Here is a 55690-nt window from a genome sequence, read left to right as displayed (position 1 = left end):
ACGCTCAAAACCAGCGGACGGCCCTAGATCAGCAGTTCGGAGGCAAGGTGTGTGTCGGTCGTGCTGACAGATTTACTAGTCGGTGAAGCGGAAATGGCTTCACAGTGTCGAATATCTGTAATAATTATAAGTGGCTCCCTGCGAAATAATTTTCTCATTTTATATAGTATATTTTATACTATAAATAGCGGCTGATTCTGGCTCCAATTATCACCAAGTTACAATGGTCACATGGGTTTATGTGTGAGTAGTTTCAAGAAAAATTCGTTATGACTAGGGGAAACGACGGGAAATTCAAAAAAGACGTGACTGACGGCGAATTGTTGCACTACTTCGATACGCGAGAGCAACCGGTACTGAGCGCGGGCGACGTGGCCGATGAGTTCGACATTAAGCGCCAGACTGCGGATCGTCGACTGAAAGAACTCGAAGAAGAAGGCGAACTCAAGCGGATCATATTTGGTGAGCGGTCACAGGCTTGGTGGCGAGAACGCGATCAGGTAGTCTTAGTAAAGGAGGAAACAGGATTCTCTGCCCATGATGTCCTCACTGGTATCGCATCTGATGGCGAATCCCGTGTAGAGGCGCTGCGGGAATTGGCTGATGCCATCGAAGCTCACACAACCGGCGGAGAAGTAAAACCAGACCAGATTTATGAAGAACTAGATATCGACCCAGAGGAGAATTCTGGCGGCGAACCACCGTTTTAATCCATTTTTCCATTTACACCCCGGTAAGCGAACGCTTTTTAATGATAGTCGATATGTAAGGGACATGACGCGGCGGGACTTTTCGGGGCGTGAAATAGCGAAGGTATTAATCAATGAGTGGGGTTTTGAACCAGCAGGTGGACACGGCAGTCATCGTGTGCTTTACTATGAACATCCAGATAATCCCGCTGACAGGCGTAGAGTAACAGTCCCAATGCACGATTCTATTAGCACTGGGACACTTCGGGATATTGCGGACCAAGCGGGTGCAGACAGTTTTCAGGAGTTCTGCAGGGAAGTCAACCGATGTCTGTAGGCCTTAGCCCCTGACCAGCACATCTGTTATCACAGCTTGTTCGTTAGCGCACTCACCGTATAGGATTCAAAATTTACGGTAGCATAGTTCCCGCTTGGTTTGCCACCAAAACTACTGAGAATATCGGCACCGGTCGTTGTTCCGCCACAGCTAGATAGGACGTACACTTGTCTGTTCCGGTATTTTTCGAGTTGTGCGTGTGCGGGATTCAAGATCGGCGAGCGGTTTCAGGCACGACTCAAAAAGAGTGGCGCAGGTGTTGTTACGCCGTCGCCACGACGTGTTGATGCTCAGCCTGCGTGGGCGTCGGCTGCAACGTCAGTCCAGCCAGCGCCAGCTCCCGAAGCACTTCCGGCGGGACGCCCTCTGTCTCTCGCAGTACGGCGTCGAGCGTCCAGGCGTCGTGTTCCGAACGGACCGGTGGCGTCGTCTCGACCACCGCGATCGGCGCGGTCTCCCGCAACGCTCGGGCGGCCCGGCGAACGCGCTGGCGGTTCTCGACTGTGCAGCGAACAGTCTTGCTCATGCGTTCAGCCCCCGAGCGAGATCATCGACGAGCGAGCCCCTGACGTGTGGGCCGACGGCCCAGCCGCGTTCGTCCTGCGTGTACTCGCACCAGCCTGCGAGTGTTTCATACGGCGTCTCGGCGAGTGGGACCTTCTCGGCTTGGTCGTCCGTCGCAACGACGGCCACAGCGAATTCATATGAGTCCCAGTAGTGGGCCGCACCTTCGCCGTCGACACCGAGGAAAAGCGGGCGGCTCTGGGTGAGCAGTTCGCGAGCGATACGTTCCTGTGGATGTGCGTCAGTCGTGCCGACAGATTTACTAGTCGGCGAGGCAGACTTACTCATGGTTCTTCCAGGAACCGACGCGCCTGCCGTGTTGTGACCACGGTGGGCAACTCGTGTTCTCGAAGGCACAAAATCGCCCAGCAGCGCGTCTGTTCCTACTCAATAGTCACGGCTTCCGGCTACTTAGTGCTTGTCATAGTACTATGCCAAAAAGAAGCGCTAAGATTGGTCTCCGTAGTAGTATCTTCGTCCCTTTTCAGTCGCTTTGTAGAACCCATCAGTACTCTCAACTCTCTCTACGTATCCTTCCTTAAGCAGTTCCTTCAGATATCGATTAACAGTCCGTCTTTCGAACGTAGCACCTCTCTCCTTACAGTTGTGGAAAATAACGTTTGGCGGGAGGTGAAGCTCTGTTTCGACCAACAGACCCAGCACTTGTCTCACTCTTTCCTCCTTACCCATACTGCTATTTTCAGCGGGTTTGCTGTTATTTCCGCCGGATTTGTCGGGCATACCTTGTTCTATGACTTGTGGCATTGTTCTACTGTATTTGTCACAGTACGATGCCAACCACTAAGTGCTTGTGATGGTACATCACCGAATATGCGCGACTCGCCGGGGAACAATAGGCTACCAAAATCGAGCCACCGGGGTTAGGGCCCCGCTGACCCGGTCGCGCACGGCATCATGACCGAAGCAATCAGACCACAAAACGATACCGCACAGGACCGTCAGGAGCGTAGACTATCGACAGCCAAGTGCCTCTTATCAAACGCCGACACTGACGCCGCCGTCATCGAGTACTGCCAGAGCGTCCTCGATCCGCCGGGCTACGAGCGCAGCTACACCCAAGCACGCCTCGACGCCTGCGCAGCCCGACTTGCACTGGCCCAGACAGACACCACAACCAGACGAACACGCGAAGCCAGACAGGTGCTCCTCGCCGTCAGCGGAGGCCCACAATGAGTACGCACCACTTGCGCCGCCCGGCCTATCTCCATGGCCACCCGCAGCCGGTCGCCCAGCCACTCGAAGCCTCCACGGCCTCGGCCACGACTGTACCACTGCCACCAGTGGAGCGCGACCGGTGAACCCAGTGCCACGCCGGTCCGGGCGACAACAGCACATACAGACTGCTCGTCGTCGGCGCGGTGCCACGACACAAATCCACTAGACGGAGCGGGGTTGCCACGAGCCAACCACCGCGTCTAGAGAGCGCCAGCTACGTCACCGAGAGCCCGTGCTGTGGTCAGCACTGCTCGGTTCGATTCCGAACACGGGTCCTGTGGTCACAATGCCACGACAAACAAACCCCGACGACGACAACGAGACCGACCAAGCCCTCGCCGACCACCTCGACATGGACATCGGACAGGCTGAGATGGATACCGACGAACTCCAAGCGCTCGTCAGCGATCTCGACGGCGACGTGTCACCCCTCGTTTCGAGTGTTCTTGAGACGCTGGTCGCGACTATCGATGACCTCCACGAACGCGTCACCGAACTAGAGGCCGACCTCGAACAGACCCACAAGGTTGCCACCACCGCCGTCGGTGACGCCTCCACGAACGACCAGCGCCTCGACGAGCTCGAAACCCAGCAGGAGACTACCCGCGATGTCGCCAAGAGTGCTATCGCCAAAGCCCAGCAACTCGAAGCCAACACCGACCACCAGGAGGACGCCGAGCAGCTCCCCGAGGGCATCGAACCCAGCAGTTCACCGCTGGATTTCTTCGCGAACTGCCGCCAGTCGAAAGTCAAGGCGATGTTCGTCGAACGGTCGAACCGCCAGAACACCTATCGCGCCATCAGCATCGCCAAGCGCTGGCCCGAATTTGCCACGACACGAACCGACGGCAGCGGCGTGTTCATGACGAAAGCCGACCTGCAGACGGCCCTCACCGCGGAACTCGGGAAGGAGCCCCATCGCCAGACGATCAAGCGCGTCTGGGAGACACTGGTCGACATCGGCGGCGACGACATCGTCGAGAAAACCCGGCAGGTCGGACGGGATCAGACCCGAACCGAGATCCTCGCGATGGATATGGCGACCGCCGAAGGGTTACTCGAAAAACGCTACATCGGCCTCGATCTGTTGGAGAACAGCGACCACAAAGCCGCGACAGGTGGCGTCACACCCGTTGTGGTGGAGTCTACGCCCTAACCCTGTGACACACGCCGGATAGGACACGAACCGACACTGAACCAACGCTACTGGACGCGGTGGTACGTGCCCTGCCGCCGTTGACGCCGCTGTTTGCTAGCTGCAGCAACCGGGAGCGACCCCATTCGTACAGGAGTGTAGTGAGTGGTCGTAACACGAACGGAGCGACCACAGCAATTCCAGTGGTCACAACAGGTGTGACAGATCCATCTTGATACTGGTCTGGATCGCCTGCCTGTTCGGATATGGCTGATCGGGTTTCCCTGGAACGCCTCTCACTCGGCGGAGGCTCACAAAATACGGGCGAGTTCCCTTGCTGTCAGACTAGGATTGCTCTAGCGGTTCGACCCACTCGGGAGCGCAATCGTGTGTGCCGCCGTAGATCGAGTGCTCGGGGTACTGGTCGTCGTCAGCCTCGACAGCGACGATCACGTTGCCGCCGGAACACGAAATCTCTGTAACGGTTCCGACGACTGCATCTAGTGGGCCGTCTCCGTCGGTCCAGTCGGCTCGGACGCCATCACCGCGGTCGAAGTCATACTCCTCGAAGGAAGGCTCTGTGGTACTCATGATCTCCTCCGGCTCCGAGGGAGACACAAAATGGCTCGGATACCAGCCAGAGTGCTGATGCTTTTCGCCGAGAGAAGAAGAACTGATGCCCGAATTGCGGGTCCGGAAACCCGATGGCTGGACGACCGTCTCGTTTCCCGACGAAGTTGCGACGATTTCGGTTGTCGGTGGGAAGGTCGACGGCCAGCTGTGCCTGACCCTCACCGCCGAACGGGAGGACGGTCCCCGTCTCGTCGAAACCGGCATTCTCGACGTCGACGAAAGTGATGAGCACTTGCTGGAGAATACAGTGCCCCGGACCGAGGACGGGACGAGTGTCGTTTTGGATCGGCTACTACCGGATTGACTGCAATTTCAACTGAGGACTACCGTTCCCACGGGAAGAAGCCATTCCGCTCGCGATAGGCACTGATCTGGTCCTGAAACGCTTGTTCCTGGAAGTCTGGCTCGTCGCCGTGGATATCCTCCGGTGAGACGCCGTCGGGAAGATGCTCATAGCCCGTGACGTCCGCCGTGTCATCTTCCTGCTCAGGTTCGTGTCGGTGCTGCCCACACTCTCTGCAGGTCCAGATCATGCGGTCAAGATGTGGGTGACACTCGAAGCCATCGAGCCCGTGAGATTCGTGTCCCGTCACGGCGCCACACTGCCGACAGTGGAACCCGATTCCAATTATCTCCGGTTCGGCTCTTGCCTGATGGCGCTTCACAACGCCGGGAACAAGCCAGTACGTGCCGTCGTCCTCCCGGAACTCAGTCAGAATCTGCTGGAACTCCGAGCGGTCGGTGACTGGCGACCCGTCCTCGAGATAGATCCGTGGCTGGACGTCGTCCCCATCCCCGTCCCAGTTGGTCTGTTCGTCGGCTGTCTCCAAGAGCGCCTGTCCGGGTTCCTCGTGGATTGTGGTTTCGGTCGGCAGGTCGGGCCAGCCTTGCGTGAGAGTGGCGGCTGGCTCCGTCCCAAATGCTGCTCGGCACTTCACCGTCCCGTGAGAGACATCCTCGCCGCTCGCGATGCTATCAGACACGGAGAAGGCCGCAGCGCCGAGGGCTCGTGCATGGAAGTCAGTGTTCGCTTCGACGAGCGCCAGAACAACCCGCCCGAACGTCCACTCCCCAAGTGGACTACTACCTTGATCGTTGGAAGGAATCTCTGAGATGCCGGTTTGAGCGCAGAACGGACACTGGTGTTCATCCTGTGGGATATCCTGCCCACAGGTCGTACAGGTACGAGCATCATCCTCTGTACGGTCGGGATAGCCGGTGGAGTCGAGGACTCGTTCCCGTCCGTTCCCCCTCGTTTCAGGATCGGAACTCGCTGCGCCGAGGATATCAGCGGGATCGTACTCAGGATTTCGATCAGTCACACGCTTGGTTGCGTTCGTCATCGTATTTAAACTCCAGCCCCGAGGGAAGCACAAACCGACAGAGACCAAGACAGGACGAGTTGGCTACTCGTCGCCCGTGCTGTCTGTCACTTCTGCGATGAACGTGTCCGTGGCCCTGTCCAGATCATACTGGTTGATGAGTTCGAGGGCAGCCAGCGCTGCGCCTGTGTCTACGAGGTCTGCGGCGAGCAACCGTTTGAGACGAAGGGTGCCTTTGTGGGCACGGTCGGAATCTGAACCGCGCATCTGGGTAAATTCCATCAAGAGTCGTCGCCAAGCAGTCGCCGAGCCGGTCACCGTGAGATTCCAGTCCGGGGCTTCATATCTAGAGGACGACTGCCGGCGGTAGTGGCCTTCAAGTCTGTCGAGCAAGTCGTCGATGATCGTGCCCTTCTCAACGGTCCGTCCGTGTATGGCGTAGTCTGGGTCGACGAGATTGCGCCACTCGTCGGAGGAGTCGATATCGTACTCGACAGCTAGCTCAACCTCGACTGTTTCGAGACAATCGGCCTTCCCGGGTTCATTCACGCGCCGAAGTCGATCTGCGGTCCCCTCGGCGTGGACTGTAAGGTCTGGGAACTGCGCTTCGCTGGATGCTGATTGCTGTTCTCCGGTCTGATCGCTGTTGGTGGTCTTCGATGCCATGGGTACTGTCGGGACGCTCTCACTGGACCGCCCCGCATCCGACTGGGGGTGCAAAAAATTGCTATCGGCTTACGAGATCAATCGCTGAATATAGTTTCTTCACCTATTCAAGTGAGTGAAACAGCTGTAGCGTGTACCTCCGCACATGGTGGTATCACGTCTCTGAGAGACCTCACCCCACGGCAAATTTAGAGGCAAATTATTTTAGCGACTACCCCGAACCTGTACATATGTCCCACGAAGTCGAAGACGAAACGACAGTGAACGAGAGCTATTCTGTGACGGTCCCAGCAGCGGTACGGAGAGAGGCTGGTGTTGAAGCTGGTGACAAAATCCGCTGGCATGTCGACGATGACGGGAAGCTTTCAATCAAACTCGTCAAGCAACACTATGGAGCGTTCTCACAACTAGAGCCAGTCGACGTAGGCGAACCAACTGATGCCGCTGACGACCACGATCTCATTGCTGGAGACTACTGATGGCCGCGGTTGTTGTCGACGCAAACGTCCTCATCGCTACTCGTCTCTCTCGCGATCAGAATCACGAACGTGGCAAAGCAATTACACAGGCGGTAGACCAAGGAGTCCTCCCGACAGCGTACATCCTGAGTGACGTGCTCGAAGAGGTCATCAATTATCTTCAGGCAAGGGCTGGGCACAATGTTGCGACTGAAACGCTTGATGCTATCATCGAGAGCAGCGGGTTCTCACTCAGACAGAGTTCAAAATCTGATTTCGACACTGGCCGGTCGCTGTTCCGACGCTACGAGTCCCTTTCACTGACTGATGCCATTATTGTCGCAACGATGCAACGAGAAGAGATCGAATATCTCTACAGCTTTGACGACGGATTTGACGGTGTTTCCTCACTCACTCGCCTCACGACACCTGATAACCCGTTTGAGCAGTAGCACCTCTGTCCCGACTACAGGAAAGCTCAGTATACCAATGAGCGCTTATTCGGTCGCTGAAGACGTGTGATAGGACGCCCCGGAGTCAAACGAGGTCAACTCCTCGATGCGGTCTTCGAGTTCCGCAATCTCGTCTTGGAGTTGCTGAACTTCGTCATCGTCAGCATCGCTGGCGACAAGGCGATCTTTCAGCCCCTGAAGCCGGGTCTCTTTGGTCTCCTCGTCAACATCGGCTTTGCGGACGTACTCGGTACTCTCGATATCGTACAGATCTGTCTCAGACAGTTCAGTAACCTCCAGAGCATCGTCTACCTTGTCTCGATCAACACTCGTCACGCGCTCACGGTCAATCCCGGCAGCCTCCAGTGCGTTCAGCACAGTCTCCTCATCTTTGAGCGAGCGTTGGCGGCGTGCGGTCCGCTGGACGGAGCCAAACTGCCCGCTGACTGGCTGATCGTGATGGAGCCGACTCAGGATGACGTCAGCGACCGCTTTCCGAAGGTCGTTGGCACTCCGCTGGACATCCGACAGCATCGTGTACAGGTCCACCAGTGTATCCGTCTCGATATCGCCAAACGTGTCGACGTCGTGGCGCTCAAGCGCATCAGTCAATAGAAGTGCGTCGCTGTACACCTGCAGATCCGGTTCAGTGCGCTCGGTTTCTTTATCCTCATCGCCGGTCGTAGCGATCTGTGTCGTGGTTTCGAGGTCGCTCTGTCGGATGATGCCGGCATCTTCATCAATCTCTATTCGTGGATGGAGCGACCAGACCGTAGCGAAGGGTTCGGCGTCGGGTGGCAATCGGTCAAGAGCGAACTCCTGATTTGGTTCGTCATGCACTCGCCGAAACAGCGTTTCGAACTGTTCGCGCTGGAGTGGTCGTGTCTCATCCTTTTCCACGTAGTCGACGATGATTCGGTGTTCCTGTGTCTCACTGATCCGGAATGGCGTATGTGAGAGTGGCGTCACCAGCACTACATCAGGTGGGAGTTCATCAGCCTCCTCCAACAGCGTGTGCCAGTTGACACTGAACGACATATTCGATCCAGTACTGCCACCATCAAATGACTACTGCTCACGCGTGCAGACACACCACCATTTCCGGTGAAAAACCACCAGACAGCAGTAGTGTTTACACTCGAAACACGGTGTGGTGAACCTGGGATGTGACCATGCTCAGCGCAGGAATGGCCTACACTTCGAGTGGCTCCATCGGCTCGACCTCGAATGTCAGCAGATGCGACCGAAGTTGGGCGTAGGCCCCGTCGCCGTCAGTGGTGACGCAGTACCGGTTCAGCCGGGCCTCACGAGGATTGCCGTCGTTCTCTTGCCACTCTTCCAGCGTAAACTCAAGCGCCTCCAACTCGCTGTCAGCGTCTTCAAAGACGGCCGCGACCGATGGCGTCCCGTGGTTGTCAGCGACGTATGCGACCTTGACAGCGTCGTGGTTGGCGTCAAGTCTCGTCCACCCATCGAGCGCTTCCGGCGGGTCCTCAGCAAACTGCTCGATCTCACGCTGCGTTAGTTCGGCCTCTACTGCATCCCGCCACGCCTGCTTGATATCCTCGGCTTGGGACCGCTCAATTTCCTGAAGAACATCGGCGTCGATACAGTCCGCAGCCCAGGCAAGCACTGTCTTGGCTTTCTTGTGCTTCTCCTTGGGTTCGCCGTTTAGCTGCCCGAAATTCATCTCCTGAGGAGACATCAAGAGAACATGAGTGCGCCAGTAGCCGGGGTCAGCGTCGCACTCTTCACCGGCATCGGGAGCCCACGACTCCATCGAGGTCCGGACTTCCTCGTTATGGCCGAAGCCAGTTCGGACGCCGCCGGCGCGCAGGATTCGTTCCGCGAGGTCGATAGTTCGCTCACGCTCATTAGCAGGCGCTTCGTCTGGACGGTCAACGTCGGCGTAGAATGGCAAGCCGACGTTGTCGATGATCGTCTGTTCGTAGTTTGGACTGAGTGGCGGTTCCTCGACGAAGATCGGATCGAACGGTGGTTCGGCTGTAGGCAACATACTGGAAAGCCTCCAGCCAGTGAGGCAGCACAAAATCGCTCTGAGGCGGGTCAGGTCGAGAGGTACTGGTCGGCAGTGTCACCGTGGTTCGCTTCTAGAGCGTCCCAGTCAGCCATCGAATCGTACTCTGGGCGGATCTCACTGTCCAAGAGCATGTCGTCGGCGAAGGCTTGGACTTGTTCGTCGACGGGTGCGGCCTGCAGGTCACGCTCCTGGACGATGAACTGGATGCCGCAAAACGTGCGCCCGTCTGCTGCAAGCTGCCAGAGCATGAGCTTTCGATTCTGATGGGTTGCGAGTTCGGTCAGCAATGCGTCGTCTGTTGGATTGGACATCGTTTGGAGCCTCCACGCAAGAGGGGTTGATAAAATGAACATTGTGGATAAGATGAAGTAGCAGTACAGTGTTTGAAAAGGGGATTAAGTGGAATTACGCTAAGTGCGAACGGATAAGATTATGACTCTCGCAGGTGGCATTTGGTTTGACAGGATGTACGATGTGAATAGCTTCAAGCGCGATATGATGGTCGTTATCGCAGGTATGGACAGTCCGATGGGGACAGAATTGACCGCAGAACTGCAGGAGTACTACTCTGAGGAAATCACAGTAGGACGTGTCTATCCACAGCTGGATGATCTAGTCGAAAAGGGACTTATCAAAAAGAAGGCTAAGAACGGACGAGAGAACGAATATCAGTTGACGAGGCGTGGTGTGCGAGATCTTCAAGCCCATCGGGAATGGGAGGACGAGTACTTGGCTCCGATTGATGAGCTATCCGCATAGAAGGTGTGAGTGGTAGCTGCGACTTCTATAGAGGTTTTTCATCGCCCTAAACGGCAGTTTAATACTAATCTTAAATTAGACCTATTCTGAATCTATCTCAAACTTTCGTCGGGCCTTGTCAGCGACCTCGGGATGCCGATTCGCCAACCGCTCTAGCTGGTCACGGAACTCGTTGCCCAGATCGACGTCAACGCCATCGCTCGCACGAAGCTCATCGTAGAAGTGCTTCATTTCGGGACCGATAGCGAAGCCAATCGTCTGGTCACTGCTCCGACGGTGAACGTCTCACCGAACTCGCAGTTGGTATCACCCGGTGTCGGCGTTGGTTCCAGCATCGGTTCCAGGGTTGCCCGGCACGGGCGTCGCAGTGGCTGTGGCTCGGTGTCCGCCGTGTCAGCTGCGGCCGCCGCTGTGGACGCATCCATCGCTGGTGCTTCAGCTCCGCCGCTGTCGCCGCCTGCCCGGTGACGACCCATTCCCAGTGAAACCAGGAACTGACGGATATCGAATCTGAACTTCGCTCTATCTTGATTCAGCGAGAGAATCCCGCCCTTCCCGCGAAGGACGAGTGTTCCGACGCTCTGTCGGAACCGAGGACTAAGCAGGGCGGGAGTGAATCGCGTAAGCCTCTTGCCACAATCTCCGTGACTGTTGCCTGGCTGAATACCCAACGTAAGTATTTAGTGGGGTAGAAACGTACAAATTCTTGTGCGAACGGAGATAGATATGGAGCGCGGTGGCGACTTACACGAGCGGGTCAAAGAGTACGCTCGTGAGAATGGTATCCGCCATCCGCGTGCCTACCGCGAGCTAATCGAACAAGGGTTAGAGACGGATGAAAACGGCGACTAAGACGCTCGAAGCGACTCTTGCCCCGCCGACAGCACACAAGGAGCGGAAACTGTGTGACCTGCTCGACACCTACCGTGAGGGGCTACACGAGGGGTTCGACGCCGGGTGCGACACGATGAACGCAACCAGCGACGTGGTGACGCCCTACGACCTGCCGTATCAGGCGAAAGCGGCACTGTGCAACTACGTCCCACAACTTCACGACACCTACGACGCACAGGAGTTAGACGATGACCACCCGGTTCGGCTCACCAACCAAGCCGCCGAGTTTGACCACTCTCCGGCGCGAGACTATGAGTTCACATGGTGGGCACCGCAACCCGGTCGCGGAACGAATTTCTGGATACCGCTTCGTATCAACCCCGAACAAGAGGGGCTTTGGCACGACCTCGTAGACGGGGACGCATCCGCAGGGCAACTCCGCCTGCAACAGAATCGCACATCGTGGACGCTACACGTCACTGTCGAATTTCCGGTTGAAGAACCCGAGTACGCGACAGACGGCGACGACGTGACGCACATCGGTCTGGATATTGGTGAAACCGCCCTGATAACGGGCTGTGCCCTCAAGGACGGTTCACCAACTGGCCCGTTCGTGTGTGACGGGAGCCGTGCGAAGCATCTTCGCAAGGAGATGCACACGACTCTGAAACGACTCCAAGAGCGTGACGCCGCCGAGTGGCGGATAGACGAGCGATTCGACCACTACCAGAACGCGCTCACTGATATTGTCGAGAAGGCGTCTCGGCGGGCTGTTGAGTATGCCCGCCGGTTCGAGAAGCCGGTACTCGTGATGGAGAATCTGACGTACATCCGCGAAGAATTGGACTACGGTTCGTACATGAACCGGCGACTCCATGCGTGGGCGTTTGCTCGGTTACAGAACCGTGTCGAGGACAAGGCACGAGAGGCTGGTATCCCAGTCGAGTACGTCCGACCGGAGTACACCAGCCAGACGTGCCACGCTTGCGGTCACATCGGAAACAGAGCCGCACAAGCCACGTTCCGGTGTACCAACGACGGGTGCCACATCACGAAGTTTCAGGGCGATATAAACGGCGCAATCAACGTTGCACACCGGGCTGACCCGTGGGGAGAGAGCGTGCCGCTGAAACCGGCAGGCAATGACTCGCCTCGGGATGGGAGTGTCTGTGACAGCACCGCGACCCACCGAGAGACGAGCGAGAAACACTCGCAAATGACTCTCTCGGCGTTCCACGGGTCGGTACCCTCTACCAGCAACAGCGAAACTTAGCTGGTATTCCCCATGCGTGGGAAGCCGCGCCGTTCACGGCGCGGAGGATGTCACGTTGGCGCTCGTCTCCTGAGCCACGTTCACTGACTCTACACTAACTATTTCAGAATAGAATACTATTTCAGAATAGAAAATCATTCGCACTATTCACCACAGATTTAAGTTGAGAGGAGGTGATACTGCTGAATAGCATGGATGGCTCAAATAGTAAGAATAGCATAGATAGAACGAATAGTCCGAATAGCCCATATAATTCGATACAGACCGACGGGAACTCTCGGGCTGTATCGGTGTGTATGCTGAAGGGGGGTGTCGGCAAATCGACGATTGCTGTCAACCTCGCCCGGCAGCTGGCCGCACAGGAGCACGATGTGCTCCTCATCGATCTTGATCCGAACGGCCACGCGTCCGTTGGTTTAGGCTTTGACGACCAGTATCACAACACCGAAGAAACTATCGGCGACGTCTTCTTCGACGATGCTGATCCGACCTCTGTCGTCTACGATACTGGCTACGAGTTCGACATTCTCCCGTCCAGCGAGGACTTAGAACAGGTCGAACGGGAGATCGTCGTCGGCGACGTGTTCCAACCCTCTGCACTGCTCAAGCGAGAAGTTGTCGACCCACTCCTCGGAGACACATACGATTACATCGTCACGGATTCGCCGGCGTACCGGTCCCGACTCACGGATAACGCACTCGTCGCGACGACGAATCTAGTGCTTCCGCTTGCCCCCGGAAACGAGGCGATGGCCGGCCTAGAGCGGACCATCGAACGACAGATTTCACCGCTTCGGCAGCATATGGACGTCGACGTCCTGGCGCTGGTTCCGAATATGTTGAGCGGCCGTATTGACCAGCAGACGCAGGATCGACAGTTGCTCGAACGGCTCAACTCGCATGATAATCTCCAAGATCGCATCCCGAACTTCGCGCGGATTACGGACTGGGAGGCCGTTGACGCCGGTGACCTCAAACCTTCACCGGGTATCCGGGACCGTACGAGCATCACGAAGGCCTACGGTGAGCGCAAACCGCTGCTGGACTTCGACCCTGACTGTGACCAGTTGAAGTGTTTCGACGAGCTGGCACACATCGTTGAGGCAGGAGAGGTGGTCCGTCATGTCTGAGGACGACCCGTTCGCCGACCTCGGGGAGACGCTCGAGGATGAACCGGATGACGAAACACAAGAGACGGATGAGGCGTCCGATTCGGAGACAACCGCGGAGGCCCCTGTACAAGAATCGGTCAAGCCCCGTGACCCGATGACCGATACTGCGTTCAGCTACGAGGCTGCCAAACAGCGCCCCTTCTATGCTCGTGAGACTACGATTGAGGACTTCGATTCCTGGCTGAAGTACGAATTAGAGCGGGAGCTCAACCAACAGGGCTACCAGAACATCGTCGTTCGCGAGATGACTGATGCACTTCTGCGAACCGTCGTGGAGGAAGATATCGTAGAAGAGGTGGCCGAACGGTTCGAACAAGCCCGCGAGTCTGCTCTTTCAGAACCGGACGAATAGCACACTATTTTAAAATAGAATACTATTCTACAATATCTCAACAGCAGTCTCAGAAAAGCCGGATCTCACCGTTGGACGGCAGGCTCAGTTGTGGCCTCCGCTGATAAAAATTGAGACCGACCTTCTCAATGCATGTGGAATTTTGACATAGTTCCTGAATAGTATGAAGGCGTAGTCTGGGATAGAACGATGGCACGAGACGACGCTGATCTACCGACGGAAGGAAGACTCTGAGCATGACGACCACCGCCAGTATTCAGTGTTCATGTCCAATCGCGGTAGTGGCTTCCTCACTGAGTATGGGTATCGGTGGGAGATCGAGAGCGGCTACAGATCGATTAAACGGTTCATGGCCGCGATGACATCGAAAGGCTTCGGACTCCGATTCTTTTATTTCGCGTTTGCGTGCCTGTTGTACTCGATTTGGCGTGCGGTGGATCTGCTCGTACAAGTCGAATTGACTGGTGAGTACGAACACTCGCCGATGGTGACGGCAGATGACACACTAACGTTGTTGAAGAAGGAGACTGGAATCGGGTAGGGATAACTCGATTTGTGGTCGCGCAGCGTCTGAGTGACTACGCTCTTGAGAATCTTCGAAATTCGGCGATATAGTCATTAGTTCAACATAAAATGGTGGTGAGAGCCAACTTGGAGTGGCTTCCGCTTGACGATTCGTCCAAATACACGCATTACAGCCACTCTAAACCCGCTGTAGTCTCATCTTTCCATACACGTTTCGGTGATATCGAAGTGCTACAAACGAACATCGATTTGCATCGATCAGGATTTGAGAGATGAGAGAGTACGCTCTATGCGTCGCATTCTAACTAATCCGAGGCGAGATCAGCCCCCGACATTAGCTAAAGACTTCTCGGACTTCTAAATACGGAAGTGTGGATTTTGGCCCCCGCGCTGGCCTATAAAACAACTATTTCAGACATGGACCAAGCTAATTAATGTCTAAAATATCGATATCGACACTCAAAGTGATTACTATCGTTATAGTAGTTGGTTGAATTGGAGATAACGGGATCTCGTACTCTAGTGGAGTTTCCAGATGACACACTCAGAATGTCACTTTCAGACTTGTTACCAATCCACCCAAAATAATATTTGTACACTTGTTATCTAATGCTGGCATTTCTTTGCCCTACTTTCTAAAGCTCAGTTCACATAACAGATAGGTAGGGGTTGGCAAGAGCGAGTTTCGTGGCACTGACTGGTAGCTCTATTTCCTCTCACGAATTCTCCGCATCCATACGAATTTACTGGCGGTCTGTAGCAAACTCACCCGTTTCACTTGACTCATTAGCAACAAAACTACGGCGATAAGGATTAGAGCCTTGATTGTGTAATCGTTTCTCGTCCTGACTTAGTTTAAGACTGACCCTAAGTTTCGTACTTTGGGGGATTCAACTCTCAGCGCACCCAATATCACGTAGTTCTCTCGGGCGCGCTTTATTTATCTTTGTCAAAGTTCGGTAGGTGCAGATGACGCTCTTCGGTCTCCTCATTACAGATTCTGACTAAGCGGAAGGGGGAGAGTCTTGTAGGTGCGGTCACGGTACTGACCGCAGTTCCACCTCTTGATTTTAACCACTAAAGGGTAAATTTTCCGTTACGCGGGAATTCGTCAATGTATAAAAAACGCACCTCGCTCGCTTATCCTTGCCCTATTTGTACCACTGAGTAGCACCCAATTTTGTAAATAGTAATATGTCAGCCCATATTTTCAGCAATTCACCCGGCTATACTCAATCACAACAGTGTGTTCACGGAGGTCCGGAAGACCAATAAAAAAAGTGATCTGGATAATCCGAGGAAACCGCTGTTGGCACCCATCAGCTTGGGATAACTTCATGACATGCTCTACGCTATAGGTTATTCAGCACGATTCCTATCCAATCACTTTCTACAACTATACGTGACTAATTCTCTCTAGTATCTACCAGGAATAGTATCTAGAAGCTTGGATTCTATTCAACCCCATCCCAGAGATATTGAAGCATGACACCTACAGTCGACACAAATAAACCGAGAATTCCAATAAACATTCCTGGTTCAATGAATTGGGAGAGATCCGATTCGAGTAACAGAATCCCAAAGGCAATCAATGCAATTCCGTAGACTGTAATTGTTTTCATGTCTACACATATCAACTCTTGCTATTTATGTTCTCCGGATTAATAATTATCTCACGTCATGTCACACTATTAAGTTTAAAATATTGGATATCACAGTGATGAGTGTGGTGCAAAAAAGAACCTCCCGAAGAACCGCTCTGAAGCTTATAGGATCTGCTACTGCGCTATCATTATGTGGTGGCGTAAGTGCAAATAGTGACCCTCCAGCCACAGTTATCGAGTACAAAAAAGGAGACAGCAATAATCCAATTAAAAATGAAGATATTCGAGAAATGCGTCAAACTGCTGTAGAGAAATCCGAGGTTGCCTCATCGAAAGAAAAGAAGGAACAAAACGATAATAACGAAAAGGAGAAAGTTAGCACTCAAGTAGACAGGATTGATGATATGAAAATGCTTGGAAATATCAAGACATATTCTTCCCAAGCAATTACTGGATATGCTATTGCTATAAAAAATAGAACGCCAGTTGAAAAGATCGTTTCCGAACCTGAAAACGTAAGTAAGTCAGTTACGCTACAATCCGAGTCAGACAGTTTGCCCAAACCATCGCACAAGTCTATTGATAAATTTATAAAGAAGCATTCAAACGAGGGTGACGTGAAGATACAGCAACAAGGGGCAAGTGAAACTGAGCCTAGGGGGAAAACTACTAAAATTGGGACAATAAACCATGAAATATTCTGCTATGATTTCGATGTTAACCCAACCGAAGTTGCTGGAAGACTAAGTACGTGGGTGGAAGCATGGAAGATTGATGCTGAAGAAGACGCATACTTGGTAAGTTTACTCGGTAAACAAATTCCAGCGAGCTATGATAATTTTGATTATGGATTTGGTGACACAATTAAATTGAAAGACAAGACCTCCAACTTCAGATCTTGGCTGAAGCAGAAGTGGACCAAATCTGACCTAGGCGACCCACAAATAAAAGATAGAGAACCAAAAGGCAACGTAACAGGGTCTGTTGACACTAGTTTGAGCATCTCTGTTGGAGCTAGTGGCGGCGATCCGGGTGCTACGGCAGGGCTCAGTGTCGATATAGATACACCCTACGTGGAGCGAACAGAACAATCAACAGTCGGCCGTGATGTAAAACAAAAGTATAGATATCCACACAAGTATTTCAACAAGGACGCGACGAAGGTCCCAGTGTCATTGTATTCTCTAGGCTACGGACATCTGTCAAAAGATCCCGCTGATAGCAAAACGCTATTGAAGACAGAAATGAAAGGGGAGTGGTTAGGTCCGGGTGATTTCAATAAGACAGAAAAAAGTGAGATTGACGCCACTATCAGAAAGTTGGACCAACCGGTGCAATAGCACTCTAGCTACAGTATCCCACAGGGCCGGTGGTTGAGAAATCTGCTTGCTGCGAATTTACCACGTTTCCGCGATATGAGTGTTTACAAATGTACACTGGTAGCACTGTCTAGTTAGTGACACTGAACTGGAATTCGTTCATCGAGCGCTCAATGCCGTCGTTGGAAGTTATAGTATTGCGCAAATTCCATCAGTCACTTGATGCTGCTCCACCGACAGAAAAAGACGCTGAGCATGATGTTTTCGGGTAGTATTCGGTATTCCTAACAAACACTAGCAGCTCCTATTTTGCCGAACACGGTATCGTAGAAGATTGAGAGCGGGTACAGGTCGATAAAGCGATTCATGGCCGCGACGACGTCGAAGGATTTCGGGTTGCGGTTCTTCTGTTTCGCGTTCGCGTGCCTCCTGTACTCGATCTGGGGTAGCGCGGTGTCGAGTGGCTACACTGTTGACCATCTTCGGAATTCGGCAATATAGCTAGTAGTGCAACAAGAACGGGTGATTGAGAGTAAATCTGAACCTGTTTCCGATCACTTAATCGTCCAAATACACGCATTACAGCCTCGCTAAACCCGCTGTAGTCTCAACTTCCCACCGTGGTGTAGTCCGAAATAGCGATCCCAATGCGTGGGATTCCACGGAGAACTGAACGACCGCATTGTTGTGATCGTTAGTCTCTATGAATGGCCTGAGTGGCGTGTGGGCCATCGCGACAGTCGATGGCCCACACAGCCACGACCCGTGCAGAAGCATTCGAACCGCTTCACGAGAAATCAGACAAGCACGCCCGCCTAGTCTGGGGACTCCAGACTGAAGATGGGTCACAGAAACCGTTGTCCAAACGCGCCTTCCACCTCGCAACGCACTGGTTTGGTCACGATGAACACAATGATGTTGAGGCCTTTCTGGCCTGGTTACCGATCACGATTGGCGGCACGCCAATCGATGATCCGTACCCGCAATGGCACGCCAATACGACCGATTTCGATCTTGTCACCCGACTTCACTTGATCCGGCTCTATCATAACTGGAATCATGAAACCGCGCTCTGCCAGTACCTTGACGCCGAGCCGTCGCTACTCGACGCGCTCGGCGTCGATTCTCGCCCCGACCAGTCAACGCTGTACAACGCTTGGCACGAACGATTTACCGAGCAGTTCCGTGAGGAACTGCGAGCGACTATCAAACAGGTCGTCCGCGTTGCCAAGATCCGCCGAGTCGATGTTGCTGACCGGATGTCTACGGCTGACGAAGCCACTGAAGAAGACGAGGAACCCAGTGCCAGCTCCCAACGAAAACACGCTCGGGAGACGACCAAGCAGATCTGGCAGACAGCTAAACCACTTGTCGGGCCGGTCGTCGATTTCGACCGGCCCGACGAGACCCAGATACACGATAACGCCTTTCTGGAGTTACACACGTTCCTGGGCTGTCGAGAAGACCTCTACGCGGAGACTGGTGCTAACGACTTTGTTGAAGACTCGACCCGGGACCGCACGCCAACTGGATCGTATCACCGCAACTCTATTCGCGACCTCTCAATCCAACAGCACCGCCAAAACCACCGCGCGGCGATGACCAATGTCATCGCTCGCGCCAGACAAGCGGGACTGCTTACCGGCAAGCAGACCGTTGCAATCGACATCACCGAGGGAAAGAAATTCTGGGGAGAACGCGATACAACGGAGCTACAGACACAGATTATTGGAACAAAAGAAGACAATCGGGAGGTCGCGTACCAGTACGCGACCGTCCAACTGGTCGGTAACGACCTCCCAATCGTTCTTGATGCAGTGCCAGTCGTCAAAGGAATGGCTCGCGACGAAATCGTCGATAAGTTGCTCACGCACGCAACAGAGATGGTCACTATCGATCTTGTTCTCATGGACCGTGAGTTCCAGCACGACGCCATTAAGGAAGTTTGCGAAAAGCACGGCGTTTACTACCTGAATCCGTCGAAAATGTACCGTGAGGAAAAGCTCACAGCAAAGCAGGTAGCCCGTGAAGATACCACGATCCACATTGAATCCGTAGCGGCGGCCGGCCAGCGGCCGCCGCGAAAGCGTCTCTGGGTTCCACGAGCCAACGTGAGAAGCGATGAGATGTTACCCGACGGTGGAACAACCGAGGAAACCGAGGACGTGTCGGAAGCCGACGAACCGTCGGCTCCCGACGGAGAGACCCAGAAACAGCGGATTCGTCGTGAAATAGTGGAAGATTTTCTCAAAAGATTCGTAGACATCTCGGAAGAGGAAACCGCCGAATGGGATCTCGGCACGGAGTTCTTGGAGACAGTGGAGGAAAGTGCCTACAGGGAGTCGTATGCCGTCTCCGAGGACGGCATACGACACGTCGTTTTCGAGACGAACCATCCGGATATCGACATTTCAGACGGTAGAGCGAGCGATACAGCAGTAATTCACAAGATAGCACGCTTCACGCGACAGTACGCCAACCGGTGGGGAATCGAAAATGGCTACAAGAAGAGCAAGTCGATGATGGCAGAAACAACCAGTACAGACCACAGCTACCGATTTTTCAATTTCATCTTCGCCTGTTTGTTGTACTCGCTATGGCGGCTCATCGATGTGCTGGTGAAACGCTCGCTCGGCGACGAGCGAGCGGGGACCTGCGTACGTGCATCAACGTTCCTCACCATTGCCAAGCAGGATCTTGGCCTCGGACCACCAGAATAATCACCTGATTCCCGTGGAGTTTGCCCGGCGGGCCAGCGGCAGCGCTGGCCCGCCTGAGAGGATTTCCGGCAGTCGTCGACTCCAGTTGTCACGTCACGGCTGACAGACTCATCACGCGCCGATTTCGCGTTATCTTCGACCCACCGTAACCGCTGAAACGTCTGAAATCCCGCGCATCAGCCGGCCTATCTTGGAGTCCTCCACCGTGAAATTAGATATAGCGATATGCACTTTATCAACATCGGTATCTCAATTCTAAGCACTATAGAGGTGCTGAGACGCGAGAATTCTTGTTTTGAGATTAGGTTTGTATTATAATATTAAGCACCACCAGTTTTAGGCGGGAGGCCGCTGTACGGGAAGCATGGATCGTCTTCCGCCTGCATACGACGCTACTCCCGGGGATGACGCCCTCGAAGCAGCCATCGAGAAACGACTCGTCGATATCGACTCCGGGCGCTACCGAACAAATGTCGCGAGCGTGCTGCGAAAGTTCGCAGCGTGGGCACGGGACCAGCATGGAATCAGCAGTCCCGAGGACGTTGACGACGACCTTTGTCGGCAATACGCTCGTGACCTTGCTCGAGCTGATGACCGAGACGATATTTCACCGGAGACTGCTCGTCGGTACTTCGCCTACGTCCGCTCATTTCTCACGTGGGGTGTCTATGAGGGCTTGATCCCGACGAACCCGGCCAAGACCAACCACGCCGAAGGTCCGCTCCCGACCGATGAGACCGAAACAGACCAGCAGTACTGGACTGCACGGGACCGCGACGCCATCTGTGCCACTGCGACCGCCCGCGTCGACGACGCCGGCGAAAGCGATGACGTCGACCGCACGGCGGCCTATCGCGACCAGGCACTCGTTTTCCTACTCGCGTACTCCGGTGCGCGTAGTGCAGAACTCGTCGCTGTTTCTGATGATGAAGAACGGAACGGCCTGCGGTGGCGTCATGTCGACCTCGAAACCGGTACGATGCAGGTGTTCGGCAAGAACAGAACCCGCGAGTCTGCGCCGATCCTCGACGATGCGCTCAGTCCGTTGCGGCGCTGGAAGCAACTTCGAGAGCCTGACAAGAATGAGGCCGTGTTTCCGCGACTCGACAACGCGGCAAAAGCACTTGACCCGACGCCGTCGATCACAACGCAGTCGGCTCGGGATATCCTCGCCAAACTCTGTGAGTGGTCTGAGTACGACTTCGATGAGCCGCTGAAACCCCACGGCGCCCGCCGTGGCCTCGGGCGGGAAATCTATCGCGAGAACCCACAGCTGGCACAGGACGTGCTCCGGCACAAGTCTATCGAGACGACCCACGAAGGCTACGCACAGGAGGCCGCAAAGCGGACACGCGACGAAGCGAACGATATCATCGGCGGTGAGTAGGTTGCCGACAGCTCTTCACAAGGAAGCGACAGACGACCTCCAATTGAGCCGGTCTGCGAGGTGAGAACGTATCGTGTGCCTTGGAATCGTTTCTACAATCGACGGTAGATGATGATCCCACCGAGAACAGCGACGATCATGCTCCCACCAATAAGCAGATTCGGAGGTGAGGTGCCAGACGGCTCGACATTGTCTGTGGCCGCGGTCTGAGACGGTGTGTCCGTCACGTTCGGCGTGATTGCTGGCCCACCACTACTGGTCTGGGTCGGGATTGATTCCTCGGTGTCCGCTTCGGTCGAGCGTTCAGTCACTGCGGTCGTCGTTGTTGTTGGGGTGTCACTGGGCGTCGGTTCCGTTACTGTCGGTGTGTCCGTCGCTGTTGCTGTGTCATCAGAGTCACTGCTGCTGGAACCGCTATCACCGTCATCACCGTCATCACCATCATCATTACTACCGCTGGAACTGGAAGAGTCCTCCTCGGTAGGAGTTTCTGTTGGTGTCTCCGTTGAAGTTGGAGTTTCTGTCTCAGTCGGAGTCGGTGTTGGCGTCTCCGTTGGGGTTGCTGCCGTGTTATCTCCGGACTCGACTGTCAGTGTTCCATCGCGTACGCTGGTGACATTGTATGCGGTCCCGGATTCATCACCGACGGCTGCAACGGTCAGATCCACATCGCTCGTCCCGGCAGCCTCGCCGGTGAGCGTGACAGAGACAACAGATATCGAGCCACTGTCGGCGGTATCCATTCCAGTCGCCGCGATACGGACGCCGTTTGCCTCCTCGGCAGACTGGACTGTTTCTGGATTTCCAGCAACAGACGTGTTCGAGACTGTTGCAACCGATCCGTTGGTGCTTGCAATATCGAGATCCAGTGAACCAACCCCGTCTGTGGTCGACGTGACTACGATATCAACAGTGGTTGTGTTTCCAACCGTAACAGTGTCAGTCGAAGGCTGGACCACGACACTGGTCGTTCCTGCCCCCATCGCGATCCCCGCCCAGAGGGATACTGCTATACAAAGGCCGAATACTGTCGCAAGCTTCCTCATTAAATATACTGTCTCAATAAGTAGGATTAAGTATTCTGGTTACTGATTCAAATTCACAATACTACCTCTGGTGGGGGTTTATATGGCAAGTTCAACGACAAAATTACAAGCGTTATTTGGAGTATTACTATTAGTGACTGTCGGTCCGGTCTCGGGAATGATGACCGGTACCGGGGCTGGCCCGTTGCAGACGGCCGGCAATGATACCCTTGGTACAAGTGCTGGAAACCAGGCTGTTACCACGGCCGGAAACGAGCCAACACGTACACAACCGCAAACACCCGCCTCAACGGCCGGGAACCAGGCGACCGGACCACTTTCGACCAGTTGGAATGGCTCAACCGAGCCGAATGCAACTGCCATTGAGCAGTTAGGGCCCCGAGAAAACGACTCTCACCCGTACCCACTCGTCGGTGATAACCAGCCTACTGATCCAGATGGCGACGGACTCTATGAAGATGTCAACGGCGATGGTGCTGTCAATATCGTCGATGCTGACGCACTGTTGCGTCATCTGGGGACCACAGCAGCCGGTGCCAACTGGAGTGCGTATGATTACACGGGTGACAACCGAACCGACGTCGGGGATATCCAGTGGCTCGTCGTCGCCACGCGCTCGACGCCCTCGAATGACACTGATGGCGATGGACTACCCAATGCCTACGAGCGAAACGTCACGGAGACCGACCCCAAGGTAGCAGACTCTGACGGGGATGCTGTGATTGACGGCGCAGAAGACTGGGACAATGATACGTTACCGGCATATCGCGAATACCGACTCGGAACTGACCCTCGCAGCAATGATACAGACGGTGACGGACTCACTGATGACGTCGAATCACGGCTCCAAGGCGTTGATCCGACCAACTCTGACACAAACGGGGACAGTGTCTCAGATTCCGAATGGAATCCAGATCAGGATAATTTGACTACCGGCGAAGAACTCGAGGCTGGGACTAACCCGCTCGTAGCTGATTCCGACGGCGATGACCTCACCGATGGACGCGAAATCGAACATGGAATGAACGCGTCGAATCCGGACACCGACGATGACGGCTTACCCGATGGCGAAGAGATCGCACTGGGTACCGATCCGACAAATCCGGACTCGGACAGCGATGGTGTCCGCGACGGCAACGAGACGTTCACGACAACGACAGCGGACGAAGACTTGGGTTTGACTGTCCGAGTCAACGGCTCCGGCGATGTCGCGCCCAGCGTGAGTACTTCGGCAGTAACCGACAGACATGTTGTCACTGAACCCTTACAGAATGCAAGCGTTTCACCTGTCGTCGAATTCGAAAGTGAACGTGAGTTCGATAACGCGACCATTGCGTTCTCCTACAATGAGTCGGCGGTGCCGAACAATGAATCCACGCTGGCGATATTCCGATACAACCGGTCGGCCCAAACCTACGTCCCGCTGAATACAACGGTCGATACGGCGAACGATACTGTACGGACACAGACGCCGCATTTCTCGCGGTACGCGGCGATGGATTATACGGAATGGGCCAAACAGTTCGACGGGAATCGCACCTCCCCTTGGAGTGTTGATCAGAATTTTACCAATGCGACCATCGCGAATCTCTCATTGTGGACTCAGACACAAGGGATGGCAGCACAAGCTCGCGTAACGAACAGCAGCCTGCAGGTGACGAGTCCGGGAGACGATTCGACTACCGGCCTGAAATCGATCGATACCTTCGAAGACGGTGATTTGTCCGAATATTATCTCCGCGAGGGTCCGTCCGATCATGTGGGAGTAACCGACTCGCCCCAAGTGACACCGCGGAACGGGAGCAACTTGCTTGAAGTCGCATCTGGTGTCAAACTCCAGTCAAGGAGCGGCCTTGACCGGTACCCGTCGGCAGGTGATACGTTCGATTTCTGGGTCCATTTCAACGGCGTCGAATACGGACAAGAACGGGATCTGGGCTTCAGATTCGGTGTCACGGATGAAGCTGATCACTTCTACACTGCTTATCTCGGGCAGGGTGACAGTCCGATTCAACTCAGAAGGGAACACGGTTCTAGCAAGTATGTTTTCGCGGAAACAGATACGCAACTCCCCAAAGACCGCTGGCTCCGTAGCCGCATCGAGTGGGGAAAGGACGGCCAGGTATCACTCACCGTGACGGACGCCAAGGGCAACCAGTATGCCAACATCTCTGGCGTCGATACGACCCTCAAATCCGGCGGAATTGAGTATCATGTTTCTGATAACCATGATGATCCATCATACTTCGGAGAGTCGGCAATCATCAACGGCTCTGCTATGTCTCCTGACGATGATTCGTCCAACGAGACATCTGAGCATGGTCAGGTGACGCGCACCTTTGGATCGCTTAACCGGATCAAGAACTTCACCGTACAGATCAATGCCACATCGACCGGCAGCGGTCGGGTTGCACTCCAGACCGCGAATGGCAGTGTCCTCGACAATGCGTCCATTACCGAGCGGGATGTTTACCGACTCAATGCGTCGAGTACCGAAACGAACGGCCGACTCGAACTGGCAGTAACGGCAGAGAACGGAACCGTTTCAGTCGACCAAGTACGCGTCAAGCGGGATAGCGATAGCGATGGACTGCCAGATACTGTCGAGCGGGCTGAGACACGGATTGGTAGCGGGAAGACGATCCAAACAGATCCGACCGATGCCGATACCGACGGAGATGGTCTCTCCGATGGGCAAGAGCTTGGAAATCTAATAACACGGGTTGATTCGTTCCAGGCTGGTCCGCAGACGGTTACGATGACGCGAACCTACAGAATTGCCAAGAGTAATCCAACAACAGTTGACACTGACGGCGATGGCCTCAGCGATGCCCGGGAAGTCAGGAACACGACAATTGTCGTTTTCGATTCTAAAACCGAGGCCAACGCCTTGCGCGAGGCGATGGTCACAGAGAACCAGAGTCTCAATCTTCAAGCCGCAGGGACAGTACTGAATGTCACTTCGTCGCCTCTGAACCCAGACACTGATGGAGATGAAATCTCGGACGCAGATGAGTGGCGGTATCGGACGAATCCACGGCAAGTAGACACCGACAAAGACGGAGTCTCGGATACGACTGAACTCCGCAACGGTCAGGACCCAACACTACACGATATTCGGGGTCCAGCTATCAAATACCTACGTACTGACTCGTATAATCCCGGCTGGTCCGGTCCCCACTACGTGATTGACTTTCTTGTGCGCGATAGAAGCGGGCTTGGCACTGTTCGTATTGCTCTGCGTGGAAACGAAACTCTCGACCGCACGAACTTCACCGGACATACGCAATATCACTACAGTCAGGATCTAACTGGAAACGCACTCCAGAGTGCAGGGACCTTCGCAGGCGGAACTAAAGTATATATTCATGCCTACGACAGCCACGGTAACAAGCGACATATTCCCGCGCTGACGCGGTCGAACAACGTTGTCAGCAATCTACAGGGACGCTACGGCACGATCGGAACGTACGGAGCAAAGACATTCGGACGTGGGTCTGGGCTCATGCACGGTGCTGGAGAGCTTGGATATACTGTCTCACATCCAGTGGAGACAGCAGCGGGACTATCTCAGGTTCCGAGTACGCTGGCAAATTCTGGGAGAGCATACGATTCTATGGTCTCCAAATTCAAGCAACGACAGCGGATAAACAATCCCTATCCAGCGGGGAAACCAGAGAACGAGAGCTTTGCGCGGGGATACTTCGACGGCTACATCGCGTTTCTTGTTCTCGAAGAACTCACCGGGACAGCTGCAGTAAAGGCAATAAAAGAATCAAGCAGAGTTGCACGCGCGATAGATAAAATCGAAAACACTCGCTACTTAGGGAAGTCGGTCACCGCAGCCAGACAAGTGAAATACGCGAGCGAGCTCCCGGCACGGGGTGTCGGGCGTGTGGCATCATTTGGCGTTGATCAGGCCAAGCGCCCGTTCGCGCGATACTCACTACGTAACTCACGGACGGTCGGGAAGGTGGTTCGGACACGTCACTATGTGGCCGATAAGACACCTCAGAAAGTCTACGATCTGAATACCAAGCAACGGAAGCTCTCAGCCCGATACTTCCGAGATGCCGACCTTGGCAGTCGCTCCCCGTCGGAACTGGAGGCCGCCGGGAAGCTGATGGCTGAGAACAATCCCAAGCAGGTCTCACGGATGCTCCGTCGGATGGACGACGGCCAGCAAGCGGCGTTCTTGAGTGGTGATCTTGATCCGTCTGTTCGGAACAATCTCCACAATAGCTGGAAGCAGGGTGATCAGGTTACCGCAGCTGATGTTGCCCAGAGTGCTAAGAGCTACAAAGGAATTGACAACCAGCAACAGCTAGCGGACGTAATCGACCGAACAGGGCCTGCTGGAGTCCGGTTCGCGGGCGACCTCAGTGATGAGACGATAGAAGACTTCTTCTCATCGAACTGCTTGCCGGGGCCCCGCAAGGTAAGCGGTGGTGTTGTTCCTTCCGGCAATGCTCACTATCGCGTTGGTGCACCCTCCCTGTCGCGGAGCTGTTACGACAAGGAGTTCGTCGATACCGTCATCAAGTTCTCCGATGCGCCCGATTTCGATAGACAACGGTTCACCAAAGAATACAACGCATTAGCCGAAGAGCAGCCAGTTGCAGCGGCATACTATCGTGAAGCCATCAAGAAGGGTGAGATCAATCCATCGACTGCGCCGCGTGGTCGAACGGTAGTTCAGATCATTGACTTCCGCCGAATGGACCCGTCGGATTCTCGGGAGCTGCTTCGTGATATCGCCGATGGAACTATTCCTGAGAACAAAATCCAACAAAATCTGGATAGCGATACGTCTCACCGGGATTTCCCCGGCACTTCCGAACAGGTGGATATTGACGCCGTCTCTGGCGATGTCGACATCACGAAACCAGATGATCATGGTTCGGACGGGAGTGTCACGGTTGAGAACTACTACCCGGAGAGCCGGAAAGAACTCGTTGAGGAAGCGGGTGTTAGCTGGTCCCGATGGAGCGATGCAGATGGTCAAAAGCGAGGTGAACTCCTCGAAGACGAGATTGCACCACATATGCTCGAACGGGACGGATACGATGTTCTCTGCAGTGGCAGCGACTGTCCCGGAGGCAACAATGGAATCGACATCATCGCCTGGGATCCTGATGCCAAGGGTGGAAGCGGTGAAATCGTGGTTATCGAGTCGAAGTACCGGGCTAACAACCGTGGTGCAGGAGCTAGTTCGCTCGATTCCTCTCGCGAGATCACCTTAAAAGGAGACGAGACGGAGGAGGTCGGCCAGATGACTCATGATTGGGTCAGAAACTCGTGGCAAGAAGGTGAATACACACTAAGAACGGATGGAGCCAGACCCGATATCAAGACACGGTATGGAACGGATACGGTTGAAGATGCAATCGATCGGGCAATCAGATCCGGCCCCGGTGAATCCGGAGGCTATCGACGCGAAGCCGTGTACGCTACCGACAACCGCGGTGGCGGAACGGTTTCGACGGATAGCGCTAAGTTCCCACGAGATGGCAACAAATACATGGATGAACTGTTCACGCAGGTCCGATACCTGAAGCTCGGTGATGGTGGTGGGAGCTAACCAATGGTTACACAGAGCGAACTCCAAGACCGGAGTGATGAACTAAAGAGCGGCGTTGAGAACTCATACTGGGCGATAGAGAACAACCGAGAACACGGAAACCCCTATACCACAGCATTGGGGGGGCTCTCCCACGATGCGGAAGAGATCGTCGCCTGTGAATTGCTGCTGGGGAACGTGGCCGAAGCGCGGGAGTGGGCCGCCCGCCTTGCATTGGCGAACCGCTCGTTCATCCACTTGATAGAGACCCGGACCGACGAAATCCCCAAATCAACACTGGGTACTGGAGGTGTACGAGCAATGTGGGGGATCTTCGGGGCCGTGTTATCTGGTGACGAGCGGTTGATTACGACACTGGCCGCACAAATGCACTCGTTTGAGTTTATCGATCGCCACACCGACCCAGAGCACTACTACTGGATCGGGAGTTTTCTGGCAGCACTCCTGGCCGACGAACCCGCAGATGCAAAGCGCGCTCATGATAAATTCGAGGAGGCACTGGATAACCCGGGTGAGTATTTGTCTGGAACCCGGGCCGTCCAGATAGGGCTCATTGAGCATGATTCGGACCGAGTTGCCAACGGTATTGAACAAATGCTTAACTACCACGGAGAGCATGTTGAGGACTTCCCCCGCTGGCGGGAACTGCTTCCGCTCTCGGCAGCCGTATACTACCTTGTGGCACGAGATTACGGGCTGGAGATCGATATTGAAAGTGAGTACTTGCCCGACGCTGTCGGACAATACAGCATCGACGAGCGGATTTCGCTTCCCCAGCCCGACTATCTGAAAGACCATCTCCGGGTGCCGGCCGAGCCCACCGAAGAAGAGTAGTATATCAGCAGTAGCCTAAGCCTCCATCCGCAAATTCTTCGATATTGGGTATCTGGAAATTAGAAATTGTCTGTCGGGCACTGTCTAGTTCTGGATGACCTCAGCTGGCGTTCGCCCGTCGAGTGCTTGGTTCGGTCGTTCGTGGTTGTAGTGGTGTCTGAAGCGTCGTAACCACTGTTTCGCGCTGGATTGACTGCCCCTCCAGAAGGAGTGAAAGCGGTCGATTCGCATGGTCACAGTCTGGAACCACTTTTCGATGTGGTTCCGGATTCGGTAGTCGAGCCGACCGCTCAAATCGTGACGTGAGAGGGCAGTCAGATAGCCGCCAGCATCAACGAGAAACACTGTCTCGGCAACGTCGTGTTTCTGAGTGAGCCGGTGCAGGAACGCCGCCGCGGGGTCAGTCCCGCGGCGGCTGAGCACGTCAACTTCAAGCAGCAGCTTTGATTCGGTATCGACAGCGGCGTACAACCACTTCTTTTCGCCGTCGATCTCGATTTGTTCCTCATCGACCGCGACCCGCGACGGCTTCGCCGTCGGCGGGTCGCTCTGTGCTTCAGACAGTGTATGCACCCAATTCCAGACCGCGCCGTGAGAACGATCGACACCCAGCAGGTCTAAGATAGCGACCGTCTCCCTGATCGACAGCCCGCCGAGCGGAGACGCACCCCGAATCGCCGGACGGGTGTCGGGGTACGCTCATTCTCCCAAACGTCTTGACCGTCCGTTTCCAACGTTTCGCTGAGCAGATCTGCGAGTGTCATGAACACCTCTCGCTACGGCCTGCTCACTTCTCAATCCCTCAACTAGACAGTGCCCTTAGAACTATGAAGGAACATGAGGATGTTGCTTTCGATGGCAACACACTGGAGATCCGGGCGAATCGCGTTGGGGATCAAAACTTGGTCAGTTCAAAGATTACGGAATGGGAGCAGAAGAGCAAATGGGGGTCTGCAGACATTACGATCAAAGTGGTCGATGAAGGCTCTGGATCAATTATCACGGATTAAATTGGAGGCTACTAATGGAAGATTACGATCTGATTGAACTTACCTATGTCCTCGATGAGGAACCGTCTAGTGATATCTTCGAGACGCTCATTAACGCGTTCCCGGAGTACGGTAGGCGAGATCGCGGACCTCGAGAATATGGGATACGTGCCAGTAAAATAGATGAATACACCAATGAAGTAGATATAGTCGGAGGGCGTGAAGAGATACTCCAAACAATATCTACGTATCCAGAGTGGTCAGTTGAGGTGCTGCTGAGCCACGATGATCTGACAATTGCACGGAGCAAGAGCGAATTGGGTCTACTGTCAGACTTATCAAAGCCCAATTTGCAATTTTCAACCTGGATTTACGCGATGAAAGATTCAGATGATCATGGCTCTCCTCCCGAAGTGAAGAAAATGCGGAAAGAGTTTGTCGAAGTACTTGCTCAAGCCGCAAACATTCTCGAACCAAAATGGGGCTTTGGCCGCCGCGGTGGCCTCGCTATCGGCGAAGATGAGACGGTCGAAGACCTTGCGACGAGGACCAAACCACCGCTGTACGAGTACAACGTCTTCCGTCCGGAAACGGTTGAAGCAATCGGTCGCGAGCAAGTCCTGTCGGCCCCGGCCTACTACGTCGAAGAACTCGACTCAGGTGGCGTTTTCATGGCTGTCACGGAACCACCCAAGCAGTGCGGACACGAGGGCCAGCAGTGTGAGGAAGTCGCCGACCAGCTCGGTCTCTCGCTAGCGAAAACGGAACGCTATCACTGACCGCGATTTTAGATCTAAAGTCTACAATAATTCAAACTACAATACTGATTAGGAGATAGTCTCATCGCCGAGACGACAGGCTCTGCGAGTGGGGTCCAGCAAGGCTACCAGCGGACCGTCCCGACAAGTTCTGTCGTCAGACAGTGGACTCAAGAAGACTTCTCTGCTGACACACAGGCACTCCTCCAGAACGGGAATGTCGATTTGCCGTTGACGCTGGTAGCGGGAGCCACGTCCGTTCGTGGGGACGCTGAATACGTCGCCGGATACGGAGCAGAGTACGTCTACGAAACCTCGCCGCTGAACTCGCCAGCAGACATCGATCACGTCCTGTCTACCGAAGTGGTTGCCGAAACGTCGGAGGGATACGATGTCGTCATCGGGGAGAACCCGAATGGCGATGGCCACATCGCACTGTATATACTGGGCTCGACGATCATCGGTGCCACCAGCGTCGAAACAGTTGAGGACACGATCGAGCGAGAGAAAGAAGAGGATACTGATCAAGATGGCTCCGATAAAATAGGCGAGGACGATATCGACGACGCGCCCGGACAGGAAGAGTGGTGGCGCCTCAGCGAGCGTCAAAAACTCTGGATCCGGACTGTCGGTGACTTCGTTCTCAATCTCTACAAGGCGTCCAACATCTACGACCAGTATTCAGACGACGATGACGAGAACGACAGTCAATGCGGTCTAAATGCTACAGATATCGATATGGCTGTTGACGAACAGGTTACCGGTCGGTTCTCGTCGTCGAGCACGTATACGCTGTTTAGCGGCGAATATCAGAAAACTAAAAATAACGTTGCGACGGATTACTACTGCGTCCACGACCGGGATGCGTTCGTCCAGACCTACGCCGATAACCCCACCGACCTGACTGATGGGAGTGCTGGTGAACGAGTCTCTGTAGAGCTGATGGAAGAACGGGGATACGAGATCGTCTGGCCTGAAGGCGGGTTCGACGAAGGAGACGCCTCAGAGATCGGTCCAGACGTCATTGCTTACGACGAAAATACCGGAGAATACGTTATTGTCGAGGCTAAGACAACTGGTAGCACTGATGCAGTTGGAATCTCTCTATTCAGAACTGACGCGTACGATGGAGATCCACAGCTTTCTGAAGAGTGGATCAGAAATAGCATAAGAAGACTCGAAGAGAAGGGTCGCTTAGATAGCGTAACCGCCGGTAATATTCGCAGGTCTCTTGAAACTGGCTCGCTTCAGCAAGAAGTGGTCCTCGTCAGGGACGTTGACAGCGCAACAGGTCGAACTCTCACTAGCCCAAGGTCTGAATCCACCGACATTACCAATGAGACGGTCATCGGTGTTGATAGTGTAACAATTACTGATTTGCAGCCAGAGGATGAGGATGTCAACGATGACTGAACTGAACCCTGAACAAGAGAAACGACTCAAGCGAATCCAACGAAGCAGGCGTAAAAATGCCGAAGAGTTAGAGGATCTATATCAGCAAGGTGAGATAGAGACCAAAGATTCGAGCTTCTTCAGTGGCTTAGCAGGCGATTATCAAGATTTGGGTGTCTTTGCAATATATGACGGTGACATCGGGGCCGCACAAACTTCGTTCAACGAAGCTACGGCATATTACCAGCGAAGTTCAGACAAAGACCCCATACCACTACACGGTCCCCGGCAGCGAATGCAAGGAATGTACACCGCATTGCTGGCAGGCGAGGAATCCACCCTCGTCGATATCGCCGAATCGATGCAACGGCTTGCTGCTGAAGAAGACTGTGACCCTGATGATCAATGGGCTGACCGCTATTTCCTCGGTTGGTGTCTCTCCGGCGCAGTGTTGGGTACTGTCAACGATGCTGCACTGGCGGGATTGGAGACTGTCAACGACGAGAAACCCGGAGCGCACGCACACTACGGGCAGGCAGTGCTATCGACCGCACGTGGTATCCGCGACGACGAACCGGCAGCTATCCAGTCGGGTATCGAGTCGATGGTCACGTTCCACGAACAGGACATGGACGCAGACAACGTCGTTAAGCAAATCATGTCCGTGGAGGCGACCGCATTGGCGATCTTAGGACGAGCGAAGGGATATTCACCAGCCATCTCCTCAGAATTTATCCCAATGGATCTCGTCGAAGCGAGTGCCGCAAGCTTCCATTTATAATCTATCAGGGGCTCTGCTGGATCAATAGAATCTGAACGTACAGAATCAGTACCTCACAAAGCCTGTTAGTTGAGAGGTCTGCTTGTTGAAGTGTGTCCAAACACTGGCGACGCCCCGCCGCGGCGGGCGTCGCCTCTGGTGGTGGCCGTTCGAAGAATTCATTCGGATGGTTACTCGTGCGGCGTGGAACGCGCTGTCAGTGAGACGTGAGATTCCAACGAACAAGCCACCAGATGACCGGTTCACTCGATAGGTATCGACCGGGAACGTCTGGCTTCGCAGTGGCAACGCTGTCGTCGTCGGCGGCGATCAGCCGCCGACTCGACACCATCGGCCAGCTGTTGTCTGTTCAGTCGAACACTCACACCCAATCTGTGCCGACAGCGGCTTTCGTCTGTGGTTGCGGTCAATCAGTACCGAACGCTTTGTGAGGTACTGAGTCTTGTGTGAGTGGTCTGAGTACGAGTTCGAAGACCCGCTGAAGCCACACGGTGCTCGCCGTGGATTGGGACGGGAGATCTATCGCGAGAATCCACAGCTGGCACAGGACGTGCTGCGTCACAAATCCATCGAAACGACCCATGAAGGGTACGCTCAGGAGGCCGCAAAGCGGACACGCGATGAAGCGAACGATATCATTGGAAAGCAGTGAAAGATACAGCTATTGCAAAGGGTGCTGAGTAGTTCGGGCTCTGGAGTGCGATCCGTGCCTGTCACCCCAGATCACAATTACTGGTTCAGTCACATTCGCGATTTTCACTCGTGGTCAAGGCGAATAGAGCTTGGCCTCGGGCGATTTACGCTGACTTGCACGCTTTAATCACAACTTCAGGGTCGTCAACAAGTTGGTTTACTGTGTGTGCACCCTTGCCCTTTCCCCGCCCTTTGCGCTCCTGCTCAACGAGCGAGAGAAACGCAAGTTCAGAGAGTAGATCCCGAACACGTCGCACTTTCAGTGGATCGACCCCATTGCTCTCACAAAGGCGTTCATACACCGAATAGACGCTTTTCGTTGGGATTGGAGGGTTCTCACCTGACGTATCCTGTACTTGTAACGCAAGCGACTGTAACAGGTGTTTTGAGTGTTCTGGCTGCTTGGCAATAAGCTCAGAAAGTCTAGCCTGCTCTTCACGGTCATGCGCCTCATCAACATATTCGATTTTTACTGTATCATCGTCGTGTTCGTCGGCAATCTCCCCTGCATATCGGAGGATATCGATTGCCTTGCGCGCGTCTCCATGTTCCTTCGCCGCGAGTGCTGCTACTTTCGGGATAACATCTTCATCTAGAACATCCTCACGAAAAGCATCGGAACGAGATTTGAGGATCTCACGGAGCTGGTTCGCATCATACGGTGGGAAAACGAAGTCTCGTTCCGACAGGCTTGATTTAACTCGTTCATTGAGAGAGTCTTTGTAACGGATTTTGTTACTGATACCAATCACACCAAGAGTACTTTCTGTCACCTTGCCTGCTTCGGCAGCGCGTGACAGTTGCATTAGAACGTTGTCACCTTCTAATTTATCTATTTCGTCAAGAATAATGATTCCAACATCCAGCCGTGCATCAAGAATATCCCAGAGACGGCGGTAATAGTCCGAGGTACTCACCCCAGTATGTGGAACTGTTATTTCTGTCTCTTCTGGGCTATTGAGTGCTTGAGCAATTGTGCGGACTGTCTGTGTCTCAGTTGATTCTTGGAAACAGTCCACGTATGCGACGCCGATTTTGACACCGTTGTCGGCGGCCGCCTCAGTGAGATCGCGAGTTATATACTTTGAACACAGGCTTTTGCCCGTACCCGTTTTTCCGTAAACCAATACGTTGTTCGGGGTGTCTCCCCGCTGGGCGTCTTTGATAGCATTAGCGAGCTTTCGAAGTTCAGTGTCGCGTCCGATTATCCGGTCACTCTCCGGAAGGTGGCTCACTCTAAGGAGTTCCTTGTCAGCAAAGATTGGATCTGGATTGCCGAAGAACGACTCAGACTCATTCATACCAACACAATCTCATGGACTTCATATTAATATTGTCCACCACCTTGCCGCTGTAAAACAGGTAAGATTGATATGCTATATTTGAAAAGTCGTATATCAGTCGCTCAGTCCTCATCTATTGGTGATATTCTACTCCAGAATACTGTATGAATTTAGAAGGTAGTAGTACTCCCACACCCCGTGTTGCCGCTGTAACAGTTGAGATGAGTTTCCAGATGAAAGCGGGCACAATAATGAGTGATAGCATACTTACACGCTATCTACACGCGCTTGAACAGATCCTGTGTAGAAGGGGTGAAAACCGGTATTTCACGCTACCGACGCTAAAGCGTCGTTATTTTAGTACGCTAAAGCGTGGTACGGTACCAAACAGCATAGATCATAATAAAACTGATGATGCCTGTCCTAATTTAGTGGCTACGCGGAGTTATCAACTTGATATGGTAACACGCTGTGGCTGCTTTACCTATTCACTTACAGCGGCAATGAGGGGTGTACAAACATGACCTCGCATAAAAATAAGAGACAGGCAACTGTTCTCGATTGTTTACAGCGGCAACGAGGGGTGCGACTGCAGACTAGTCTAATACTAGCGTGTCATAGAGTACGTCACACACCCTCTCCTCCTTGCGATCACCGCGGATAATTTCGCCGTCTGGAAAGTCTTCCAATCTGGTGCCACACTCTGTAAATTACCCCTTATAACCCTGTTCATCGTATTTTGAGACGACCGCGTGAACCACGTTCTCAATCTTGACTGCGGCGTGGCCATTCAGAGTCGGAAGTCATCCAGAAGGCTCACCCGCTCTGTATTGTTGTTCCCACTCGTTTCGAGCAGCTATCTCTCGTTCGCCACGTCGCGTGATTGAGTAGATGTTGGTCCGTCTGTCTTTTTGTGCCTTCTCAACGAGCCCTTTGTCGACAAGTGTGTCAAGGTTCGGGTATAGCCTCCCGTGATGGATTTCTCCCTCGTAGTATTCCTCCATCTCCTCTTTGATCGCGAGGCCATGTGGGCCGTCTAGACCGCACACCACGTACAGTAAATCACGCTGAAAACCGGTGAGGTCAAACATCTCAGGATAACTAACAACTTTGCGCCATTAAGTTTACTGAAATTGACCAAAATCCAGACGCATTGATGGCTAGGACCGGTCTCGAAAGCGGCTGAAATCTGATGTTAAATGGTTGTCAATCCCCGTCTTACTCGCCTGCCTCGTCTCCCTCGGGCTGAACATCCCGAAGCCGGCCACCGATCTCCTGCTCGTACTCTTCCAAGAGCTTGTAGAACTCTGCAATCGTCTCCGCAGCAGTCTCACCCTTCGACTTGATGGTCACTCTGTCTTGATCGCGAGTGTCAGTGCCTCGATCCAACCGTGCTTCCATACTGCATCCAAAGTCCGTTCGTTCGACCTTTTCGACTGAGTCTGGAGCCGTGTCTGGCTCTGTGTCTGATTCTTCTGACATGGGTCTTCTCGGGACGCTCTCACTGGAACGCCCCGCACCCGACTGGGGCACACAAAACAGCCGTCAATCGCTGCTCTCGAACGCACCCAGACTGGCCTGCTCACTTGGGACAGACGTCGCAACAGGAGATGCTTGGTCTTCCGCGCCCGTGTCTGCCCCCTGCGTTGGACTGGGCTGGTTCTCCGCCTCGACCGTGTTCTCGAAGGCGTCGGTCACCCACTCGTGAAGCTCCTCGACCTCCTCGTCGTCTAGCTCGCGAACGCTCCCACCCAGCGAAGAGTACGACGTCTGCCACGCTCGCTGGAACTCGACAGTCAGTGAGTCGCCTTGGATAACGTAGGCATCCAGATTCAGGAAACAGCAGTTCAGTGCCGTCATTCGGGCACACAGTGGGTCTTTGTCTTGCCCGACAAACAGCGCGTCTGGCTGCTTTCGACCGGCGACCAGCAGTGTTCGACCGCTCCCACAGGCCAGGTCAAGGACTGTCTGTCTATCATCGGTATCGCTCTCGTCGCCAACGCCGGCAATCTCGGCCATCGTCTCGCAAACAGAGTGCGGTGTAAAGTGCTGGCCGAACGCATCGCTGGACATTCCGTATTCCTCGTAGACAGCACCCAGAACGTCAGCGTCAGTGGCCGCCATCCGTTCTTGGAGCTGGCCGAACGCCTTGGCGAAGAGGTCGACCGACCGCTGTCCGTCTGGATAGTCCATGTCGCCGCGCTCGCGATAGTCGTCGACGATCTCCAGATACAGATCGTCTCGGTCCTGCAGTGCGAACAACATGAGGTTGACCCAGTCTCGGAAGACTGTGTGGGCGCTGTGCCCGCGCTGGCGAATTTGCTCAAGCGTTTCAACAATCTCGTCGACGTCGATCTGTGGCGAAGCCATGCTCTCTCAGCCACCAGAGAGGCACAAAATCTGGCCTGCCGGAGAGTGCCACTCTGGGAATTCCACTCCTGGAATGAGCTGCTCAGTACAACTAATGAAAAACCCAGAGAGAATAGAACAAAAGCACGACGGACACCCGTTCTTAGTTAGCTTCCCAAATGGCGATGGGAACGGAGAAAGAGGACACGAGATCTACAGGATTAGTGTTCTTCTTTTCAATATGACTGGAATAAATTAACAAAATATTCTACGCGAATACGTACTATGCATACAAACCAGCCGACTAATTCAGAGTCTAGATCTTAACCGATCTTATATAGTTACAATTCTTTAATCGATGATCTAGAGACGTTGCCATCTGGGCCAACCCGAAGAGAAATAGATACATAGTCAGCTATAGTCTGGTTATACACTGTCTGATCATTCGCAGATATTATAATATCGCAAGATTCGCCATCAGCCTTCCGTGTGATCGTGATTGAGTCACCTGATTGGAGTTTGTAGTTCCTCTCACGACATGCTGCTTCCACTACAACTGTACCCGAAAAGTCTGCGTCTACAACCACGTCTACAAGCTTTGTTCCTCTACAAAACTGTGGGTAGCAATCTCCCGCTGAGGGGGTAGATTCAGTGCTTGTACTGTTAGGGATGGGTTCAGTGCTTGTACTGTTCGGTGTATATTGATCGTTTGAATCAGTAGTACACCCAGACAAGAATATTACGGATAACGTAGCTGTGATTATTTTTCGACGCTTCATGATTTCTTTACCTCCGAAAAAACCAAAATACTTTGTGTGAACTGGTCACTGGTTAGAAAAAATTCGTCTTATTAGTTGTTAAAGTACACCAAATGGGATAGTTGGCCTTGTTGAAACCCTCAACCGGTGATAGGTTTCAGTAGTCCTGCTGGTTTCAGAGCGCAAGTCGGTCACGGACAAGTGGCCGCTTCCAAGGCAGTCGGTTCGTTCAATACAGGGGAGACAGCGACCAGCTAGCTGTTTGCGAAATGCCAATATTCGCAGCGTCAAAAAACGCTATCAAATAGCCTGCCAATCAGGAAGACAACGACGAATGCACCGAACAAAATCACCACCGCTAGAAGAAAATCGGTGGGACTTCCCGACCCCTCAAGACCAATTTGTAAGGCGGGATACATCGTGTTCGGAAGGTTGGGTTAGAAGAGTAAATAGCCAGTGGGTGACGTGCTAAATTCGCATACTCACTGAACGGTCATTTCAATCGCTGCCATGAGCAAAGAAACCCTTCTACAGCGGCTACGACGGGTCGTATAGGTCTTCGACCGAGCGTCGGTAGTAGTCCTGACTGGTGTCTGGAACGGGATCAGCCCCCTCTATGTCCTTCGCGATGACGCTGGCGAACTGCTTGGGCGGCTTCCAACTGTCATCAATTTCGCGGGCCTCCAACTCTTTCAGGACTGCATACTCACCGTCGGCGGTAACGTACAGGACACGAATCCCCGGCTTCTCGCTCAGCGGGCCCTTGAGTAGCTTCCCTGTTCGTGTATTGACCAGCCACTCCAGCAAGATCCCAGCCCGACACTGGATTGCGTACAACTGCACTTCGTTCTCCTCGGGAGATTCTGTGCGACCGTTGTCGGCCCACGATTGGGGCAGCGACCGATTGTCAGTCTCATCTTTCCAGCGCCACTTCAGCTTTTTCGGCCCGGTAGTCCCTCGTCGGTATCCACTACTCATTGTTGGATTCTCTCAGCCACTAGAGAAACACAAAATCCGCTCTGTATCGCCTCTACAGCAACTTTTTTGCTATTTGAGAGTATATGTGTTAGTACGAGGACTCATCATGAAAACAGCCGAGTCCCCCACTACGACTAGCGAGTGTTCGCCCCCAGACCAGTGGATATCCCGCCAGCCCAGCGGGACCCGTGATCTTGACTTCCAGCGGATTCGTGACGACCGGTCAGCAACGTGGAACGCCGCCCTCGATGCCAGTGTCGACGTAACGAAGGGCGGCCGTCCGGACCTGTTCCTCGTCACCGTCGACGGCGACTGTCCTGTGAACTGCTCGCTGGCCGAGCATCCCAACGGGACCCACGCCGGCTGGTGCAGCTGCGAAGTCTTCCAGGCGACGACCGTCTGCCCACATCTCTGTGTTCTCCGCCAGCACGCTGCCCTCGGCGATCTCGACCTGCCGATGCGAGACCAGACCTGAAGCACAGCTCAGTCGTTCATCGAGACGCCGGCCAGCGGCCGGACGTCGACGCGCCCAGTCCGGTCATGGTCAAGACACTGGCACAGTCGTTCTCGAACCGTCGCCTGCGAACACGGCTCAACGCCAACCCCTAGCCGGGGGTCGTCTCGAATCTGGACGTACTCTGCGTCGACGTCCAGCGGCGTGTGCTCGACCCGGCACCAGATTGTCGTCGCTCCAGCCCGGTCTAGATCGGTCACGTACCGAGCAGCCACGGCTTCATGGCGAAGTTCGACGAGAACTCGTTCGACAAACGATGCGACCTTCGTTGGCGACCGTAGTGCTGGGGCCGACGCGAAAACAGCCTCAGAGTCGTTCTGTGTCGCTGATTCGGGAGTATCAGTAACTGACATATGTCTCTCTCAGGACGTGCTTGCTGGCTCGCCCTGCACCCTCGCCGGGGCACGCAAAACAACGGTCGCGAGCGCTCACGCAACGATATACTCCTCGATCTCTTGGAACCACTGCCGGGCCGTCGTAATATGCACATCCAGCGGCTCGCAGATCGTCGCCTGCGTGAGCCGGATGTCTGACTCTTTCCCGGCGAGGTACAGAGCGCCGGCTGCGATACCGTCTGGTCGCCCGTTGATCTCGGTGGACTCGGTCGCCTGCTCTGCGAGTTCGAGCGCTCGCTGGCGAATCTCCGGGGAAACGTCGAATGGAAGGTCCGAACAAATCCGCGCCACCCAGTCCACCGGGAGCGATACTGGGATCGGAAGGTCAAGTTCAGTCAGGAACGTCCGGTAGCAGTTCCAGATATATGAGTCAGAACACCGGGCAACGTCGGCTACCGTCTCCATCGTCACGAGGCCATTGCACCGGCAGGCGGCGTACACAGCGGCCGCTGCACCGCCCTCAATCGACCGTCCGATCAGGAGGTCCTTGTCTTGGGCCTTCTTGAAGAGCGTTGATGCCTGCTCTTTCACCGCGTTGCTCTCAGATAGCGCACTCGCGATGCGTCGGATTTCGCCAAGCCCGTGAGCAAGATTCCGGTCGCGCTTGCTGGTGAACTTCGACCGGCCGTGGAGCCGCCGCTGGCGAGCAAGCCGTCGACGCCGTTTCGGCGAAATATCTGCACTATCGACGCTCCCGATGTTCGTCGACAGGCCTCGGTCGTGCCGAGTGGCTGTTCGGGGTGCGCCCGTCCGCTTCTGTTCCTCCTTGTCGTACGTCTGCCACGCTGGCCTGCGGTCGATCTGATCTTGGTCGGTCACCAGGCCACAGTTCTTACAGTGCGTTTCTCGGCCGGTGCTGTCGAGTTCGCCGCCACACTCGGGACAACCCGGCGTAGCTGCAGACAACGCTGTCTGGACAGTTTGTGAAGACATATTTCGAGACATCCTCTCACCTGACCGGAGGGGCAGAAAACACGCTGTGGCGCCCGGTTAGGCGTCTGGCAGTTTTCCATCCGGGCGGGGGACTCGCTGGGCGTCGATCTCGATCTCGACCCGGCGACGGTGCTTGCATCGCTCGGCGACATCGGGACAACTGCACGTCTCCTCAAGCACATCCACCTCGTACCGGCTATCTGATGCTGAGTGAACCTCGTAGCGACCGGGCTTTGCGAGGAAGGAAACGTCGATATCTTCCTGCTTCGCTCGTTTCGTGCGTGGCTCGTCTTCGGAGGTGACGGCTAAGGGGTCCTCTGTCGGATCCGTGACGCCGCCGTCGTCGAACCGGACCTCCATGACTCCACCGTCAGCGACTGCTTTCCGTGGTTCGCCATCAACGTGTAGTCCAAACTGGTCGTCTAGGGCGTCGTCATCCACCCACTGCGGGATAGGTCGCTCGCCGGTCGCGAAGGCGACTCGCTTCTGGTGCTTGCACTCTTTGTCGGGGTTGTACTGCTTCCACTTGCACTCACAACTCCCTGTTCGAGTGTCGACAAGGTACTCTGAGCCAGACCCGGAGTTGACCAAGAAGAGGTCGTCGGCGTTTCGTGCCCGACCAATCGAGTCCAACACGGTCATGACTTCGGTCAGCGCCCGAACGGTCCGGTTGTTCGGGTCAGCCTCCTCCAGTTCGCTCTCGTCGATGCTGCTGGCGTCGCTACGGGATTCTGTGGTAGCCATGAATAACAGGCGGCACGCCCTCTCTGGGACGCCCCTCACCCCGCTGGGGCACAGAAAATTCGGTGACTAGAGTTTGTGAAGGCGCAACTCTATTTCAGACAGAAGTGGTCAGTGCAGACTATACACTGACGGAACTTTTCGCTCAAATGCCGAGGCTATCTTTGATTGCCGAGTCGATTTTCACCATGTCTGATGACGGGACAGACCCAATGTTCTTTTTTACACGTTCGTCGATGTCAACAACCCGGATTTGACTTAGGTCTGCCACTGAATCGTGATCAAGGACAGTATCCGAAGCCAGTACTTCTACCTCAAACGGGTACGTGTCTCCAGACGTGTACTGCTTTGTGAATGGAGCGATGATGGTTGTCGGCGAGTACTGATTCCCAACATCGTTCTGGATGACAACACAGGGCCTGCTCTTCCCTTGCTGCTCACTCCCTTTCGTGGGATTCAGTTCAACAATGACAATGTCGCCGCGGCGTACCTGCACAATTGACTCCAGAATTCACTCGCTCCAACCGGGCGCGTCACCGAGATGCCCGGTTGCTTCTGAGGATGCTTCTTCCATTTCTTCAGCCAACTCACGAGACCGCTCGGCTCTCTTTCGGTATCCCTCAGCAAGCCGTTCCTCATCTGTCGGCGGTTTGATTATGATCTCGTCATTCACTTCGACGAATTCAACTTCGTCACCGCCTTCGATGCCACGACGGTCTCGCAGTTCCTTCGGAATCGTCACCTGCCCCCGATCTCCGACTTTCCGTTTGTGTTCAGGCATACCGATTCATACTTTTTTCATACTGATATAGATGTCGGTGGCATGGTCATTCAATTCGCATACATACTGAGCAGGCGTTGCAGCCAGCATCATGGCTAAAGAACTGCCTTTTCGCCGCCTGTCAGAGTTCGGTCGCCTGCATCTGCTCGTGGGCGTCGGGATTGACCACCGGGATGACGCCCTCGATATCCTCTTTGCCGTACTCCTCACGAATCAGGTCGTGGATATCGTTCGCGAGAGCAACGGCCCCGTCTTGCGTGTTGGAACTCGCCTCGTTCTCAGGAAAATCTGCTGGCCCGACACCCTCCACGACGATGAACAGGTGGTCGTCACTCATTTTCGACCGCCTCGACGAGCAGCGTCGTTTCCGGCAGGTCGTCGCGAGAGGTCGACAGGAACTTGGACGTTTCTAGCGTTTCCTCGATCAACTCAACCAGTTCCTCCGAGACATCGCCAAAGTGAACGATGGCGTCGGGATCGGGGTAGTTGTCGTACTGCTGTGCAGCCGTCTTGTCTGTCTCGTTTCCACTCATAATCAGTCGGCAGCGCGCCCTCTGTGGGACGCCCCTCACCCCGCTGGGGCACAGAAAATACACGGCGGCTCGTTCCCTTCCATCCGATTCATCGCGATGAGCCTTACCTACCTCCTGAAGCGGGACCGCCGGACCGGCCTGCCGGTCCAAGGTGGAGCGTGTCCCCCGAGCGCTTGCGCTCGGGAACCGTGAGCGTGAGAGTGAGTGAAAGAGTGGCTGGTACGGCCCCTCGATTATTCCGCGATTACGTTCCCGTCCTCGTCGATGGCATACCTGAGTGGGTACACGTTCCCGTCGATATGCGTGGCCTTCTTCGGCAGCGTCTCGTTCAGCCACGCTTCACGGTCGGCGTCAGTCTGGATGTCCTCGTTCGGGGAGTGGACGCTGAACAGGTCCATGCTCACCCAGCGATTGACCGTCAGCTCACCGGACGGGGAATACACCTTCACCCGCTCCTTTTCAGCGTCAACACCGACGACGGCGAGTGCAGACGTGCCCTCGGTCGTTTTCAGTCCATCACCGATATCCACGGCATCAGGGTCGATATCAAGGTCGTCGCACTGCTGTACAGCCGTCTCGTCTGTCTTGTTTTCACACATAGTCGGTAGGCAGAGCGCCCTCTGTGGGACGCCCCTCACCCCGCTGGGGCACAGAAATCACACGATGGCTTGCTTCTCGGCATCCGATTCATCGCGACGGATCTCGCGTGCCCGCTCTCGAAGGCGAGACTGCACTGGCGTCCGGTTCTGGTGCTTGTTCTCGTATGCGAGATACCGCTGGACCGTCTCCATTGAGTGCATACAGTTGATGCCGGCGACGATTGGTTGGAGATGGTCGGCGTCCAGCAACCGCTCTGGCGGGAGTTTATCAAGAATTGGGTCAGGAGTGTCGCTCATGAATCCTCCTCTCGGAAGTCATCGAGTGTCGTCCTGCGTTTGTACCGACAGCCCGGGTAGTGAGCCAGAAGCGTCTCGTCGACGGCGTCCCAGAAGCTGATTTTGTGTGGTGCAACCGACTGCCAGAACCGGGCGCGTGCCAGTGCTGCTCCAACTCGGTGGCGTTCCTCGCGACGCCACTGCTCACGCTCAATCATCGCCATGCCGACGCTCCCTCCGGTTGATCCGCCATGTACGAACTGGCAAGCTCCAGCCCGGCGTCGAGTGAGCGTCGTGTCCCGACCAGTTTGGTCGCCCGTTCGAGCGTCCAGCCGCCGTCGCCACCTTTGAGCAGGACTGTTGCCCCGGTATCGGGAATGTGCCAGCCGATTGTGTCGTTGCCAGCGGCGAGAAATTCCCACTCACCGGCAGCGGCCTCCTGTGCCGTGCTCTGTGTGTCAATCAGCACATCCGAGCGTGGGCCACCAGCGCCGAAATCGCCCAACGTGGCCGTCCCTCCTGCGTTCATGCAGCGACCTCCCGTCGGTCCCAACCGGCGAGTTCGGCTTCGATGGCGCTGATGATGGTTGTGACCTGTTCCTCCAGCGTGTCTACCTGCTCGCCGTCGACGTCCAGGAGCGAGCGAAGTTCGAGTATGTCTGGAAGGTCAATGCTGTCTGAGCGCCGGGCCACCGCACGGAGGACAACTGCTTGAACATCAGCGCTGCCGGACTGCCCCCGAACAGTCGTCGCGATGGACTCGACGAACTTCGGGGTGGGTGGCTGCGACAGGTCTTCCGAACGACGGCAGGACATATTTCGAGACATCCTCTCACCCGCCAGAGGCACACAAAATTGGGACTTGCTGCCGCTGTAGATGGATTTTTGTGATTACTGTGCTGGCTGAAATACCCGCTCAATAAGACTGCTTACTTCCTGTTCCGAGAACTCTTCGTTAACCGTAGGAATCATTGTATATCGGGTTGGAACTTGGACATAATGTCTGTCGATTTAAACGACATCACCCACGTTACGAAGGTTGATCCAGCGGAGGAATTACCCACGGATTTGAACATTCTGGGACACACAGATTTAGTCATCGTCGGTGGGTCCGACGGCGTAACGAAAGAGAACTCCCTTGAGGCTATCGAACAGATCCTCACTCAGTTTCCGAACCTCCCACTATTTCAAGAACCCTATAGCTCAAGCCACGTTTCCACAGAAACGATAGAGGCTGTTGACGTTCTCTCGGTACCGGCGGTCTACAATGGGGATCGTGACAACTTCGTCGCAAAACACGTGGATTTCTTTACGGAGGTCGGGAGTAAACCCGAAGAGATTCTCGGGGCCGGACTCCCCCTCGTAGGCGACCTTATCGCATCCAGAGGACGTGATGCGATTGCCACGATTTCGGATAAGATAATGGGTGAAGGATATGTCGTTCAAAATCTCGACTCGAACGCAGCCGATGAGTCTGGTGTCGAAACGCTATATACTTCGGAGCAGGTAGCAGGTGCCGCACTAGCAACTGAATCCTTCTACGGTTTCCCTATCTTCTACATCGAGTACTCCGGAACGTACGGTGGTCCCGAAGACGTGAAAGCCGCAGCAAAGTATCTCAGTGACACAGTCCTCTTTTACGGCGGAGGTATCGAAAGCCAACAACAGACCCAAGAAATTCTCGATGCTGGTGCCGACGCTGTCGTCGTGGGTGATTGTTTCCACGATAACCCTGATCAGTATCTGGAGACCGTCCCGAACGCTTCGCTCTCCAAGTAGTCAGATTGAGAAACCTATACTCTGTACTGCTCATTAGCGGAGCAGACCCATCAGTTTCGTGGAACTACCGCCGGCTACCCAGTCCACCCGCCGATCTCGACCTGTGTACTGTCTGCTGGAGCATCGCCTGCTGTCTTCCCACCTGAGTCAAACGGTAGTTCAACCAGATGGGGCACTCCGTCGTCGTATGTCCGGTCAGGGCGTTTCACACAGTCGACCGGCAGGATAGGACTACATTCACTGCAAGAGTGTGTTGCCCCGTCGAAGCCGTTGATTGTCACCGACCAGGAGATGATGCTTGCGAGCCGATACGTCTCCGCTGCTGGACGACGAGTACTGGCAGACTGGCAGCCAACAGCGCCACAGACATCGCAGGTAAGGAGATGGTCTCGATCTGCCTCGTGGAAGAGCGAAGCGGCCTGCTCGACGTTGTCGCGGTCCTGAAGCGCACACGCCCGGCAAATCGTAAATCGGAACACGCCGTCTTCTCGGTCGACCTCGTTGGGCCACCGGACATAGGTGTACGCCTCGCCGAGGATATCGGCTCTATCCCCACAGAATCGACAGCATTCAGCCGTTGCTTCGGGCTGGACGTCGGTCATGCAGACCACCGTGCAAGTGTTGACTGTTCGCGAGCAGTCTCCACAGGGCAGAGAAAGCGCCATTTATACCGTTCACGGATCGGCTTGTCCTCGCGGTTGCTTGCCTGGCCCGGCTCGCGGTAGCCCGTGCAGGTCCAGCCCTTGTCTTGCAGCGCTCGAACCATCGCTCCATCGTAGTCCGAGCGAACCCACGTTAACAAGAAGCGAGTGTCACGGTCGTCAGCCTGCAAGAATCGCTCCTGTGAGCGGGCCAGCGCTGCCGACGCGAGGTTCGGCATCCGAACGCCCATGCAGATCCGCGCGGCCTCGACGAGCGAGTCACCGGATACCACTTCGCTGTCAACGACTGGCGTATCCATCGACGGAAGCACCCGCCGGGCGGTCGCTCGAATCTCCGCTGGAAGGCTGTCGATCTCGACTGGCTCGGGACAGAGCGGGCCGTCGACGCCGTACCGGATTCGCTTTTTCGAGATCAGTGGATACCGGTACGTGATAGCCCCGACCAACGAGTCCTGAAAGTACAGCCCGTGGTGAGTGAGGTTGACCGACGGTAGTGACCCCATGTATGAGTGATGCGCCTCGTAGACGGCGGCTGCGGTTTCTCTGTCGATTGGTTCGACAGTGACGTGATCGGCAAATCGAATCCCGAGAGGTGCGGTGAACGGGTCGCCATCGGCGTGGATCGGACAGGAACACTCCCCTGTGTCTGCTGGCGGGCGATGCTGAAACGACTTCGACGCTGAGTGTGTGGACATCCTCGCACCCGCCAGAGGAACAGAAAACCGCCGTCTCAGTCGAGGCCGGGGAGTCGTTCAGCAATGATGATGCCGCCCCTCGGCCCCTCCAAGTATAGTGCTGTGTGTCCACGAAAGTAGATAGTGTAGCGGTCTGGAACGTACTGGTGGCCAGGTGAAAGCGTCGCGATAGCCTTCGACAAGAGCCGCGCCGAGAACAGTGAGTCGCCGTTGTGGTTCGACAGGCGGTCGGATTGCAGTGGCTCCCAGCTATCGAACTCGTGGTCCGCTGGTGGCGTCAGTGTCGTCCGGGCTGTCGCGATCAGGTAGTCAGCCCCGTCGACAACTTTGGCGGCGGTGTTCGTTACATCTGGAATGAATTCCACATTACCCCCGAAGTCGGTCATCGGCTCGTTGTCCCAACGCAATGCTTCTGGATGGCCGGCGACCGGCACCGGCGGGCCTTGGAAGCCCTCGCTTCGGATGTGGGATTTTGCTTTGCTCTCGGAACCGAATGTCTCCCCGCAGGTGCACTCGAACGATTCGTCGTTGCGATAGTAGCCGTCAGTATCCTGTGAGCGGACGAGTTCACCGTCATCGTCCATGTAGATGGTGTCGACATACCCCCACGAATACGACACCTCAATCTCGTGCTCTTGACTGGGCTTGCTGAAGTCGAAGCCGGCTTGCTGGTCTGGCTGTCCGTCCTGCGTCTGAGTCGGATCAGTTGTAGTCATCCTCTCACCCGCCAGAGGAACAGAAAATCGCCCGACACAGCGTGTTAACCAACAGAAGCGATGATACTAACTGGCTGTTGGTTAAGGGTTGTGAATACGGCCTCTTTGTTCATCCAACTGGCTGAAACAACCGGTCAGTGAGCGTGCTTATTGAGGATACCCAAGAGCTTCAGCCACAGTCGCTCACGGTGCTGTCTCTCTATAGATTTGCTTGATAATCTCCGGGGGTTTATTGAGCGTGTGCTCGTTAAATTGTCCTTTGCTCCCTTGGTGTTGGTTCCGTGACTCGGTGATTTCAAGAAATGACAGTTCCTCCAAAAGTTGTCTCACACGCTCATGGGTGACTGGATCGACAGCGTGCTCATTGCAGAGTTTTTCGTATGCATCTAATACCTGCGAGGTCCGGAACCACCCTTCATCAGAATTACTAATTGTAAGCGCTGCGAGTGCTCCGATAACATGCTGGGAATGGGCTGGCAAGCCCGTAATAAGGTCGCGAAGCCGTTCAGCTTCAGCCATCTCGCGTACTTTTGGAACATCTTCTTCTGAGATAGTATCATAACCGTTTCGTATGGCGTATTTGCCGAGTGAAAACAACAGTTCAATACCCTTTCGGGCGTCGCCATGTTCTTTCGCAGCGAGAGCTGCCACCCGGGGGATGACTCCCTCCTCAATCACCCCTTCGTGGAAGGCGTCTGATCGGTTCCTAAGAATCTCCCGTAATTGGTTGGCATCGTATGGGTCAAACACGTACTCTCGATGGCCGAACGAACTTTTTGTCCGCTCGTTCATCTGATTCCGGTAGTCGATCTTGTTCGAGATTGCCACGATACTAATGGGTATATCTATTGAACCATTTTCTCGAGCCCGAGAAAGAATCATCAGTGGGGAATCATCGCGAAGTCTGTCGACTTCGTCGAGCGTAATGGCAACACCATCGTAGTGCTGGTTAAGGATCGACCATAGCCGCTCATAGTATTCATCAGTCGAAATACCGCGGGACGGGAATTTGACGCCGCTTTCAGGAGGGTTGATGCGACGGCCAATATTGCGCGGGACTCGGGCAGGACCGTCAGTTTGTGAACAGTTTATATAGGCAGTTCCAACACTGACACCACGACGGTCAGCCTCTGCTTCGACTCTGCCCATTACATGTTTAGCGACAAGCGACTTTCCTGTTCCCGTTTTTCCGAAGATCAGCACCGAGCTGGCCGGTTCACCAACAACAAGAGCCCCAATCTCGTGAGCTACCTGTTCAATTTGTTCGTCACGGCCTATAATGCGGTCGGCGTCAGGGACGTGATCCGTGTCGACGAGGTCTCGGTTCTTGAAAATCTCGTTCCGATGCTCCACGACAGGAGCGTCGAAAAGGGGGTCGCCCCCTCGGTCCCCTGCATCTGGCATATCTCGCATATCTTATTGATGGCACAAAAACCTATGGACCTAGTTTGGAGTGAAGATGGTAGTTTTAGCTCCTCATCACTAATTCTATTGGATATTCAATTGACTCCAAATCTATCGGAACACACTGGATTTGGAGTGTACTGGGTGGTTGTATCATATGCCATCAAAATGCAGTCAAAAGGTCCTCAGATTCTGCTGTTGATGAGACATCTCTGTGGAAGATTGGATAAGAGTCGATACTGGGTGTCCATATCTGAAGTCTATTCTAGGAGTTGGGTAAGAAGCGGTCAACACACACACCGGATTTGGAGTCCAGAAACGCGAGAGGCTGGGGACAAGCTCTCGAAGTATGTTTACGGATGTGGCTGGACTCCAAATCTGGTGTCTCCTTCTAGTCTAGTCTAACTAGAATTTGAAAGGAAAGGAAAGATGAGACAGCACAGTAAGTACAGCTTCCGTAAGCGCGGGACTCAAGCACACTCATATTGAGATATCTCGACTCCAAATCTGGTGTGTGTGTAAAATCCCCCATTAGGGGTCTGCTAGTGATTTCCTCCCAGGTATAGACTCCAAACTTGGTGTGTCTGCCACTAAACTTGACGTTTAATTCTTGGGCTGTATTGACCGAAAGCTCTGTCACAATCTCGTGAATAAGACAGCCGTATTCGCAACGACCGTTAAGACGATGACCACCGTTTCAGGTCGCTCTGGGCGTTGGTCTGTCCACGGAACGACAGCCGGTCAGCCATTGGAACGCTCACCGCTTCGCCGTTGCGAGCCACGTAATTATTCAGATATCGGTGGTCATCGTCGCTGTAGCTGCCGTCCTTGTTTGGCTCGCTGTCGGGCGAGACGTAGATGATGCTAAACGCCGGCAAGCCAAACGCTCGAGTTTGCGAGATTTGTAGCACCATCGCGTCACCGGGCCCGTGGCAGTCAATGAGGTCCCCACGATGCAGTTGCTCCCCGAGCGGCGTTCGAGTGGCTTCCGACCGGGAAAGTCGCTGTCCGTCGCGATGGGAGTTCCACGGCTCAAGGAGATCTAGCTCTTGATCTGGGCAGATCCGTGCTGTGGAATCGTCGATCAGCTCCACGACGTACGGGTTTTGCTGGCCGAAGTGGTACTTGTAATCCGGAGACCGCCGGGCTCGCTCGATGTGGGTCTCTACTGCTTCGGCTGCCATCTCCCGGGTTGGGAACAGTCCTTGCCAAGAACAGTGGTTGTCCGAACAAACAGCCAGAAAGCCAGTCTCTGTCATCCGGATCACCTCTCGGTCCAGTGGCGCGTCGACGTGGATATCCGCATCTCGGTCGATATCGCAGGTTTGCGTGCTATCCATTTTGCCCTCCCTCCCCGCCGTCAGTTTCAAGACTCGTCTGCCTCGTGGCAAGGAACCGCTCAGGGACGTTCTCGAACGCATCCAACCCAGCCTGCTCGGTTCCCTCGACGTCGACGCCGCTATGACTGGTTTGCCACGTAGCAGACTCGCGCTCAAAGCCGCCGTCGAAGGCTGAAAGCTCTGCTCGACAAGCGGGCTTTGCAGTTGCTTCAAGTTCTTCGGCCCGGTCTGAAAGCCAGTCCATCTGGTCGAACATCCCGTCGAAGTCACGCTCCTGGAAGGGGAAGCGAACTGTCGCTTTCGGGGGAAGAGCAGTGTACGTCTCCCGGCCAGTCCGAATCGCAGTTGGCCGTCCGTCGAAGATCCCGCGCTCACGCAATGCGTCAACGTAGTCACTGCCGGCCAGAACGACCAACTCCCGACAGGGGGACTCCTGTTGATCGGCAGCGTATGGCCGCCGGAGCCAATCGCCCAGTGATGAGTGGACACGGAGCGCCCACTGGTCTAGTCGGCTCTCAACTGGGTCCCCTGACGGCAGCCGGTAATGTGGCTCTCCCTCGATGGGTTCGCCGCGCAGGTCCTCAATGGTCGTATCGTACGGGGCGACCGTCTGCCGGGGCATCAAGATCCCGTGTCCTGCAGAGAGAACCGCCCAAGTGTTCGCTCGTCGGTCAGCGGTTCGAGCCCACTGGACAGCCGCCTCAGCATATGATCGCTTGACCGCGAAGTACGACGAAGTGTAGAGGTTGCGTGCCTCAGCTGGATCGTCGGTTTTCGCGTCGCCGCATCCGATGAGTACGAAGCGGCCACGGGTCCGCTCAGTCTGTGCAGTAGTCATCTGTCTCCCTCGCCCCACCGGGAGTCACAAAATCAGGTGCTAGAATCAGTAGTTGTGGCCGTCTGGCAACGCTTCGGGCAGATGTGCTTCTGGGTGGTTAGCAGGTGCATCAACTGACTCAGGTGTGATTTTGCTTGGATCCAAAATTGCACGGTAGCTCTTCCGGTCTGGGGTAGCGTCGCGTCCGCATCCAGAGCATTCTCTTGTACCGTCGTTTCCGTAGTCTCGCGCCTTCGTGCAACCGCAATTCGGGCAACTGTACTGTGGTGCAGTCTCCTGAGACAGTTTCGCGCTCATATCTGGAACTTCCCCACCCATGGGGGAGACAAAAAATTGCGGCTCTACGGGATACACGGCTGTTCAGTGGTGACTCTTGCCTGTACTTCTGCGGTTTAATTTGAATGAGTAGCACGATCACCAGTGGCGTCGGTCGCGTCTATCGATTACGAGCGAAGAGTGAGGAAGGCTTCCACGACCAAGAGACATCACCTGCTGAACCGGTGTCAGGGGTCGCGTTCAGATTAGCTGATTCCATGCGAAGGCGAACGATTTGAGCCACTCGTCAGCAGTTTCTGCGCTTGCGTGACTGAAACAGTTCGAGAAAGCGGTAGTTCTGCGTTTTACCTCTCGAAAGACACGTTCGACGCTGTTGCGATTTCCATGTTTCTCGTAGCGGAAATCGAGGCCGTGACGGGTGCAGGCGTCTTTCAGCGGCGTCGCACCGTCGACGAGGAACACGGCGTCGTCGACGTCGTGCTTCTCGCGTAGTTCCGTGAAGAACGCGTGAGCGAGCACGTTCGTTCTCGTCGGTTCAAGCTTCGTATGCAGTAGTTCGTTGGTTTCTGGGTCGACAGCAGCGTACAGCCAGTAGCGTTCGTCATTCAGTTGGATCACGGTCTCGTCGACCGCGACGTGATCCGGCGAGTGTCCGTCCTCAGGCTGTAGATCAGCCTTATGAACCCAGTTGTGAACGGTCGATTTGACGCGGTCGACACCGAACAATTCAAGAATCGAAACAGTATTCGAAAGCGAGAGACCAGCAAGATGCAGCTGAATACTGAGCTTCATCAACAGCCGCGGTGTTGCTTCTCGCTCCACAAAACCTAACTCGATCTCGTCCAAAGAGTCGTTGAGGACGGCGTTTTTGGGCATAGAACACTTCGAAAATGCCGTTCCTCACCTTTCAGTGCTTATCTGAACACCGCCGTGTCAGGGAGACAAAACCGCTGAAACGGCACAGACGATGCGTAGAGATGCTCTCCGCAAGGTGGTAAACGGAGCCAAATCGCCCTCTACGCTAAACCGCAGAAGTACAGTTGCCTAATCTGGTGAAATAATCATAGAAGAACTGACATTGGTGCGAATTGGCAGCAAGATATAGAGAGTGAGTTTAACACACTTGCTGCCGAGAAGAATGGCATGTAGGTTCTTGATAGGTCATTTCCACAGAGAGTTAGTTTTATTCGGTCTAATCTTCGACTACCACTATGTTCCCTCTTATATGCCGAAAACTGGGATTAGCCGAGAAGGATTCTCTGCGGTTTCAATTATTCAAAAGGCGCGCTGGCACAGCAGAGTTGTACCGCTCGTTATGGCACCGTCATGTTGAGAAGAGAATTTCTCCACATCTCACAGGCATCCGCTCATGGAGAGCCCCAGCATTTAGAGCATTCATTCTAATCGCCGTAATCATCTCCCTCTGCTTCGGAAATGCCCTCCTCTTGGGGAATAATATCATACTCCTGCATTTCGATGGAATACCGATTCAGTACATTTCCAATGGGGATTATCGAGCGCTCTGGCAAGCACATGCAGCGATAATTAGCATAGCATTCATCGGTATCGTGTTTCTCTACGAGTTCATCTCAGACGAAGATACGACTCAGTTCGGTGCTCAAGTAGCAGTTACTGATACTCGAGGTGTTCAGATCATCTCCTTCTCAGTCCTCGCTAACGGCGTGATGGCTGTATCCTCGGTTCTTCTCCCACCAGACGGCGCTGTAGGTTCGAACGCAGACACAGTGTTATTTGGCACCCTCCGTGGAGCGGTTCCTGCGCTATTTCTCGTGACTCTCGCCTTTGTCTTAGTCCTCTACGGCCGAATCTCATCTATAATCTTAGATGAGGGAATTGGGAATGCCGTGGAAAGACGAGGATTAACAGGGATAGACGAAATAGTCAATTCAAATAAACCTCAAGATATCGAACTGGAGATGCTACAAAAGCATATCTCCGAGTATCCGGAAAGCCAGTATTCACCAGGTCTAAGAGGCACCAGAATCCAAGGAGACGCAGTGAATAAAGATGGTGAGATCTCTGATTTCAATCTGAGACGCTTAAAACAAGTTTTTCAATTCGCAAAGGCCTTGAATACTGACATTCTCGTAGCTCCGAGGCTTGGTGATGAACTTGGTCAACGGACTCTACTTACCGTCGATAAAGACCTCGGTCAGATTGAGGAAGCACTGCTTAGTCATTTACTCGAGAAAGCGATCATAACCCGAGAATCCACGAGGTGGAATGATGTCTGATTTTCAAAATGCGGTCGAGTACTATTTAGAGAAGTCGAAATCGGCTGCCAATCGGGGATCAGCAAAGGACCTAGAAGAGCAACTCGACCATGTTGAGTCTCTCCTTGAGCATTACAGTGAGAAGACTTCTCCTGAGAATATCTCTGATTTCCCCCAAGACACGTCCCTTATTGGCGAGTTTACAAACTTCTATAGAAGCGTCCACGATTCCTGTACTACCTCACCAAATCCAGAGTGTATAGTACTGGTTCATCGACACGCTTGGCGCGGTGTGTTCACTGGATGGAACAGCAACCATAAAAATGTATTTAGTGATCTACTATCCGTTGCTATTGACCAATACCTACACCAGACTCTTTCTGACAGGGTGAATGAGAGTGTTTTGGAGAAGACCGAGTCAAATCTTCGGTCAATATTCCAGTCGACAATAGGTGCTCTTGATGATGCAGAGACTCCTACCGACCTCCAGAATATTGAGTTCCAATTTGACGAATTATTCACTCAAGTCAGGCGGATCGTTCGTGATCCACCTAAGAATGGAATCATTGAGCCCAGTGAAACTATTCTTGACCTCCTCTCAAGTCTACTGCTGAGACCAGAAGGGTTTGAGGCAGATCTGGTCAACTACAATATTGACATCCGCTCAAGGGCCAGCCAAGATGATTCTACTGAGACATCCTTGAATGAATTGCGAGACAAGATGGCTCTCAGTGCCAGGAAGCATCGACTTGCACTTCAGTTTAGCCAACGGATTGAGGTTCTCCGATTTGTCGGGTCGGCGTGGATAACTCATCTTCACTTAGAAGGGATAGTTAGCGATGAGCGATATGATGAATTTGCTGAAAATGTGATACATGAAGATTACTCTAACCCGTCAAACATAGCCGAATTGTTCCTCCAACTTACGGGCAGTGAGGGCTATTGGGAAATGTGGGATCTCCATCGGCGTATGGATGATTCGCCGGCCAGATTGTTTCCTCGGGCTCCGCAACCTGGGGCTGGGCACTTGAGTTCTATCTACTCCAGATGGTACGAGTTCTATTGGAGACTGGTGATATCGAGTCTGACCTATTAGATGAGAACCGATCCCTGTAGAGGATATTCTAAGGGTCCGAACCTCACGGATCTTAGAGAAAATAGAGCAACTTCGAGGAAAAGATATCTTCCAAGAGTTCCTGTCGCCCCTTTCAGTAATGAAGACATCGAGATGGCTGTAGACCACCTTTACGAAGCCCACGAACAACGAGAAACAGAAGCTGAGGCAAACTGGGAGGAAACCCTTCGGGACACGGAGATACCGAATCCCGGAAGACCCAATTCCGAGAAAGTTTGAGTACGGAAACATTGTCAAGCTTCGAGCTTCGCAAAGTGTTTGATTCACTTGGATGGATAGGAAGACAGGACGAAGCGCCAGATGGTGTAGTGATCGAGTCGTACGTGTTGGGTCGGCCTTCTTATCCGAAGCGTGTTTTTGTGGATGACCCCTATGTGAGCCAACACCTCAATACTTCACAAATCTCATCACAGATTGCTACAAACGCGACTCAGAGCTGGGTTGATGCCTTTGTCTCTACGGAACTGCTCTCCCCAATCAATCTAATATTGCAGAATTTCTCGTCGAACAGGTCGATACATCGAACGCACTGTGTTACATAGTCGATATTGGCGATGAACGCCGAGATATCGTTGACTCGGAGCACTTCTCGTATCGCTCTGAACAGGGAGAAGAACCGCTTCTGATGTTGCCAAAACTGGGTATCTAGCTGGGACTCCGGTCATCACGACCCGGTTAGGTGAAGCAAAGGCCATTGTGATTGATGAAAGCACAAAACCGTATATGACCGGTTAGACGGCGGCCTCTCTCAATAGAAGTCATTTCAGGTGAAGAATGGCAGCAACGTCATCCAGTTTCCGAAGACAGCGATATTGAGTTAAATGTAATTGTCGAAGTCGAGTACTCATTCGGAGTTAGTGGAGGAGGAATAACGGTGGTTCAATAAATCCGGCTTGAAGTCAGATCGCTAACTTGTAGA

General features: G+C 54.2%; 60 protein-coding genes and 6 pseudogenes (1 of these 66 cut by a window edge). 29 read left to right on the top strand and 37 right to left on the bottom strand.

Going from position 1 to position 55690, the window contains the following annotated elements:
* A pseudogene (locus tag SG26_RS22090) lies at positions 1-35 on the bottom strand (hypothetical protein); it reaches 199 nt to the left of the window's first position.
* 234 nt (positions 36-269) lie between these two features.
* On the opposite strand from SG26_RS22090, the gene SG26_RS19535 reads away from it, so the two are divergent.
* On the top strand, positions 270-710 hold the full coding sequence (locus SG26_RS19535) for a hypothetical protein (protein ID WP_050038597.1): 441 nt from the start codon (positions 270-272) through the stop codon (positions 708-710).
* A gap of 64 nt (positions 711-774) precedes the next feature.
* Positions 775-1026 (top strand): type II toxin-antitoxin system HicA family toxin, encoded by a 252-nt coding sequence (locus SG26_RS20885; protein ID WP_079980880.1) that lies wholly within the window; start codon positions 775-777, stop codon positions 1024-1026.
* 262 nt (positions 1027-1288) lie between these two features.
* Here the strand turns inward: SG26_RS20885 and SG26_RS19530 are convergent, their stop codons facing one another.
* The 3 genes from SG26_RS19530 to SG26_RS21320 form a co-directional block, all read right to left on the bottom strand.
* Positions 1289-1552 carry a hypothetical protein gene (locus tag SG26_RS19530; RefSeq protein ID WP_050038596.1) on the bottom strand — a complete coding sequence of 88 codons (264 nt, stop codon included), beginning with the start codon at positions 1550-1552 and terminating at the stop codon, positions 1289-1291.
* A complete protein-coding gene (locus tag SG26_RS19525) occupies positions 1549-1878 on the bottom strand; it encodes a hypothetical protein (RefSeq protein WP_050038595.1) in 330 nt (109 codons plus the stop codon). The genes SG26_RS19530 and SG26_RS19525 overlap by 4 nt, the downstream gene beginning before the upstream one ends.
* Before the next feature lie 159 nt (positions 1879-2037).
* Positions 2038-2331, bottom strand: a complete 294-nt coding sequence (locus SG26_RS21320) for a hypothetical protein (RefSeq protein ID WP_151104259.1) — start codon at positions 2329-2331, stop codon at positions 2038-2040.
* Positions 2332-2505: 174 nt separating this feature from the next.
* Here SG26_RS21320 and SG26_RS19520 point away from each other — a divergent pair, with 174 nt between their 5' ends.
* Entirely contained in the window at positions 2506-2784 is a 279-nt protein-coding gene (locus tag SG26_RS19520) for a hypothetical protein (RefSeq protein ID WP_008313668.1), read from the top strand.
* A gap of 328 nt (positions 2785-3112) precedes the next feature.
* Positions 3113-3982 carry a hypothetical protein gene (locus tag SG26_RS19515; RefSeq protein WP_050038594.1) on the top strand — a complete coding sequence of 290 codons (870 nt, stop codon included), beginning with the start codon at positions 3113-3115 and terminating at the stop codon, positions 3980-3982.
* Between the two features lie 324 nt (positions 3983-4306).
* On the opposite strand, the gene SG26_RS19510 is transcribed toward SG26_RS19515, so the two are convergent.
* On the bottom strand, positions 4307-4552 hold the full coding sequence (locus tag SG26_RS19510) for a hypothetical protein (protein WP_050038593.1): 246 nt from the start codon (positions 4550-4552) through the stop codon (positions 4307-4309).
* 85 nt (positions 4553-4637) lie between these two features.
* Here SG26_RS19510 and SG26_RS19505 point away from each other — a divergent pair, with 85 nt between their 5' ends.
* A complete protein-coding gene (locus SG26_RS19505; RefSeq protein ID WP_050038592.1) occupies positions 4638-4898 on the top strand; it encodes a hypothetical protein in 261 nt (86 codons plus the stop codon).
* Between the two features lie 19 nt (positions 4899-4917).
* Here the strand turns inward: SG26_RS19505 and SG26_RS19500 are convergent, their stop codons facing one another.
* Together SG26_RS19500 and SG26_RS19495 are read right to left on the bottom strand one after the other, a co-directional pair.
* Positions 4918-5937 (bottom strand): hypothetical protein, encoded by a 1020-nt coding sequence (locus SG26_RS19500; RefSeq protein WP_050038591.1) that lies wholly within the window; start codon positions 5935-5937, stop codon positions 4918-4920.
* Positions 5938-6000: 63 nt separating this feature from the next.
* Positions 6001-6582, bottom strand: a complete 582-nt coding sequence (locus SG26_RS19495; protein ID WP_050038590.1) for a hypothetical protein — start codon at positions 6580-6582, stop codon at positions 6001-6003.
* 230 nt (positions 6583-6812) lie between these two features.
* Between SG26_RS19495 and SG26_RS19490 the strand changes: the two genes are divergently transcribed.
* Positions 6813-7061, top strand: coding sequence for an AbrB/MazE/SpoVT family DNA-binding domain-containing protein (locus tag SG26_RS19490; RefSeq protein WP_004966486.1), 249 nt, complete (start codon positions 6813-6815; stop codon positions 7059-7061).
* Positions 7061-7492: a type II toxin-antitoxin system VapC family toxin gene (locus SG26_RS19485; protein WP_050038589.1), complete on the top strand. Its 432-nt coding sequence runs from the start codon at positions 7061-7063 to the stop codon at positions 7490-7492. The genes SG26_RS19490 and SG26_RS19485 overlap by 1 nt, the downstream gene beginning before the upstream one ends.
* 45 nt (positions 7493-7537) lie before the next feature.
* On the opposite strand, the gene SG26_RS19480 is transcribed toward SG26_RS19485, so the two are convergent.
* The 3 genes from SG26_RS19480 to SG26_RS19470 form a co-directional block, all read right to left on the bottom strand.
* On the bottom strand, positions 7538-8530 hold the full coding sequence (locus SG26_RS19480) for a hypothetical protein (protein WP_050038588.1): 993 nt from the start codon (positions 8528-8530) through the stop codon (positions 7538-7540).
* Between the two features lie 154 nt (positions 8531-8684).
* Positions 8685-9509: a hypothetical protein gene (locus SG26_RS19475; protein WP_050038587.1), complete on the bottom strand. Its 825-nt coding sequence runs from the start codon at positions 9507-9509 to the stop codon at positions 8685-8687.
* Positions 9510-9559: 50 nt separating this feature from the next.
* Positions 9560-9844: a hypothetical protein gene (locus tag SG26_RS19470; RefSeq protein WP_050007895.1), complete on the bottom strand. Its 285-nt coding sequence runs from the start codon at positions 9842-9844 to the stop codon at positions 9560-9562.
* Between the two features lie 121 nt (positions 9845-9965).
* Between SG26_RS19470 and SG26_RS19465 the strand changes: the two genes are divergently transcribed.
* Complete coding sequence (locus SG26_RS19465; protein WP_079980879.1) at positions 9966-10292, top strand: PadR family transcriptional regulator; 327 nt, start codon at positions 9966-9968, stop codon at positions 10290-10292.
* 227 nt (positions 10293-10519) lie between these two features.
* Here SG26_RS19465 and SG26_RS19460 read toward each other — a convergent pair whose 3' ends face one another.
* A complete protein-coding gene (locus SG26_RS19460) occupies positions 10520-10768 on the bottom strand; it encodes a hypothetical protein (RefSeq protein WP_050007894.1) in 249 nt (82 codons plus the stop codon).
* Positions 10769-11018: 250 nt separating this feature from the next.
* On the opposite strand from SG26_RS19460, the gene SG26_RS22085 reads away from it, so the two are divergent.
* The 9 genes and pseudogenes from SG26_RS22085 (at position 11019) to SG26_RS19430 (ending at position 21478) form a co-directional block, all read left to right on the top strand.
* Positions 11019-11144: a hypothetical protein gene (locus SG26_RS22085; RefSeq protein WP_255355564.1), complete on the top strand. Its 126-nt coding sequence runs from the start codon at positions 11019-11021 to the stop codon at positions 11142-11144.
* A complete protein-coding gene (locus tag SG26_RS19455; RefSeq protein ID WP_050038586.1) occupies positions 11128-12399 on the top strand; it encodes an RNA-guided endonuclease TnpB family protein in 1272 nt (423 codons plus the stop codon). The genes SG26_RS22085 and SG26_RS19455 overlap by 17 nt, the downstream gene beginning before the upstream one ends.
* A gap of 191 nt (positions 12400-12590) precedes the next feature.
* On the top strand, positions 12591-13529 hold the full coding sequence (locus SG26_RS19450) for a ParA family protein (protein ID WP_079980878.1): 939 nt from the start codon (positions 12591-12593) through the stop codon (positions 13527-13529).
* The gene (locus tag SG26_RS19445; protein WP_050007892.1) at positions 13522-13923 is read left to right on the top strand and encodes a hypothetical protein; all 402 of its coding nucleotides are present in this window, start codon (positions 13522-13524) and stop codon (positions 13921-13923) included. The genes SG26_RS19450 and SG26_RS19445 overlap by 8 nt, the downstream gene beginning before the upstream one ends.
* A 178-nt stretch (positions 13924-14101) precedes the next feature.
* Positions 14102-14464: pseudogene (locus SG26_RS22080) on the top strand (transposase); the annotation flags it as partial.
* A gap of 1704 nt (positions 14465-16168) precedes the next feature.
* Positions 16169-17392 carry a hypothetical protein gene (locus SG26_RS21315; protein ID WP_151104309.1) on the top strand — a complete coding sequence of 408 codons (1224 nt, stop codon included), beginning with the start codon at positions 16169-16171 and terminating at the stop codon, positions 17390-17392.
* Between the two features lie 251 nt (positions 17393-17643).
* Positions 17644-17815: pseudogene (locus tag SG26_RS22075) on the top strand (transposase); the annotation flags it as partial.
* A 299-nt stretch (positions 17816-18114) separates the two neighbouring features.
* Positions 18115-20091, top strand: a complete 1977-nt coding sequence (locus SG26_RS19435) for a hypothetical protein (protein WP_050038584.1) — start codon at positions 18115-18117, stop codon at positions 20089-20091.
* 364 nt (positions 20092-20455) lie between these two features.
* Positions 20456-21478: a site-specific integrase gene (locus SG26_RS19430; protein WP_050038583.1), complete on the top strand. Its 1023-nt coding sequence runs from the start codon at positions 20456-20458 to the stop codon at positions 21476-21478.
* A 92-nt stretch (positions 21479-21570) separates the two neighbouring features.
* Here the strand turns inward: SG26_RS19430 and SG26_RS19425 are convergent, their stop codons facing one another.
* Positions 21571-22461, bottom strand: coding sequence for a hypothetical protein (locus SG26_RS19425; protein ID WP_050038582.1), 891 nt, complete (start codon positions 22459-22461; stop codon positions 21571-21573).
* 145 nt (positions 22462-22606) lie between these two features.
* Between SG26_RS19425 and SG26_RS19420 the strand changes: the two genes are divergently transcribed.
* Both SG26_RS19420 and SG26_RS19415 read left to right on the top strand, forming a co-directional pair.
* On the top strand, positions 22607-28105 hold the full coding sequence (locus SG26_RS19420) for a dockerin type I domain-containing protein (protein ID WP_154020832.1): 5499 nt from the start codon (positions 22607-22609) through the stop codon (positions 28103-28105).
* Between the two features lie 3 nt (positions 28106-28108).
* Entirely contained in the window at positions 28109-28939 is an 831-nt protein-coding gene (locus SG26_RS19415) for an Imm49 family immunity protein (protein WP_050038580.1), read from the top strand.
* Between the two features lie 84 nt (positions 28940-29023).
* On the opposite strand, the pseudogene SG26_RS19410 reads toward SG26_RS19415, so the two are convergent.
* Positions 29024-29703 (bottom strand): annotated as a pseudogene (locus SG26_RS19410) (IS6 family transposase).
* Between the two features lie 260 nt (positions 29704-29963).
* Between SG26_RS19410 and SG26_RS22070 the strand changes: the two are divergent.
* The 5 genes and pseudogenes from SG26_RS22070 to SG26_RS19380 all read left to right on the top strand — a co-directional run.
* Positions 29964-30707 (top strand): hypothetical protein, encoded by a 744-nt coding sequence (locus SG26_RS22070; RefSeq protein WP_228841637.1) that lies wholly within the window; start codon positions 29964-29966, stop codon positions 30705-30707.
* Positions 30708-30917: 210 nt separating this feature from the next.
* Positions 30918-32099 carry a hypothetical protein gene (locus SG26_RS19390; RefSeq protein ID WP_050038578.1) on the top strand — a complete coding sequence of 394 codons (1182 nt, stop codon included), beginning with the start codon at positions 30918-30920 and terminating at the stop codon, positions 32097-32099.
* The gene (locus SG26_RS22065) at positions 32092-32859 is read left to right on the top strand and encodes a hypothetical protein (protein WP_050038577.1); all 768 of its coding nucleotides are present in this window, start codon (positions 32092-32094) and stop codon (positions 32857-32859) included. Before SG26_RS19390 ends, SG26_RS22065 begins: the two co-directional genes overlap by 8 nt.
* Before the next feature lie 103 nt (positions 32860-32962).
* A pseudogene (locus SG26_RS21310) lies at positions 32963-33112 on the top strand (ISH3 family transposase); the annotation flags it as partial.
* Positions 33113-33301: 189 nt separating this feature from the next.
* A pseudogene (locus SG26_RS19380) lies at positions 33302-33511 on the top strand (site-specific integrase); the annotation flags it as partial.
* Between the two features lie 145 nt (positions 33512-33656).
* On the opposite strand, the gene SG26_RS19375 reads toward SG26_RS19380, so the two are convergent.
* From SG26_RS19375 to SG26_RS19355, 5 genes are all read right to left on the bottom strand, one after another.
* Entirely contained in the window at positions 33657-34853 is a 1197-nt protein-coding gene (locus tag SG26_RS19375) for a Cdc6/Cdc18 family protein (protein WP_004966346.1), read from the bottom strand.
* A 785-nt stretch (positions 34854-35638) separates the two neighbouring features.
* A complete protein-coding gene (locus tag SG26_RS19370) occupies positions 35639-35926 on the bottom strand; it encodes a PadR family transcriptional regulator (RefSeq protein ID WP_008313475.1) in 288 nt (95 codons plus the stop codon).
* A 127-nt stretch (positions 35927-36053) separates the two neighbouring features.
* Complete coding sequence (locus tag SG26_RS19365; protein WP_050038575.1) at positions 36054-36317, bottom strand: hypothetical protein; 264 nt, start codon at positions 36315-36317, stop codon at positions 36054-36056.
* A 63-nt stretch (positions 36318-36380) separates the two neighbouring features.
* Positions 36381-37205, bottom strand: a complete 825-nt coding sequence (locus SG26_RS19360) for an N-6 DNA methylase (RefSeq protein ID WP_050038574.1) — start codon at positions 37203-37205, stop codon at positions 36381-36383.
* 1274 nt (positions 37206-38479) lie between these two features.
* A complete protein-coding gene (locus SG26_RS19355) occupies positions 38480-38920 on the bottom strand; it encodes a hypothetical protein (protein ID WP_050038573.1) in 441 nt (146 codons plus the stop codon).
* A 106-nt stretch (positions 38921-39026) separates the two neighbouring features.
* Here SG26_RS19355 and SG26_RS19350 point away from each other — a divergent pair, with 106 nt between their 5' ends.
* Positions 39027-39395 carry a hypothetical protein gene (locus tag SG26_RS19350; protein WP_050038572.1) on the top strand — a complete coding sequence of 123 codons (369 nt, stop codon included), beginning with the start codon at positions 39027-39029 and terminating at the stop codon, positions 39393-39395.
* Positions 39396-39403: 8 nt separating this feature from the next.
* Here SG26_RS19350 and SG26_RS19345 read toward each other — a convergent pair whose 3' ends face one another.
* The 12 genes from SG26_RS19345 to SG26_RS19290 all read right to left on the bottom strand — a co-directional run bounded on the left by SG26_RS19345 (position 39404) and on the right by SG26_RS19290 (position 44508).
* A complete protein-coding gene (locus SG26_RS19345) occupies positions 39404-39787 on the bottom strand; it encodes a hypothetical protein (RefSeq protein WP_050038571.1) in 384 nt (127 codons plus the stop codon).
* 75 nt (positions 39788-39862) lie between these two features.
* Positions 39863-40762 carry a transcription initiation factor IIB family protein gene (locus SG26_RS19340; RefSeq protein ID WP_050038636.1) on the bottom strand — a complete coding sequence of 300 codons (900 nt, stop codon included), beginning with the start codon at positions 40760-40762 and terminating at the stop codon, positions 39863-39865.
* A 57-nt stretch (positions 40763-40819) separates the two neighbouring features.
* Positions 40820-41506, bottom strand: a complete 687-nt coding sequence (locus tag SG26_RS19335; RefSeq protein WP_050038570.1) for a hypothetical protein — start codon at positions 41504-41506, stop codon at positions 40820-40822.
* A gap of 142 nt (positions 41507-41648) precedes the next feature.
* A complete protein-coding gene (locus SG26_RS19330) occupies positions 41649-41999 on the bottom strand; it encodes a type II toxin-antitoxin system PemK/MazF family toxin (RefSeq protein ID WP_004966192.1) in 351 nt (116 codons plus the stop codon).
* Positions 42000-42014: 15 nt separating this feature from the next.
* On the bottom strand, positions 42015-42284 hold the full coding sequence (locus tag SG26_RS19325; protein ID WP_007188968.1) for an AbrB/MazE/SpoVT family DNA-binding domain-containing protein: 270 nt from the start codon (positions 42282-42284) through the stop codon (positions 42015-42017).
* Positions 42285-42405: 121 nt separating this feature from the next.
* Positions 42406-42621: a hypothetical protein gene (locus SG26_RS19320; RefSeq protein ID WP_050038569.1), complete on the bottom strand. Its 216-nt coding sequence runs from the start codon at positions 42619-42621 to the stop codon at positions 42406-42408.
* Positions 42614-42817, bottom strand: a complete 204-nt coding sequence (locus SG26_RS19315) for a hypothetical protein (RefSeq protein ID WP_050038568.1) — start codon at positions 42815-42817, stop codon at positions 42614-42616. Before SG26_RS19315 ends, SG26_RS19320 begins: the two co-directional genes overlap by 8 nt.
* Positions 42818-43050: 233 nt before the next feature.
* Positions 43051-43416 (bottom strand): hypothetical protein, encoded by a 366-nt coding sequence (locus SG26_RS19310; RefSeq protein WP_050038567.1) that lies wholly within the window; start codon positions 43414-43416, stop codon positions 43051-43053.
* A gap of 57 nt (positions 43417-43473) precedes the next feature.
* Positions 43474-43713, bottom strand: a complete 240-nt coding sequence (locus tag SG26_RS19305) for a hypothetical protein (RefSeq protein WP_050038566.1) — start codon at positions 43711-43713, stop codon at positions 43474-43476.
* On the bottom strand, positions 43710-43916 hold the full coding sequence (locus tag SG26_RS19300) for a hypothetical protein (RefSeq protein ID WP_050038565.1): 207 nt from the start codon (positions 43914-43916) through the stop codon (positions 43710-43712). The genes SG26_RS19305 and SG26_RS19300 overlap by 4 nt, the downstream gene beginning before the upstream one ends.
* A complete protein-coding gene (locus SG26_RS19295; RefSeq protein ID WP_050038564.1) occupies positions 43907-44221 on the bottom strand; it encodes a hypothetical protein in 315 nt (104 codons plus the stop codon). The genes SG26_RS19300 and SG26_RS19295 overlap by 10 nt, the downstream gene beginning before the upstream one ends.
* The gene (locus SG26_RS19290; RefSeq protein WP_050038563.1) at positions 44218-44508 is read right to left on the bottom strand and encodes a hypothetical protein; all 291 of its coding nucleotides are present in this window, start codon (positions 44506-44508) and stop codon (positions 44218-44220) included. The genes SG26_RS19295 and SG26_RS19290 overlap by 4 nt, the downstream gene beginning before the upstream one ends.
* Positions 44509-44691: 183 nt before the next feature.
* On the opposite strand from SG26_RS19290, the gene SG26_RS19285 reads away from it, so the two are divergent.
* Entirely contained in the window at positions 44692-45471 is a 780-nt protein-coding gene (locus SG26_RS19285; RefSeq protein ID WP_050038562.1) for a heptaprenylglyceryl phosphate synthase, read from the top strand.
* A 74-nt stretch (positions 45472-45545) separates the two neighbouring features.
* Here SG26_RS19285 and SG26_RS19280 read toward each other — a convergent pair whose 3' ends face one another.
* The 7 genes from SG26_RS19280 to SG26_RS19250 form a co-directional block, all read right to left on the bottom strand.
* Positions 45546-46073: a hypothetical protein gene (locus SG26_RS19280; RefSeq protein ID WP_175055183.1), complete on the bottom strand. Its 528-nt coding sequence runs from the start codon at positions 46071-46073 to the stop codon at positions 45546-45548.
* Positions 46070-46828: a hypothetical protein gene (locus SG26_RS19275; protein WP_050038560.1), complete on the bottom strand. Its 759-nt coding sequence runs from the start codon at positions 46826-46828 to the stop codon at positions 46070-46072. The genes SG26_RS19280 and SG26_RS19275 overlap by 4 nt, the downstream gene beginning before the upstream one ends.
* 35 nt (positions 46829-46863) lie before the next feature.
* Positions 46864-47544, bottom strand: a complete 681-nt coding sequence (locus SG26_RS19270; protein WP_050038559.1) for a hypothetical protein — start codon at positions 47542-47544, stop codon at positions 46864-46866.
* Between the two features lie 183 nt (positions 47545-47727).
* Positions 47728-48948, bottom strand: coding sequence for an orc1/cdc6 family replication initiation protein (locus tag SG26_RS19265; RefSeq protein WP_050038558.1), 1221 nt, complete (start codon positions 48946-48948; stop codon positions 47728-47730).
* A 677-nt stretch (positions 48949-49625) separates the two neighbouring features.
* Complete coding sequence (locus tag SG26_RS19260; protein WP_008313597.1) at positions 49626-50288, bottom strand: hypothetical protein; 663 nt, start codon at positions 50286-50288, stop codon at positions 49626-49628.
* Positions 50281-51126 carry a DUF6884 domain-containing protein gene (locus SG26_RS19255; protein ID WP_050038557.1) on the bottom strand — a complete coding sequence of 282 codons (846 nt, stop codon included), beginning with the start codon at positions 51124-51126 and terminating at the stop codon, positions 50281-50283. Before SG26_RS19255 ends, SG26_RS19260 begins: the two co-directional genes overlap by 8 nt.
* 516 nt (positions 51127-51642) lie before the next feature.
* The gene (locus SG26_RS19250) at positions 51643-52278 is read right to left on the bottom strand and encodes an IS6 family transposase (RefSeq protein ID WP_050038556.1); all 636 of its coding nucleotides are present in this window, start codon (positions 52276-52278) and stop codon (positions 51643-51645) included.
* A 335-nt stretch (positions 52279-52613) separates the two neighbouring features.
* Between SG26_RS19250 and SG26_RS19245 the strand changes: the two genes are divergently transcribed.
* Genes SG26_RS19245 through SG26_RS21305 form a run of 3 tightly spaced genes read left to right on the top strand, consistent with a single transcriptional unit; the run spans position 52614 to position 54990 of the window.
* A complete protein-coding gene (locus SG26_RS19245; RefSeq protein WP_050038555.1) occupies positions 52614-53657 on the top strand; it encodes a hypothetical protein in 1044 nt (347 codons plus the stop codon).
* A complete protein-coding gene (locus SG26_RS19240; RefSeq protein WP_154020831.1) occupies positions 53650-54732 on the top strand; it encodes a hypothetical protein in 1083 nt (360 codons plus the stop codon). The genes SG26_RS19245 and SG26_RS19240 overlap by 8 nt, the downstream gene beginning before the upstream one ends.
* Positions 54733-54990 carry a hypothetical protein gene (locus SG26_RS21305; protein ID WP_154020830.1) on the top strand — a complete coding sequence of 86 codons (258 nt, stop codon included), beginning with the start codon at positions 54733-54735 and terminating at the stop codon, positions 54988-54990. It abuts the gene before it with no gap.
* Positions 54991-55690 lie beyond the last annotated feature (700 nt).

This window comes from Haloarcula sp. CBA1115, from assembly GCF_000827835.1.
In the GTDB taxonomy this organism is placed as follows: domain Archaea; phylum Halobacteriota; class Halobacteria; order Halobacteriales; family Haloarculaceae; genus Haloarcula; species Haloarcula hispanica.
Note: the sequence above shows the minus strand (reverse complement) of the source record. Positions and strands in the feature narration are given on the sequence as shown.

Bases quoted from the DNA above. Each gene is read 5' to 3' on its own strand.
- SG26_RS19480 (WP_050038588.1), bottom strand. From the start codon at position 8,530: ATGTCGTTCAGTGTCAACTGGCACACGCTGTTGGAGGAGGCTGATGAA.
- SG26_RS21305 (WP_154020830.1), top strand. From the start codon at position 54,733: ATGAGAACCGATCCCTGTAGAGGATATTCTAAGGGTCCGAACCTCACG.
- SG26_RS19520 (WP_008313668.1), top strand. From the start codon at position 2,506: ATGACCGAAGCAATCAGACCACAAAACGATACCGCACAGGACCGTCAG.
- SG26_RS21315 (WP_151104309.1), top strand. From the start codon at position 16,169: ATGAGTGTGGTGCAAAAAAGAACCTCCCGAAGAACCGCTCTGAAGCTT.
- SG26_RS19300 (WP_050038565.1), bottom strand. From the start codon at position 43,916: ATGGCGATGATTGAGCGTGAGCAGTGGCGTCGCGAGGAACGCCACCGA.
- SG26_RS19290 (WP_050038563.1), bottom strand. From the start codon at position 44,508: ATGTCCTGCCGTCGTTCGGAAGACCTGTCGCAGCCACCCACCCCGAAG.
- SG26_RS19335 (WP_050038570.1), bottom strand. From the start codon at position 41,506: ATGGCTACCACAGAATCCCGTAGCGACGCCAGCAGCATCGACGAGAGC.
- SG26_RS19370 (WP_008313475.1), bottom strand. From the start codon at position 35,926: ATGTTTGACCTCACCGGTTTTCAGCGTGATTTACTGTACGTGGTGTGC.
- SG26_RS19320 (WP_050038569.1), bottom strand. From the start codon at position 42,621: ATGAGTGACGACCACCTGTTCATCGTCGTGGAGGGTGTCGGGCCAGCA.
- SG26_RS19430 (WP_050038583.1), top strand. From the start codon at position 20,456: ATGGATCGTCTTCCGCCTGCATACGACGCTACTCCCGGGGATGACGCC.
- SG26_RS19280 (WP_175055183.1), bottom strand. From the start codon at position 46,073: ATGACCGACGTCCAGCCCGAAGCAACGGCTGAATGCTGTCGATTCTGT.
- SG26_RS19245 (WP_050038555.1), top strand. From the start codon at position 52,614: ATGTTCCCTCTTATATGCCGAAAACTGGGATTAGCCGAGAAGGATTCT.
- SG26_RS21320 (WP_151104259.1), bottom strand. From the start codon at position 2,331: ATGCCCGACAAATCCGGCGGAAATAACAGCAAACCCGCTGAAAATAGC.
- SG26_RS19260 (WP_008313597.1), bottom strand. From the start codon at position 50,288: ATGGATAGCACGCAAACCTGCGATATCGACCGAGATGCGGATATCCAC.
- SG26_RS19275 (WP_050038560.1), bottom strand. From the start codon at position 46,828: ATGTCCACACACTCAGCGTCGAAGTCGTTTCAGCATCGCCCGCCAGCA.
- SG26_RS19305 (WP_050038566.1), bottom strand. From the start codon at position 43,713: ATGAGCGACACTCCTGACCCAATTCTTGATAAACTCCCGCCAGAGCGG.
- SG26_RS19435 (WP_050038584.1), top strand. From the start codon at position 18,115: ATGGCCCACACAGCCACGACCCGTGCAGAAGCATTCGAACCGCTTCAC.
- SG26_RS19295 (WP_050038564.1), bottom strand. From the start codon at position 44,221: ATGAACGCAGGAGGGACGGCCACGTTGGGCGATTTCGGCGCTGGTGGC.
- SG26_RS19375 (WP_004966346.1), bottom strand. From the start codon at position 34,853: ATGAATGAGTCTGAGTCGTTCTTCGGCAATCCAGATCCAATCTTTGCT.
- SG26_RS19475 (WP_050038587.1), bottom strand. From the start codon at position 9,509: ATGTTGCCTACAGCCGAACCACCGTTCGATCCGATCTTCGTCGAGGAA.
- SG26_RS19255 (WP_050038557.1), bottom strand. From the start codon at position 51,126: ATGACTACTGCACAGACTGAGCGGACCCGTGGCCGCTTCGTACTCATC.
- SG26_RS19420 (WP_154020832.1), top strand. From the start codon at position 22,607: ATGGCAAGTTCAACGACAAAATTACAAGCGTTATTTGGAGTATTACTA.
- SG26_RS19510 (WP_050038593.1), bottom strand. From the start codon at position 4,552: ATGAGTACCACAGAGCCTTCCTTCGAGGAGTATGACTTCGACCGCGGT.
- SG26_RS19525 (WP_050038595.1), bottom strand. From the start codon at position 1,878: ATGAGTAAGTCTGCCTCGCCGACTAGTAAATCTGTCGGCACGACTGAC.
- SG26_RS19415 (WP_050038580.1), top strand. From the start codon at position 28,109: ATGGTTACACAGAGCGAACTCCAAGACCGGAGTGATGAACTAAAGAGC.
- SG26_RS20885 (WP_079980880.1), top strand. From the start codon at position 775: ATGACGCGGCGGGACTTTTCGGGGCGTGAAATAGCGAAGGTATTAATC.
- SG26_RS19345 (WP_050038571.1), bottom strand. From the start codon at position 39,787: ATGTCAGTTACTGATACTCCCGAATCAGCGACACAGAACGACTCTGAG.
- SG26_RS19425 (WP_050038582.1), bottom strand. From the start codon at position 22,461: ATGGGGGCAGGAACGACCAGTGTCGTGGTCCAGCCTTCGACTGACACT.
- SG26_RS19500 (WP_050038591.1), bottom strand. From the start codon at position 5,937: ATGACGAACGCAACCAAGCGTGTGACTGATCGAAATCCTGAGTACGAT.
- SG26_RS19360 (WP_050038574.1), bottom strand. From the start codon at position 37,205: ATGGCTTCGCCACAGATCGACGTCGACGAGATTGTTGAAACGCTTGAG.
- SG26_RS19515 (WP_050038594.1), top strand. From the start codon at position 3,113: ATGCCACGACAAACAAACCCCGACGACGACAACGAGACCGACCAAGCC.
- SG26_RS19470 (WP_050007895.1), bottom strand. From the start codon at position 9,844: ATGTCCAATCCAACAGACGACGCATTGCTGACCGAACTCGCAACCCAT.
- SG26_RS19270 (WP_050038559.1), bottom strand. From the start codon at position 47,544: ATGACTACAACTGATCCGACTCAGACGCAGGACGGACAGCCAGACCAG.
- SG26_RS22065 (WP_050038577.1), top strand. From the start codon at position 32,092: ATGACTGAACTGAACCCTGAACAAGAGAAACGACTCAAGCGAATCCAA.
- SG26_RS19485 (WP_050038589.1), top strand. From the start codon at position 7,061: ATGGCCGCGGTTGTTGTCGACGCAAACGTCCTCATCGCTACTCGTCTC.
- SG26_RS19265 (WP_050038558.1), bottom strand. From the start codon at position 48,948: ATGCCAGATGCAGGGGACCGAGGGGGCGACCCCCTTTTCGACGCTCCT.
- SG26_RS19505 (WP_050038592.1), top strand. From the start codon at position 4,638: ATGCCCGAATTGCGGGTCCGGAAACCCGATGGCTGGACGACCGTCTCG.
- SG26_RS19445 (WP_050007892.1), top strand. From the start codon at position 13,522: ATGTCTGAGGACGACCCGTTCGCCGACCTCGGGGAGACGCTCGAGGAT.
- SG26_RS19455 (WP_050038586.1), top strand. From the start codon at position 11,128: ATGAAAACGGCGACTAAGACGCTCGAAGCGACTCTTGCCCCGCCGACA.
- SG26_RS19460 (WP_050007894.1), bottom strand. From the start codon at position 10,768: ATGGGTCGTCACCGGGCAGGCGGCGACAGCGGCGGAGCTGAAGCACCA.
- SG26_RS19240 (WP_154020831.1), top strand. From the start codon at position 53,650: ATGTCTGATTTTCAAAATGCGGTCGAGTACTATTTAGAGAAGTCGAAA.
- SG26_RS19340 (WP_050038636.1), bottom strand. From the start codon at position 40,762: ATGTCTTCACAAACTGTCCAGACAGCGTTGTCTGCAGCTACGCCGGGT.
- SG26_RS19530 (WP_050038596.1), bottom strand. From the start codon at position 1,552: ATGAGCAAGACTGTTCGCTGCACAGTCGAGAACCGCCAGCGCGTTCGC.
- SG26_RS19285 (WP_050038562.1), top strand. From the start codon at position 44,692: ATGTCTGTCGATTTAAACGACATCACCCACGTTACGAAGGTTGATCCA.
- SG26_RS19325 (WP_007188968.1), bottom strand. From the start codon at position 42,284: ATGCCTGAACACAAACGGAAAGTCGGAGATCGGGGGCAGGTGACGATT.
- SG26_RS19355 (WP_050038573.1), bottom strand. From the start codon at position 38,920: ATGAGTAGTGGATACCGACGAGGGACTACCGGGCCGAAAAAGCTGAAG.
- SG26_RS22070 (WP_228841637.1), top strand. From the start codon at position 29,964: ATGGAAGATTACGATCTGATTGAACTTACCTATGTCCTCGATGAGGAA.
- SG26_RS19495 (WP_050038590.1), bottom strand. From the start codon at position 6,582: ATGGCATCGAAGACCACCAACAGCGATCAGACCGGAGAACAGCAATCA.
- SG26_RS19535 (WP_050038597.1), top strand. From the start codon at position 270: ATGACTAGGGGAAACGACGGGAAATTCAAAAAAGACGTGACTGACGGC.
- SG26_RS22085 (WP_255355564.1), top strand. From the start codon at position 11,019: ATGGAGCGCGGTGGCGACTTACACGAGCGGGTCAAAGAGTACGCTCGT.
- SG26_RS19465 (WP_079980879.1), top strand. From the start codon at position 9,966: ATGACTCTCGCAGGTGGCATTTGGTTTGACAGGATGTACGATGTGAAT.
- SG26_RS19310 (WP_050038567.1), bottom strand. From the start codon at position 43,416: ATGTGTGAAAACAAGACAGACGAGACGGCTGTACAGCAGTGCGACGAC.
- SG26_RS19365 (WP_050038575.1), bottom strand. From the start codon at position 36,317: ATGTCAGAAGAATCAGACACAGAGCCAGACACGGCTCCAGACTCAGTC.
- SG26_RS19350 (WP_050038572.1), top strand. From the start codon at position 39,027: ATGAAAACAGCCGAGTCCCCCACTACGACTAGCGAGTGTTCGCCCCCA.
- SG26_RS19250 (WP_050038556.1), bottom strand. From the start codon at position 52,278: ATGCCCAAAAACGCCGTCCTCAACGACTCTTTGGACGAGATCGAGTTA.
- SG26_RS19490 (WP_004966486.1), top strand. From the start codon at position 6,813: ATGTCCCACGAAGTCGAAGACGAAACGACAGTGAACGAGAGCTATTCT.
- SG26_RS19315 (WP_050038568.1), bottom strand. From the start codon at position 42,817: ATGAGTGGAAACGAGACAGACAAGACGGCTGCACAGCAGTACGACAAC.
- SG26_RS19450 (WP_079980878.1), top strand. From the start codon at position 12,591: ATGGATGGCTCAAATAGTAAGAATAGCATAGATAGAACGAATAGTCCG.